Consider the following 44,564-nt stretch of genomic DNA (forward strand, 5'->3'; position numbering starts at 1 on the left):
ATATTCATGGCAGAAATAGGCGCCGATCAACTGGCGAACCGGGGGCGATAGACTGTCTGCCAGCCCCACCTCGCGCGCGACTTGCTCGAAGCGCTCTTCGAACACGGTGCGGATTTCGCGGTGGCGGTTCCCGAAATCGGCGAGGATGACGGCCAGTTCCCGGTCCACCGTCGCGCCCTCCATGGCGCGCACGCCATTGATGATGCGATGCATGCGCTCATTCTGGACGGGATTAAGATCGCGCGGTTCAGGCGCAATCTGCAAGGGCCGGACGACCACCCGCGCCGGGTTGGGCCGCAGCCGCAGGGGAATCGACTGGATCAGCGACATGCAGCGACGCTCCCCTCCTCCAGTCCCTCTTCCTGATTCTGCGACCCGTCGCTCCGGGCCCTCAGTCGGCGCACAGCGAGCGCTGCAAACTGCCAGGCGAGAATGGATTCGGCACCCTGGTTGAGGTTGACCCGGTCGACCTGCAGGCCGTCGAAACAGCCGCCGTCGGGCAAGGCCAGCCGCAGACCCAGATCGTTGGCGCCCAGATACCAGGCATAGGCGGTTTCGACATGGGTGAGCCATTGGGCGTCGCCGGTCGTCTCGAACGCCAGGGCGCAGGCCTCAATCGTGGCCCAGGCTTCAAGCGGCTGCTGGTCGAACGCCTGCGGCGTTTCATGGGCGAGCCCGAAGCTCTCTGTCCCGATCGGACGGAAATGGCCTTCCTTCGCGGTTTGGCGCTCGGCCAGCCACGCAAGCGCCTCGATCGCTTCCTCGACCATATCCGGGCGCGCGAGCGCACGGCCCGCGCGCAGCAGCGCTTCGGGGAGGCGCGCATTGTCATAGGCCAGCACCGGCTCGAACCAGATCCAGTCGTCCCGGCGATTGGCGCGCAGCAGTTCCAGCAGGCGGACCGAGAAGGTCTCCATCAGGAGACGGGCGGGACGATGGCCGGGATAGACCGCCAGGAACGCGGCAAGTCCGGAGGTCGCGAAAGCCTGGGCGCGCGGGCTCTGCAGAAAGCTGCTCGCCGGAATAACCTTGTCGGCCAGCGCCGTGGCCCAGAGCTTGAGACCATGGTCATCGGTTGCCTGCGCGGTCCGACCCAGCGCCCAGAGCCCGCGGCCGAAGCTGTCCTGCGACCCTTCCGTCTCGAGCCAGTCCCGATCATAGCCCATGAAGTTGCGGAAGCGGCCCGCATCCTCATCCCAGGCGAAATCGACAAAGGACGCGTAGATGTTGGCAAGGCGTGCTGCGCGCGGCGTATCCAGCCCTTCCAGGGCAAATTCGCTTGCGAGCATCAGCGCCCGGGCATTGTCGTCCAGGCAGTAGCCGTGTCGGCGGTCCGGCACCTTGGAGCGGCTATGCTGCAGCATGCCGCAACCATCCGTCATGCGATCGATAGCATCGAGCGAAGGCTCTGGCGCCGGCGTGACGGATGGGCGCAAACCGACGAGCGTGGTCGCCAGGGGGGAGCCCAGCCGGGCCTGGGCGAAGAGCGACAGATAGCTGGCGCCGACCACCGGCCATGTCATGGCGCGACCCGCCTGGTAGGCGCTGCGCCGCAATTCGTCGCGGCGCCGGCCGTCACCCAGAAGGTCGCCCACCGCTTTCGCCAGGGCGTCCGGCGAGGCGAAGGGAACCAGCACGCCGCATCCGTCGGACAACAGTTCCTGTGCGTGCCAGTAGGGCGTCGATACCACCGCCTTGCCAAGCCCCACGCTGTAGGAGAGCGTGCCGCTCGTAATTTGCGCTTCGGTCAGATAGGGGGTGACATAGATGTCGCAGGCCGACAGCCAGGCCTGCAGCGTGGGCGTGTCGACATATTCGTTGACGAAACGGACGTTGCGCTCGAGCCCCAGCGCGCTGACCTGCCGGGCAAGATCCTCGCGATAGGCTTCCCCTTCGCGGGCCACCAGATGCGGATGGGTGGCACCGAGCACCACGTAAATGAGATCGGGATGATCGCGCACCAGCTGCGGCAGCGCTGAGATCATCACCTCGATGCCCTTGTTGGGCGAGAGCAGGCCGAAGGTGAGCGCCACGCGCCGCCCGTCGAGACCGAAGCGGTGCTTTTCGAAAGCCGGATCGAGAAATGGCATGTCGGGAATGCCGTGGGGAATCACCACGATCTTGTGCGCCGGGACCCCCATGTCGCGGGCAAGGATCGTGCGGCCCATCTCGGTCATGACGATGATCCGCGAGGAGGCCTGAGCCAGCGCGTTCATCACGCGACGCTGGTCGGCCGTGGGATCGGTCAGCACGGTGTGCAGCGTAGTTACGATCGGCGCACGCAGTCTGTCGACGAGGGCAAGGAGATGGTCGCCCGCCTCGCCCCCGAAGATCCCGAACTCGTGCTGAAGGCATACGATGTCGGGGTTGAGCGCGTTGATATGCTCCGCCGCCGCAACATAGTCGGAGAGATTGTCCTGCGCGATCTCATAGCCGACTTCGCGGGGATAATCGTGATGCACGCCGGGGTCGTTGAGCGCGATCGTCGAGATGGTGAGATCCGGATCGCCGGCTTTCAGCGCGGCGTGCAGATCCGCCGTGAAAGTTGCGATACCGCAGCGGCGCGGGGGGAAATTGCCGATGAGTGCGACATGGCGCACCGGCGGCGGCGTCAGATCGATAGTCATGGCAACAGATCTCCTTCAGCAAGTGTGGACCGAGCGGAGCGGGGCTCGGCGAGAACGAGGCGGGCGGGCGTGTCGGCATGCAGCGCGACCGGTCCGTGCGTGAGCCAGCATTGGTTGGCCGCGAAGGGCCGGCCGGCTATCGTGCCCTCGCCCGACAGGACGGCCAGACAGGCGCGCTCGGGCACGAGGACGACCTGGCCGCCCGGGTTGAGGGCGAACTGCGAGAGAGCGAAGGGCGCGCCTGCGCCGGGCAAGGCTTCCACCGGCTCGACCTCGGTGCGCGCTTCGAACAGGGCCTGGGCGAGGTGAAGCTCGCGCGGTCGCCCATAATCGAAGAGGCGATAGGTCACATCGCTGTGCTCCTGGACCTCGAGGACGGTGAGGCCGGGCCCGAGCGCATGGATCGTCCCGGCTCTGATGTAGAAGCTGTCCCCTGCCTGCGGACGAATTCGCCGAAGCAGCGAGGGTAGCGTTCCGTCGCGGGCCGCTTGGGCGATCGCCTGACGCGAAGCGGGCGCCTCGAGCCCGAGATCGAGATAGGCGCCCGGGAGCGCCTCGGTGACATGCCACCATTCATGCTTGCGGCCGGGCCCCTGTGGATGGACCTGGACCGACAGCGGCTCGCTCGTCTGCAGCCATTTGATCGTCAGGCCCGCATCCGGCGCTTCGAAGATCATTTCGCCCAGCGGCTGCGCCTCGTCCGGCGCCGGCAGGCCGTCGCGCCGGCCCCAGGGCTTGGCGACATAGCGGGGCGTCAGCCTTTCCGCCCAGCCCCCGGCCTCGGGGGCGGTGTCGGCTGGCTCTTCGCGTTCCAGACAGTTTTCTATCAGCATCGATCGGTTCTCCCAGGGATGATGCGTTTGAGGGTCAGGATGCCGTGGCGGCCTCGCGGGTGGCGGAAGGGCTCTCCTGTCCGGCAAGGCGCCGAACGTCCTGCGAACGCCCGCGCGGCGCGATTAGCACCGTGTCGCCGGTGGCTACGACGATGAGGTCGGAAACGCCGATCGCGGCGATGCGTGGCCCGGTGCTCTTGAACAGGCAGTTCCGGCTGTCGAGCGCCTTTACCTCGCCCTCCGAGAGATTGTCGGCTTCGTCGCGGCTGCCGATCGCATGAAGCGCATCCCAGCTGCCCAGATCCGACCATCCCATCGCCGCCGGCACGACGGCGACACGCGCGGCCTTTTCCAGGACGGCGTAGTCAATCGAGTCCGCGGGAATGGCGGCAAAGGCGTCAGCGTCGGGATCGATGCGCCGGCCTTCCCGCGTTGCCGACGCCAGCGCGGCCTCGACAGCAGTCAGCATTGCCGGGGCATGCAGGCGCATGGCCTCGAGAAAGGCATCGGCGCGCAGGAGGAATATGCCGGCGTTCCAGCAGTGACCGCCTTCAGCGATCATCCGGGCAGCGCGGTCGCTATCGGGCTTCTCGACGAAGCGATCGACCTGATGAACGCCTTGGCAGATCGCTTCGCCGCAGCGGATGTAGCCATAGCCCGTCTCGGGATGGTCCGGCGTGATGCCGAAGGTGACGAGCCATCCGGCGGCCGCCTGCGGTGCCGCGCGTTCTATGGCGGCGGCGAAAGCTGGAACATCGGCGATGACATGATCGCTGGGCATAACAAGGAGCAGCGCGTCCGGACTGGGCGCCTCGAGCGCCGCCATCGCGATAGCAGGCGCCGTATTGCGACCGACGGGCTCGAAGATGAGCCGGGCGGGCGTGCAGTCGATGGCGCGCAATTGCTCGCCGAGCAGCGCGTCGTGGCTGCGATTGGCGATAAGGATCGGTGCCTGGACAAGGCCCGCGGCGCGGGCCCGCCGGACCGTCTGCTGGAGCAGGCTCTCCTCGCCGGCGAGCGCAATGAATTGCTTGGGGCTGGCCGCGGTCGAAATCGGCCAGAGGCGCGTACCGGACCCGCCGGACAGAATAACAGGAATAATCGAGCGCATATCCGAGCCACTTTGCCTGGGCAGAACGCACGAGGAGGCCGCGTGCAATCCTGTCAGAAAGCCCGGCAATCCCTCTCGCTATGCTGAATGATGATGAGGTGACAGGGCCGGCCGCGCCGGCCCTGTCGGTGGAGGATCAGTAGTCCATGGCCGGCATGGGCGCGGCCTTCTCATCCTTGGGTAGCTCGGCGACCAGCGCTTCGGTCGTGATGAGCAGTGATGCGACCGAGGCCGCATCCTGCAGCGCGGTGCGCACGACCTTGGCGGGATCGATGACCCCCGACTTCACCAGGTCCTCATACTGGCCGCTCGCGGCGTTGAAGCCCCAGTTATAGTCGTCGCTTTCGAGCAGCTTGCCGACGATGAACGCGCCATCTTCACCGGCATTGTCGCAGATCTGGCGCACCGGCGCGCGCAGGGCGCGGCGAATGATGTCGATACCGGACTGCTGGTCGTCATTGGCTGCCTTGAGGCCGTCGAGCGCCTTCAACGCGCGGAGCAGCGCGATGCCGCCGCCCGGCAGAATGCCTTCCTCGACAGCGGCGCGGGTCGCGTGCAGCGCGTCGTCAACCCGGTCCTTCTTCTCCTTGACCTCGACCTCGGTCGCGCCGCCCACGCGGATCACCGCAACGCCGCCGGCAAGCTTGGCCACGCGCTCCTGGAGCTTCTCGCGGTCATAGTCGCTGGTGGTCGTCTCGATCTGCGCCCGGATCTGCGCCACACGGGCGTCGATCTCCTCGCGCGCGCCGGCGCCATCGACGACCGTGGTGTTGTCCTTGTCGATGATGACCTTCTTGGCGCGGCCGAGCATGCCGAGCGTGACGTTCTCGAGCTTGGTGCCGAGTTCCTCGCTGACCACGCTGCCGGCGGTGAGAACCGCGATGTCCTCGAGCATGGCCTTGCGACGATCGCCAAAGCCCGGCGCCTTGACGGCCGCGACCTTGAGGCCGCCGCGCAGCTTATTGACGACGAGTGTGGCGAGCGCTTCGCCTTCCACGTCCTCGGCGATGATGAGCAGCGGCCGGCCCGACTGCACCACCTGCTCGAGCAGCGGAATGAGCGCCTGGAGGTTCGAAAGCTTCTTCTCGTGGATGAGGATGTAGGGATCCTCGAGCTCGACCTTCAGTTTCTCGGCGTTGGTCACGAAGTAAGGCGAGAGATAGCCGCGATCGAACTGCATGCCCTCGACGGTCTCGAGTTCGGTCGCGAGGCTCTTGGCCTCTTCGACGGTGATGACACCCTCATTGCCGACCTTTTCCATCGCTTCTGCGAGGATGGTGCCGACTTCGGCATCGCCATTGGCCGAGATGGTCGCGACCTGGGCGATCTCGCTGTTGGCCGAGACCTTCTTCGCGTGCGCCTTGAGGTCCTCGACGACCGTCGTCACGGCGAGGTCGATGCCGCGCTTCAGGTCCATGGGATTCATCCCCGCCGCGACCGCCTTCGAGCCTTCGCGCACGATGGACTGGGCCAGCACGGTGGCGGTGGTCGTGCCGTCACCGGCCTTGTCGTTCTGCTTGTTGGCGACCTCGCGCAGCATCTGTGCGCCCATATTCTCGAACTTGTCCTTCAGTTCGATTTCCTTGGCGACGGTGACGCCGTCCTTGGTGATGCGCGGCGCGCCGAAGCTCTTCTCGATGACCACGTTGCGGCCCTTGGGACCGAGCGTCACCTTGACGGCGTTGGCCAACGTATCGACGCCGCGCAGCATGCGATCGCGCGCGTCCGAGGCGAACTTCACTTCCTTGGCAGCCATCTGCCTAACTCCTTTCCTTTGTCCTTCCTGATGTTCGAGGGATGGGGGCGGGCCATCAGGCCGCCTGCTTGAGCTCGGCGACGGGCTCGATGATGCCGAGGATGTCGCTCTCCTTCATGATGAGCAGATCCTCGCCATCGATGCGAACCTCGCTGCCCGACCACTTGCCGAACAGCACCCGATCGCCGGTCTTCACCGTGGTGTCGGTGAGCTTTCCGTTTTCGTCGCGAGTGCCTGGACCGACCGCGAGGACTTCACCCTCCTGCGGTTTTTCCTTGGCGGTGTCGGGGATGATGATGCCGCCCGAGGTCTTCTCCTCGGCTTCGATGCGGCGAACAAGCACACGGTCGTGCAAAGGGCGGAAATGCATGGGCAAAGCCTCCGGTTGCAAAACAAGAATGATGATCCCCGCCGTTCATCGGAACGACAGGTTCCCGGGAACTAAGAAGCTCAATTTGCCCCTTCAAGACCCCCCTGAAAATTTTTTGGCACTCAATGGAACGGAGTGCCAATCGCGTCGATCTCAATGGCTTGGAGATGAAAAAACGTCTTGACGCGACTCCGCATCGTACCAAAATCTGGCGGGTGCGGATGAGGATGTCCGCCACGAAAGACAGGAGCGACAGGAAAGGAGGCTGACTATGTCGCAACCATTTTCCCGTTTTCTTCATCCCTTCGACGTCGCGCACCATCCTGATCTGGAGCCCGAGGTCAAACGCGCCATCCTGGCGTCGTGGGCATCGGACAGATCGGCTGTGCGCGACAAGCCAGCGCTGCGCAAGCCGCGCGGTGCCAAACGCGCCGTGCCGATCGACGAAGTGCTTGCGGCCATGCGCACGCTGGACGAGGGGGATTCCGGTCAAACCAGCTTGCAATGAGCGACCGCGGTTTTCTGGCGCAGCTGCAGGGCTACGGCATGACAACGGCGGAAATTCACTATTACCGCCCTGACGCGCCGTCACTCCTGCAGCTCTTTGTCTGGCAGGAATATGATCTCGCGCCCGATTTTCCAGTGTTGTTCGACTTCCTGGACCATTGGCGGCGCGAGATCACCGCCGCCCTGCATTCCGTGCGGATCGCCCATGAGCAGCTGATCCGACCCACCGAATGGAGCGCGGTCGACGGGATACTCTCGATACGATGAAACAGGCGCTGATCCATAGGCTCAAAGGCCGGGGCAAGGGTGTCCGCCTCACCTTGCCCTTCGACGATATCATGGAGTTCGCGATTGCGTTGCTGACGGTTGGTCCCGAGGACCTGGAGGCGCTGGGCTGGACCTTCGCTGATCGCAAGCGCTTCCTGGATCATTTTCTTGCGTCCGGTCGGGCTGCGCAGGGCGTCGCTCCCGAGCATCTCGGGCAAAAATCCATCGAAATCGTGGTGCCGCGCAAGGATCTCGATCGCCTGCATCGATTTGCGGTACGCGAACTGCCCAAGGCGGCCAGCAATGCCGCCATGCTCGACCGGGTGATCCGCGCGCTCGATCAGGCCGCGCAGCGCCAGGATGCCGGCAAAAGGCGAACGCCCGGGAAATCCTGACGACGTCGCCACTTCATTCACCATCCAATGAAAGGAGACATTCCATGCGTTATCAGCTGTTTCGCGACGACGACCAAAGCCAGCCGGTCGCTGAGAGCGATGAATTCCAAAGCGAGTTCAAAGCCACCGAATGGGCGCGCGCGTGGGTGAAAACCAACGGCGATCACGATCGCTACCGCTTCCAGAAGGAGGACGGCGGCCGGCCCATGCTCTTGCTGAAGACCGTTGCCGGACAATGGTATGTGATGCCGCTCGCCGAGCAGGTTGCGGCATAGCCGATCTGGCCGGGTCCGCGCCCTTCCCCTCTCGCACCGGGCCTCGCCGTGGATTAGGCTTTCCAAGCGCCATGGTGCCCGGTGCGCCACAGGCCAACAGGCTCTTATCGAGCCACAAGCGGACGACATGATGCCCGAACCCTATCGTTCAACGCCAGTGTTCGATCAGGACACAATCCCCTCCGGACTGCGCGGCAATCATCGAACCAAGGCGGGGGTTTGGGGCGTCATCCGCGTCCTGGAAGGCGCCCTGCGTCTCACCTATGTCGAGCCGCGATCCGAAATCGTTCTCGAACCGAGTGTCGTGGGCGTCGTGAAACCCGAGCAGGAGCATTTTGTCACGCCGCTGGGCAACGTGCGGATGCAGGTCGACTTCTACAATGAACCACCCCATGGGTGAGGCTGCGCCCAAACCTCCAGAGCCTTGGTATCCTAGAGCGCGGCAGGGCCGTTTTCAGGGTCCGATGCCGATCCGCGCCAGGGCCTGCGTCAAATCGCCTTGCCGGAAGGGTTTGGTCAGACGCGCGAGATCGGGGTCGATGCTGTCTGAATCGGCGTAGCCCGAGATGATGAGCACCGGCATCGGCTGACGCGCGCGAAGCGCCCGCGCCAGTTCGGTGCCCGTCATGCCGGGCATCAGATGATCGGTCATCAGAAGATCTGGCGTGAGACCCTCGTCCACCAACCGCAGCGCGGCCGCGCCGCAATTGGCCTCGATCACGCGATAGCCCATTTCGGTGAGCATATCGGCGGTTGTCGTGCGGATCAGGTCTTCGTCGTCGACGAGCAAGACCATTCCGATCTCCCGTCGCTCGGGTGCGTGGGTGTTCGATACCGGCGCCGTGCAAGGCTCTTGCGGCGCAAGCGGTAGCCACAAGTCGATGCAGGTGCCCGACCCCGGCTGGCTTTCGATGCCCATGTGTCCGCCGAGCTGGGCCGCCAGGCCATGGACCATCGACAAGCCGAGCCCCGTGCCTTTGCCAACGCCCTTGGTCGAGAAGAAGGGCTCGATTGCGCGCGCGAGGGTCTCCTCATCCATCCCGGTACCGGTGTCGGCGACCGAGAGCCGCACGCGCGGCGCTCCTGCCTCACCCCGCGCGTTCGCCTCGAAGGTCACGCCGAGGGTCAAGGTGCCGCCGCCTGGCATTGCGTCACGTGCGTTGACCGCGAGGTTCAGCAGCGCCATCTCGAGCTGGTTCGCATCCGCCAACGCGCGGGGCGTGGTTTCATCCACGTCGAGGCGGACCTCGATCTGCGGTCCTGCGGTGGTTTCGATGAGGTCGGCCATGCCCTGGACCAAAGCTGCGACGTCGACGGCGACCGGCTTGAGCGGCTGCCTCCGGGCAAAAGCGAGCAGCCTCTGCACCAGCGTTTTTGCCCGTTCCGCGGAGGCGAGCGCTCCGGCAATCGTGCGCTTGGCGCGGTCATCGCCAATCCCCCGCCGCTCAAGCATGTCCAGGCCGCCGATGATGGGCGTCAGCAAATTGTTGAAGTCGTGCGCAACGCCCCCGGTCAGCGTTCCCATCGCTTCGAGCTTCTGGGCATGGCGCAGCTGTTCATGGGCCTGGTTGAGTGCCGCGGTTCGTTCGACGACGCGGGCCTCCAAGGTCTCGTTGAGATCGCGCAGCCGCGCCTCGCTGATCTTGAGCGCGCGGGCGCTCTCCTCGGCTCGTTCGCGCGCCGCGACCAGATCCCGCTCATAGGATCTGCGATCGGTCGCATCGACGAGCATGATCCGCGTACCGACAGGTCGGCCCTCCACATCCACTCGCCGCCATTCCGTCAGGACGGGCAAGCGCCGGCCTTCAGCGCATCTCAGATCAATGGCGACCTGCCGGACGACGCCCTCCCTGTGAAGAAGCGGCGACACATGGGTCTCGAAAAAAATCCGGCCGGCCGGCGTCAGCACATCCTGGATTTTCCGACCGACCACATCGGCTTTGCCGACTCCCAGCCACGACAATAGCGTCGCGTTGATCCTGACAACGCGCAGCCGGCTGTCGAGCGTCACATAACCGCACGGGGCATGATCGTAGAGATCGTCGAGCGTTTCTTCGGGAGGCTGATCGTCGGGTGGCGGCTCGGACACTAGGGGCGCCTCAGCTATCCAGAATCTGGCGCATCGCCTCGATGGTCTCGGCCGGCGCGCTCATGTGCGGACAATGGCCGGTAGCCGCCATGATATGTAGCTGCGCATTGGGCATTCGCGCCGCCACATACTGCCCGACCTCTTCGGGGGCGACCATATCGCTCATCGTTTGGAGGACGAGGGTCCGGGTTTCGCATTTTGGTAAATCGGAGCGGTGGTCCGAAAGAAACGTCACGCGCGCGAAATGGGCCGCGATGCTGGGATCGGTGCGGCAGAAACTCTCGCCCAGATCAGAACCGAGCTCGGGCCTGTCGGGGTTGCCCATGATGGCGCGGGATCCGTCACGCGCCCATCCGAGAAAGTTGCTGTCGATCACCTCAAGCAGTTCATCCAGGTCCTGGCGCGAAAATCCGCCCTTGTAGCCGGGCTCGTCGACATAGCAGGGCGAGGGACACACCATGATGAGGGAGGCGAAGCGATCCGGCTGCTCGATCGCGGCAAGCATGCCCATCATTGCCGCGACCGAATGACCCGCAAAGATGACATCGGAAAGGTCGAGTGCGTCCAGAACCTCCAGAATGTCGCGCTTGTAGCCGTGCAGGCTGCCATATTTTTCCGGATCGAAGGCGGAAAGGTCCGACTGGCCCGCGCCGACATGATCGAAGGCGACCGTCCGATACTCGGTCGAAAAGGCGGGAATGACGTCCTTCCAGGCCTGTTGGTCGCACCCGAAGCCATGGGCAAATACAATCGTGCGACGGCCGCTGCCAGAGACGGTCACATTGTTTCGCTGAAGCACGCTCATTCGTTCCGCACCAACTCCGTCCGCTATTTCCGGTGGCTTCCATCTTCGTACATGCGCGGCGCGGGTGCAAGAACTTGCAAGCCTTGGCCGCCGCGACGGGTCTGGTCCGCGGACGAATGGTTGGCCTGCGCAACCCATCCCCCTATAGCGGGCATGCGGATCGCCGGTACAGGATCGGGCGTTTCCTTCCCCTGGGGTATTTGCATGCAGTCTGCTGGCCACAAGCCCGATCCTGACGCCTTGCGAGGCAGCCGCGCAGAACCTGATGATCTGGATTGTCTGGTGATCGGAGGTGGGCCTGCGGGCCTCACGGCGGCGATCTATCTCGCCCGCTTCCATTTGCGGGTCGCGGTCGCCGACGCGGGCGCCAGCCGGGCCGGCCTCATCCCCCTCACCCGTAATCACGCCGGCTTTCCCGAGGGTATTGCCGGGGCGGACCTCCTTGCTCGCATGCGCGAGCAGGCTCTTCGCTATGGCGCGACGCTCGCCCAGACCTCGATCGCGCGGCTGGAGCGGGCCGGAGACGATTTCGTGGCCCGTGGCGAAAGGAACGCGTTCAGGAGCCGGACCGTGCTGCTGGCCACCGGCGTTTCGAACCATCGGCCCCCAATGGATGAGGCGATGCACGCCCGGGCGCTCGAGCAGGGATTGCTGCGTTACTGTCCGATCTGCGACGGCTTTGAAGTGACCGATCAGCGCGTCTGCGTTCTGGGGACTGGCGAGCGCGGGGTGAAGGAGGCGATCTTCCTGCGCAGCTATTCCCGCGACCTGTCTCTGGTCGCTCCGGCCGGCGCGCATGATCTGTCCGACGAGCAGAGAATGGCGCTGCGCGATGCCGGAATCGCGGTCGTGGACGGGCCCTGCGCCAGCTTCGCGATCGGGGAGAACGCCATCGAGGTCGCGACGCCCGCCGGCACGCAGACTTTCGCGAGCCTCTATCCTGCGCTTGGATCGACGATCCATTCTGAGCTGGCGGTCGATCTCGGCGCCAAAGCAACGGACGATGGCTGCCTGGTGGTGGACAGCCACCAGCGCACCAGCGTGCCGGGCCTCTATGCGGCCGGCGACGTCGTCCTGGGGCTCGACCAGATCAGCCATGCAATGGGCGAAGGGGGAGTCGCAGCGACCACCATTCGCAACGACCTTGCGGAGCGCTCGCCGCTTCGCCGATAACCCCTGACCGTTCTTTGAGGGGACGGGCCCCTTTCAGCCGTCCTTGCCGCCCGAAATGACCGTGAACGGTGCCCCCTCGATGCCGCAGTTGCGGATCGCCTCCACGAACCCTTCCGTCATGGATCCCTCATAGCCCGGGACCAGATGGCCGCATTCCTCAACAAGATCGCCAAGGCTATCGGGACTATGGCGGCCCGACAGGAGCGCATCGCGGGCGAAGGCGCCCTGCAGCCGGATGAGATCGCGCCTGAGGTCCTGGACCACCGCGGCCAAAGCGTCGAGATCTTCCTGGGCCATGCACCGCTATAGCGCTTTACCGTAGCATTCGACAGCGTAATAACATTTCTCTCGTCCGGGCCGCAGCCGCCCGGGGCGGGGAACACCGCGATGAAGAACGAACATGTCGATACCGATCTTGGGCAGTACCATGCTGCCAGGGCTCTGCTCGCGCTCGCTCAGGCTGAAGACCGTGCCGCCGCTGCTGCTGCTTCGCTCGGTGAGCGCGCGCGCCATGCCGCGGCCTGCTGGATGGCGCTTCAGGAAATGTGGCGCCTCCTCTTCGGCCTGCCTGCCAAAGAAACGCTTCACTGACCATATATCGAGCGCCCCCTCCTGCAGACTTTCCTCGCCTCGCATTGTGGCGAGACGCCGCGGGACGGGCGGCCATCGTCAGGGGAGCAAGCGGACCGAGCTTTCGTGGAAGGAGAGCCAGCGCGCCCCCAGCGTTTCCGCGCTCGAACCGGTCCCCGCCATTCCGGCATAGCCCGCGCCGACGATCGCGGCCAGGAACAGAAATGTCTTCATGCCGGCTTTTCTTCCGCCGAAACCTTGCCGCGCAGCGCTACGATATGATCGCGTAGCGGTTCGTAGAGCGGCCAGTCGAAGGATAATCCCGCCTCGTCGCCGGCGACCCAGCGTACTGTCGCAGGAATACCATCCAGGCCTTCCAGGCGAAGGGTTACCATTTGTGCGGGAGCGACCCGCTGGCCCCTGGTCACCAGGCAGCAGCCGCCCCGCGACAGGTTGGAGACGTGCCCGGCGATCTTGCTGCGGAATGTTCGGCAGACGGCCGTGGCCGCAATCGCCTCACGCGGAAACTGTCTTTCATCGCTCTTGCCGGCCGCATGGTTCACATGTCGCCCCCCCGTACGGCCATGTCTGCGCCAGCTGTGTAAAGGATCGGTGAAGGGCGCCCTTTCCGCGCAGAATTGGCCTTGTCGGGCGGTCAGGACGCGGCGGCGACTTCGACGGTCTGGCTGTTCAGGACAGCGCGGCCATAAGCGGTGAGGAACGCGACGTCGGCTGCATCCCGGCCCACGCCGATCTTGGCCATTGCGGCTTCCTGCGCCATGCCGGTTGCATCGACCAGATGCCATTCGCCGCCCAGGAACACTTCCGCCACCGCGTGAAAATCCTGGGGCTCGACGCCGAGCGCATAGACGCTGGCGATACGCGCCGGGATACCCGCGGCCCGCACCAGGGTGATCAGAACATGGGCATAGTCGCGGCAGATACCCTGCCGGCGAATGAAGGTGTCGGCGGCGGTCGTGTCCGACGTACTGGCGCCCGGCACATAGCTGAGGTGGCCATGGACCCAATCGCGCATGGCAATGACTTTCTGGCCGCCCTCCAGACTATCGAATTCAGCGCAGACGAAGGACTGGAACTGGTCGGACGGACAATAGCGCGAGGGCATCAGATATTGCACGGTTTCGCCCGGCAGCTGGTGGGGCGGGATCGCTGGCAGCGACAGGCAATCGTCGAGGATCCGGTTGATCGAAACCGTCGCATGGTAGTCGACGCGCAGCTCGCTGCCGACGCGCACCCAGATCCGCTCCCCGATCATATCGTGCGCCGCGACACGCGCGAAATGATCCGTCTCCGACAGGTCGATGTGCGCTTCCTCGATCGATTGCTCGGGGATCGCCGCGGCTTCGAGCTGCAGGAGGACGTCTGTCGGCCGGTCGAACCGATAGTCGAGCTGGGCATGAATGGCGATCTTCATCAGGATCCTTTGCGTAGCAAGGCGCAGCCCTGCACGACGCGCGGGATGGCTCTCACGAAACACGCCCTTGCTTCCTACGTTCCTGCCGGCGCACCGCGCCGGTCGCGAAAACGTCGCCCCTTCGTTTCTGGTGCGCAGCGCCTATCTCTGGGGCCATGTTGAAAAGCTTGATGGTAGCGGCCCGGGACCGGGAGCGTCTTGGTGAGGTCACCGGGGTCCTGGCGCGCTATGGCCTCGACACGGCGATCGACCGGCTCGGCCTGGGCGCCAAAGATCTTCTTGCGGGCGAGGCAGCGGCGCTGCCCGCACGCACGCGCCTGGCGCTGGAGGAATTGGGTCCCACCTTCGTCAAGCTCGGACAAATTCTCGCCACGCGCAGCGATCTTCTTCCTCCCGACTGGATCACCGAATTGGAGCGGCTTCACAGCCAGGCGGCGACGCTCCCGTTCGAAATGGTGCGGCCCGCCATCGAGGAGGCTTTGGGAGAACCTGTCGGCAAGGCGTTCGCCGCGTTCGATCCCGAGCCGCTGGCCGCCGCTTCGATGGCGCAGGTCCACCGCGCCCACCTGCACGATGGTCGCGCCATCGTCCTCAAGGTCCGGCGGCCCGGCATCCGTCCGCGCATGGAAGCGGATCTGCGCCTCATCGCCCAGTTCGCGGCGGTACTCGAGCGGGCCAGTGCGGAAATCCGGCGCTTTGCGCCCACCGCGCTCGTCCAACAGCTCGCTTCCGCAATCCTGGAAGAACTCGACTTCACCAACGAGGCCCGCAATGCCGACCGCTTGCGCGCCGACCTCGTCGGCAACGCGCAGGTCGTCATTCCCGGGATCCACTGGGAATGGACGTCGGAAACGCTCCTCGCCATGGATTATGTCGAAGGGGTCGCGCCGCGCTCGGCAGAGGCCCTCGTCCAGGCGGACATCGATCCCCACGCGATCGCATCGCTCGGCGCCCAGGTCGTGCTCGACACGGTCCTTCTCACCGGGCGGTTCCATGCCGATCCCCACCCCGGCAATCTCCTGTGCTTGCCCGGAAACCGCCTCGCCTTGCTGGATCTAGGCCTCATCGGCCATGTCAGCCCCCGGCGCCGGGAAGAGCTTTTGCGCTTCGTCCAGGCCATCAATATCGGGGATCCGCAGGCCCTGGCGGAGACGCTCACCCTGTGGTCCGCCGGTGAGAGCCCGCCTCGCGAGCGGCTCCTTCTGGCGGCCGAACAGCTTGTCGCCCGCCATGGCGGCACGCGCCTGGTGCTCGCCACCCTGGTCAACGATTTTTTCGCGCTCATGCGGCAGGAGCGGCTGACCGTCCCGCCCGACCTGCTCCTCATCTTCAAGGCACTGGTGACGCTCGATGGCGTCCTCGCCAACATCGCCCCCGGCTTCGACCTGACCCTTGCCCTGCGGCAGGCTGCAGTGCGCATCGTTGCCTCGCGCCTCGATCCTGCTGCCTGGACCCCGGTACTCCAAGGTCTGCTGCTTGAGATCACAAGTATCGGGCAGGATGGCCCGCGGCTGCTGAGGCTGATCATCGAGCGGCTGGAGCGCGATCAATTCATCCCTCCGCAGCGTGGGGGCACGGAGATCGCCGCGGCCGGGCGGTGGATCGCGGGCGCCATTGTCGCAGGATCCCTCATCCTCGCGGCCGCTCTGATGCTTTTCTAAGGCGCCCCTGATGGAGGCTTGCCGCTCCGCGGCTGCCTTTTCAGGCGGCCGAGACGCGGTCCTCAATCACGCGGAGCAATTCGCGATGGTCGACCGGCTTCGAGAGAAAGACAGCATCGTCGGGCAACGCGCCTTGCTCGGGCCGAACGGCGCCTGAGGAAACGATAAGGGCGATGGGAGGATAGGCATCGCGAATATAGCGCGCCAGGCGCAAGCCATCCATCGATCCGGGCATCTGGATATCGGTGACGACAATCCGGATCGAGGGCAGCGCCTGCAGGACTTCAAGAGCTTCGGCGGCGTTGGAAGCCTCCTCGACCGCATATCCCTCGCCCTCCAGGAGATCGACAAGGATCATCCGGAGCACCGGCTCGTCATCGACAACCAAAACATGTTGCCTATCGGCCATCATGCAATCCTCGGTAATACAGCAACACATATGCCCCGTTTCCCTATGAACGGCGGCAGGGGGCCATGGTTCACAGACGAGGCGGCAAAAGCGCAGAATTCTTTCTGATTTTCGACGAACTGTGACGCTTGCGCCCGCGCCTATGGACGAGCGTCCTCGGCGGCGGCGATCACTGGATCGCGTGGCCCGTCAGGAAAGCCTCGGCGCAACGTATCTGTTTGACGACCTCGTCCAGGGACAAGCCAAGCCGTGTCGCCACCGTTCCGATGGCCAGTCCATTATGGCGATGCAGGCAGTAGACGCGGCTGGTGAGATGCGGGAGCAAGCTGATCAGGTCCCAATCATCGGGCGCAACCTGGGACTGTCCCGGCTGCGGCATGAGGCGGTCGATCGCGATCTGGACGTGCATCGCCGCATCCTCGTTGACGCCGTCGACCAGGGCCAGCGCGCGCTCCAGCAGGCGCAGCGCTTCGTCGACCCTGCATTCCCGGTCGGCCTCGTCCATGGCCCGCTCCCTTCTTTTCTGTTTCCGGCTCCGTGCTTGCCTGTGTCCACGCCGTCAGCCGAGCTGGGCCGCATGGCGGGCTTCTGCGAGATCAAGCTCCCGAATGAGCTTGCGCGCAAGCTCGCTGCCGAGTTCCCGTTTGCGGACCATGCGAAAGATCTGGCTCCGTTCCGCTTTGAGCGCGGCGATGCGCAGGCGCCGCTCGATCGCCTCCCCTCGCCGCATCTCGGCATTTTCCTCGCGTGTCCCCACCCGGCTTTCGATCCGCTCGCGGTAACCGTCCATGATCCGCGCCGCAGCTGACACAAAAAGATCGGCATCCGCGCGGCCCTCGGCCAGTTCGTGCTGGACCTCCTCGATCCGGGCAATAGCCGCTTCAGCCGCTTTGACGCGCGCGGCATCTTCGGCGCTCTGCTGGTCATGCTCGGGCGGCATGAGCAGGCCCCGCAGCAGGACGGGAAGGCCAAGGCTCGCGACGAGGAGCGAGACTATGATGACGCCCATCGCCAGGAAAATGGCGAGGTCGCGCCCCGGGAAGGGTGACCCATCGCTGAGCACGAGCGGGAGCGTGAGCACGCCCGCAAGCGTGATAGCGCCGCGCACGCCGGCAAAGGACATCGCTGCGACTATGCGCCAGTTCGGGGTCGATTGTCCGTCGCCCTGCCGGAAGAAGCTCAAGCGGAACGACAGCCAGACCCAAAGGAAGCGCAAGGCGGCCAGTCCAAGATTGATCGCAAGCACATAGACCCCGAGCCACCAGGGTTCATGGTGACCGGTAAGGCGCACCGTCTCCGCCGCGCCTGCGAGAATGGCCGGGAGCTGTTCACCGAGCAGGACGAAGATGACGCCATTGGCGGTGAACTGGATGACGTCCCACACCGTGTTGCGGCGGATGCGCGTCGAGGCGGCAAGTTCGCCGCTTCCTTCTACGAAACCCATCGTAAGGCCTGCGGCCACCGCGGCCAGGATGCCCGAACAGTGCAGATGTTCGGCAACCAGATAGGAGCCGAAAGGCAGGAGCAGGCTGATGAGGATCTGCGCCCCGCCCTCCTCGCCATAGCGCCGCGATACCCAGTTCTTGGCGTGCGAGACGAGCCAGGTGAGGCCCGCACCGACGGCCAGCCCGCCCAGCGCGACCCACACGAAGTTGATGGCGGCCTGGTGGAGCGAAAAGGCGCCGGTCAGCGTGGCTGCGATGGCAAAGCGCAGGCAGACGAGGCCCGAGGCGTCGTTGAGCAGCGATTCCCCTTCCAGGATATGCATCATCCGCTTGGGAATGGGGACACGCTGCGCAATCGCCGAAACGGCGATTGGGTCCGTGGGCGAGACGACCGCCGCGAGCGCGAAGGCGACGGCAAGCGGCATGGCCGGGATCATCCAGTGGATGAAGAAGCCCATCCCCACGACCGTCGCCACCACGAGGCCCAGGGCCAGTTCGACGATCGTCTTGCCGTCCTTGAACAGTTCCTCGCGCGGGATGCGCCAGCCATCCAGGAAGAGCAGCGGCGGCAGGAAGAGGAGGAAGAAGATCTCGGGATCGAGCGTGACCCGCCAGTCCGCGGCCAGCCCGATGAGCGCGCCAAGTCCAATCTGAAACAGCGGCCGGGGCAAGGGCAGGGGCAGCATTCGGGACAAAATACCGCTCAGGATCACCGCGAGCAGCAAAAGCAGGACGATCGAGATGACTTCCAACAGGTTTCCTCTATCTTGGCGTCAGGCCGGCTCAGCGCTTGCGGACGAATTCGGCGCGCAGAACGAGGCCCTTGATGCCCTCGTAGCGGCAATCGATTTCCTGGGCGTCGCCGGTCAAGCGAATGGACTTGATGAGCGTGCCGCGCTTGAGCGTCTGGTTGGCGCCCTTGACGGTAAGGTCCTTGATCAAGGTGACGCTGTCGCCATCGGCAAGGACATTGCCCACGGCATCGCGCACTTCGACCGCATCGCCCGGGTCTACCGCGCGGGCCTTCGCATCCTGCGGGCTGATCCATTCGCCGGATGCTTCGTCATACACATAATCGTCCGAACTGCTCATCATCATCCCTTGGGTCACTGCGGCGGCGTCGCGCCGGCCTCTTCCTGGTCGTACAACAGCGATGGCACGGTGCCGGCGGAGCGACCGGACTTCGTCTCGCGCAGGCGCACGCCGCGTCCCACCCCGCTGCTCGGCGCGTTCTCGCCGAGCAGTTCAATGCCAGCGCTTTCAAGCGCGCCGATCACTTTTACCAAGGTGTCGACCACGCCGCGAACTTGCCCCTCCGAGGCTTCCATGCGCTGGATGGTCGGCAGCGAAAGCTGCGCGAGCTGGGCGAGTTGGCGCTGGTCAATCCCGAGAAGGGCGCGAGCCGCACGCATCTGTTGCGAAGTGATCATGCACCCTCATGACGTATGAAACATCAAATTGCAATCTTATCAATCACAGGTCATGTGTGATAAGGCTTGAGAAACCGACTCTCAAGGATCGACCATTGGCCTCCCAAGACTCTCCCATCGCTTTCGCGCCTGACGCTGCCAGCACGCTGCATCGCAATCTGGGCACTGCGCCCCTGATCGAGCATGCGCTGCGCCGGGAAGAGGGCGTGCTTTCGCGCGACGGGGCCTTCGTCGTCGCGACGGGCAAGCATACGGGTCGTTCGGCGCAGGACAAGTTCATCGTCCAGGACGCCGAGACCGAGGCGGCGATCTGGTGGGGCAAGACCAATGTCGCCATGTCGCCCGAGCATTTCGCGGCGCTCAAGCAAGACTTCCTGGACGCGCTGGGCGCCAAGGACACCGTCTTTCTTCAGGATCTCTTCGGGGGCTCGCAGAGCGAGCATCGCATTGCGGTACGGGTCTACACCGAGCTCGCCTGGCACAGTCTTTTTGTTCGGACCCTGCTGGTTCGTCCCAGCACCGATGAGCTCGCGACGTTCGTGCCTGAATATACGATCATCGACCTGCCGAGCTTCCGGGCCGATCCTGAACGCCATGGCTGCCGAAGCGAAACCGTGATCGCGGTCAATTTCGCGCAGAAGCTCATTCTGATCGGCGGTACGGCCTATGCCGGCGAGATGAAGAAGTCCGTCTTCAGTCTCCTCAATTACCTGCTGCCCGAAAAGGGCGTGATGCCGATGCATTGCTCGGCCAACATGGGCCCTGAGGGCGACACAGCCGTTTTCTTCGGCCTTTCGGGGACCGGCAAGACGACCTTGTCGGCCGATGCGAGCCGCACGCTGATCGGCGACGACGAGCATGGCTGGTCGGACAGCGCCATCTTCAACTTCGAGGGCGGCTGCTATGCCAAGGTGATCCGTCTGTCGGCCGAGGCGGAGCCCGAGATCTACGCCACCACCCGCCGCTTCGGCACGATCCTCGAAAATGTGGTGATCGATCCCGAAACGCGGATCATCGACCTGGATGATGACAGTCTCGCCGAAAACAGCCGGGCCTCCTATCCGATCGAATTCATTCCCAACGCGTCGGCCGACAATCTCGGGCCTGTTCCTCGCAACATCATCTTCCTGACAGCCGATGCCTACGGCGTCCTGCCTCCAATCGCGCGGCTGACGCCCGAGCAGGCCATGTATCATTTCCTCTCGGGCTACACGGCGCGCGTGGCAGGCACCGAGATCGGCGTGACCGAACCCACCGCAACCTTTTCCACCTGCTTCGGCGCGCCGTTCATGCCGCGTCATCCGTCCGTCTACGGCAATCTGCTCAAGGATCGCATCGCGCGAGGTGACGTCAAATGCTGGCTCGTCAATACGGGCTGGACCGGCGGGAGCTTCGGCACCGGAAAACGCATGCCGATCAAGGTGACCCGTGCTCTTCTCAATGCCGCGCTCGACGGCAATCTCGACGGCGTCACCTGCCGGATCGACCCGATATTTCGGTTTCAGGTTCCCGTCGCCGCGCCCGATGTCGACGACACCATCCTCGATCCGCGCGAAACATGGGCGGACAAGGCTGCCTATGACGCAACCGCGGCCAAGCTGGCCCGCCTGTTCGCCGAGAATTTCGTGCAGTTCGAGGATGCCGTCGATCTCTCTGTCCGCAATGCCGGGCCGCGCGTCGAACTTCGCGCCGCCGACGCTTGATCACCAACGTCTCGATAAGGGAACGGCCTTCCAGCCTGCTTGTGCTATGACAAGGACCATGACCACCGCGATTCCCCACGCTTTCGAGATCGGCATCGATCCCTCCGACATCGACTTCATGGGTCATGTCAACAATGCCAGCTACCTCAAATGGGTACAGGATGCCGTACTCGATCACTGGCGCTCGCTCGCACCCAGGGAGGCCGTCGCGGCCCATCTCTGGGTCGCGCTCAAGCATGAGATCACCTATCGGCGTCCGACCTTTCTCGACGACCGCGTCATCGCCACGGTCCTGCTGGAAAAGGTTCAGGGCGCCCGCGCCTTCTACGATACGGTGATCCGTCGAGGCGAAGAGGTGCTCGCCGAAGTGAAGTCGAGCTGGTGCTGCATCGATGCGGCCACCCTGCGTCCCGCCCGCCTGGCGCGGGAGGTGATCCAGCACTTTTTCACCGCCGATCCCCCTGGCGCTTCAGCTTGAACATAGCTGCCCACCAGCCCGTCTGGGGGCATCCGAACCGAATAATGAGCTTCCGGCACGCCTGTTCGTCGGAGCGCGATCTGGAGTTTACGAAACACAAACGGGGGGCCACGACGGTGCGACTCACATCAAGCGGGGGTGTAGAGCGTGCCTGAGGCTCCGTTTCCGCCTTTGCTCGCCGAGGTCCAGTTTCGCGCGGCAGCCCAGGCTCTGCCCGGCCATGTCTGGACCGCGACGCCCGCCGGCGCCGCCGATTGGTTCAATGACCCGCTCTTGTCCTATACCGGACGCACATCGGACGATCTGCTCGGGGACAAGTGGCTCTCGATCGTCCATCCCAATGATCGCGCGGGCGCGGCGCAATGCTGGAAGCAGGCGCTCGGCTCCGGCGCGGTCTATGATGCCGAGTTTCGCATTCAGCGCCACGACGGCGCCTGGATTTGGCACCAGGTGCGCGGCACCCCGATCCGCGATGCGGACGGCGCCATTGAGCGATGGGTCGGGAGCACGATAGACTGCAACCAGCAAAAGCTCATTGAGCTTGCGGCCGATCGCGACAGGCTATGGTCGCTCTCACGCGACCTGATGCTGGTATGCACCTTCGACGGTGTGATCACGGCCATCAACCCGAGCGCCACCACCATGCTGGGATGGAGCGAGGATGAGATGGTCGGACGGCCGCTTGCCGAGTTCATTCATCCTCAGGACGTCGCGGCGACCGCCGCCCAGGTCGCAAAGCTGGCGCGCGGGACAGATACCCTGTCGTTCGAGAACCGTTACCGGGCGCGGAGCGGTGACTATCACCTTCTGGCCTGGACGGCGGTCCCCGCCGCCGACCGTATCCACGCGGTCGGCCGCGACGTGACCGCCGAACGGGAGGTTGTGCGCGACCGGGAGAGGATCTGGGCACTCTCGCCCGTGCTCAAGCTCGTCACCGATCGGCAAGGCATCATCGTCGACGTCAATCCGACCTGGACGAAAGTGCTGGGCTGGACGCGAGAGGAATCCGTCGGCAAGCGCAGCGCCGAGTTCATCGTGGGCGACGACATGGCATGGGCCAAGCAGATCGACAGGCTGGCCTCCGGGATCCCGCTCGAGGAATATCGCACTGTCCTCCTTGCCCGCGACGGTGCCAATCGCCTGATCCAGTGGACGACCGTTCCGGATGCCGGGAAATTCTATGGCTTCGGCCGTGACATAACGGCCGAAGTCGAAGGCGCGAAAGCGCTGGGCGAAGCCGAAGAAGCCCTGCGCCAGGCGCAGAAAATGGAAGCGGTCGGACAGTTGACCGGCGGCATCGCCCATGACTTCAACAATCTGCTGCAAGGCATCAGCGGCAGTCTCGACATCATGCGGCGCAGGATTGCCCAGAACCGACTGGGTGACATGGACCGCCTGATCACAATGGCGTCCGACGCTTCGGCCCGCGCTGCGGCGCTGACCCATCGCCTGCTCGCCTTCTCCCGTCGTCAGCCCCTCGATCCCAAGCCAGTCGCGATCAACAGCCTTATCCACTCACTCGAAGACATGGTTCGCCGCACGCTCGATGCGGGCATCTCGCTGCGTCTCTCGCTGGCGTCCGATCTGTGGACCGCGAAATGCGATCCCAACCAACTGGAAAATGCGCTGCTCAATCTCGTGATCAACGCGCGAGATGCGATGCCCGCCGGCGGAACGCTGACCATCGCGACCCGCAACGTGAGCTTCGAGGCCCCCCTGTCCGAACAGGGCGCAAAGCCCGGGCGATATGTCGGATTGGCGGTTACCGACACCGGGGTCGGCATGGACGCGGAAACCGTCCGGCGCGCCTTTGAACCGTTTTTCACCACCAAGGCCATGGGCCAGGGCACGGGTCTCGGCCTCTCCATGGTCTACGGCTTTGCAAGGCAATCCGAAGGCCATGCCGCCATCGACAGCGCCCCGGGCGACGGAACGACATTCCACCTCTATCTCCCCTATCATGCCGCCGCGCTCGAACCGGAGACGGCGCCCGATGGACCCTGCCTGACAGCTGTCGCGGAAGTGGGCGAAGTGGTGCTCGTGGTGGAAGATGAAGCGACCGTGCGGACTTTGGTGGTCGATCAGCTTAGAGAGCTGGGCTATCATGTGCTCCAGGCAGCGGATGGACCCGAAGGCGTGGACATCCTCAACTCGTCGCAGGTCATCAACCTGCTTCTCACCGACATAGGGCTTCCCGGGATGAACGGGCGCCTGGTCGCCCAAGCGGGCCGGACCTGCCGCCCCGATCTCCCGATCCTGTTCATGACGGGCTATGCGGAGACGGCGACGCAGGCCGCCGGCTTTCTCGAGCCAGGCATGGGTCTGATCACCAAGCCTTTTGAAATGGAGATGCTCGCCCAGCGGGTGCGCGAAACGATGACCCAGGCGCCCTTGCGCGCCGAGGCGCCAAGTGGTCCCGCGAAGGCGCCAATCTGAGCCCACCTGCGACAAGTTAACCGGAATTTAGCCGCGCACGGGGCAAGTCTCGCGGGGAGGTATCATCAAGCGCCGGATTGCCATCGATCAGATTGAAGCTGGAATGTATCTGGTCGGATTCGAAGGCTTTTGGCTCCTCCACCCCTTCTGGCGCACAAAATTTGTGCTGACCCAGGCCGATATCAGCGAAATCCGGGCGTCGGGCGTGAAGGCCGTCTTCATCGACGACGAGAAAGGCGCCGCTCCGATCTGCGTCACCGCGCCAACGCCCCCCGCCCCTCTCACGCCGCCGCCCGCCCCCGCGAAACGGATGGAAGCCGCGCGTCACTGGCGCTCCTTCCCCGCGCCTTCGCCCTCGCCCCGACGGCTAATTGTCGATGTCGACGAGGTACAGCGCGCCACCGAAGCGATCCAACGGTCGAAGCGGGTGATCATGCGGATGTTCGGCGAGGCGCGCATGGGCAAGGCGGTGGCGCTACGCGACGTCGAACCCATCGTCGATGAGATCGCGGAATCGGTGATCCGGGATGCTGCAGCCATGATCAAGGTGACCCGCCTTAAGCGCAAGAACGAGTATACCTATCTCCATTCGGTCGCGGTCTGCGCGCTGATGATCAATCTTGGCCGTCAACTTGGACTGGCGGAAAGCCTGACGCGCGACCTGGGCATAGCCGGCCTGATGCATGACATCGGCAAGATGTCCGTTCCGGGCACTGTCCTCGACAAGCCGGGCTCGCTGAACAGTGACGAATTCGAGATCATCCGCGCGCATCCGCAAAAAGGGCACGAGCTTCTGCTGATGACCGAGGGCATCTCACCCATCGCCCTCGATGTCTGTCTGCACCATCACGAACGCGTCGACGGCACCGGCTACCCGTTCGGCCTGACCGCGGAGCAGCTCTCACTTCATGCACGCATGGGCGCGGTGTGCGACGTCTATGATGCGGTAACCTCCCGGCGCCCCTACAAGGACCCTTGGACGCCGTCCGATGCCTCGGCGAAAATGCTCGAATGGGAGGGCCATTTCGATCCCGACGTGCTCGATGCCTTCATTTCCAGCATTGGCATCTATCCTGTAGGAACGCTCGTGCGCCTGCGCACCAATCGGCTCGGGATCGTCGTCGCCGGTAACGCCCGCGAACCGACCATGCCCGCCGTGCGCGCTTTCTTCTCCACGATGGAGCGCGAGTTCCTGCCGCCCGAAACCTTCATCTGCTCGGCGACCCTGAAAGGCGATGCCGCAATCGGTATCGAAACCGGCGAGGCGTGGTTCGGTCCGCGATGGCCCGTCATCCAGGCGTTCGTGCTCGATAATCGCATGCCGACGGCCGATCTGATCGGGAGCGGCCAAGCCAACATCGCTTCGCCGGCACTGGACCAACCGCGCGTCGCGGCGGGAAATTGATCGTTCTGGGTCACAGTTGCCGCCGCGATGCCGACGGTGCCCTCATCGCCACATGCTGACGCAAATCTCTGAAGAACGGGCCTTGGCTTCGCGAGTGGCTTGCCCTCTCGAAGCCGCCCAGTTTCCGCGACTCTGCGTGACGTTTGGGGCTCGTTCGTCTAGGAAGGTCCAGAGAATGCCATGCGGCATCCGCCAGCATGGCCCGGGGGCAAAGACATGACTGATACTGCTACGCGCGTTGCAAACGTGGTTGCCCAGCAACTGGGTGTCGACCCCGACAAGGTGAGGCCGGAATCCCGCTTCATGGAGGATCTGGGTGCGGACAGTCTGGATGTCGTCGAACTCGTAATGGCGATCGAGGAAGGCTTCGACGTCCAGATACCGGACGATGATGCCGAGAAGATCGTGACGGTAAGGGATGCCGTTCTCTATATCGAAGCCGCGATGGTCTAAGGCGCCTGCGGCGCCACCCTAGGGATCGATGCGGCGAACCCAAGTTTCGACTTGGGTCGCCGCACGCTTCCTTTTACGCCGCCACCGCCTCTGGATCAGGTCCCTTGTTGCCCTGTCCCGAAGCCCGCAGCCGCCAGGCAAGGCTGATCAATAGCCCGCCCCCGAGCAAGGCCCAGGCGCCGATAAGCCATGCGACGGACAGGATCGAGGCGATCGGCTGCAGATAGAGCAGGACCAGTATCGCGACGCCTAGCCCGACGGTGATCGCGCCGGAAAGGGCAAGGAGCACTTCCCCTCGGACTTCCTTGCGCAGTCGAACCGCCGCGACGATCTCGAGCAAGCCGACCGCTATCGCCCAGACCGCAACCAGAACCAGTGTCGCCAACGCGTAGCTGACGGTGAATTCCAGCGGCAAGGCTACGAAGAGGCCGGCTGCTACAAGTCCGAGCACGCCGCGCAGGACCAAGGCGATCCACCGGTCCTCCTTGTGCGCGGCGCCCTGTATCCCGGCAATCAGCGAAGCGATGCCGTCGACGCCAGCAAAAGCGGCAAACAGCATCGTGAAGGCAAAGAGTGCGCCCGCAGGGAACAGCAGCGCCGCTATGCCCAGCGCCAGACCCAGGACACCGCGAACCATCATCCATTTCCAGTTTTGCGCCACCAGCGGGACGCCGCGCCAGAGCGAGGTATCGTGCATGCCGTCCTCCCTTACTCGCGCCGCTGACCCATGAAGGTCAGCAGCAACTGGAACAGGTTGATCAGGTTGAGGTAGAGCGAGAGTGCACCAACGATGGCGAGTTTGCTTGCCTCTTCCTGCCCGGCATAGGCGTAATACTCGTTCCTGAGACGCTGCGTATCCCAGGCCGTCAGGCCGGTGAACACCACGATGCCCGCGATCGAAAACAGCATCTGAAGCGTCGAGGATCCCAGAAACAGATTGACGATGCTGGCCGCCACGACAGCGAGCAGACCCACCATCAGGATCGGGGCCCAACGCGACAGGTCAGCGCCGGTGGTATAGCCCCAGAGGCTCATCGCCGCGAACACCGCCGCGGCCGTAAAGAAGGCAAGCGCAATGCTCTCGCCCGTGAACATGAGGAAGATGCTGGCCATCGAGATGCCCATGACGCCGGCGAAGACGAAATAGGCTGTCCGGGCCATGGCGGCCGACATCTGGTGTAGGCCGAACGATAGCAGAAGTACGAAGGCCAGAGGCGCAAAGATCGCCACCCACTTTAGCGGCGTGCCGAAGATGGGCTCGTACAAGGCCGGCGTGGACGCGATGCCAAACGCGACCAGACCAGTAAGGGCAAGACCAAGCGCCATGTTGCGATAGATGCCGATCATGTGGTTTCGCAGGCCGGCATCGAAGCCCCGGTCGATGGGGCTTGCCCTGCGCTGCGAAGGCATCGTCCGATTGAACAATGAATCCATAGCTCTCTCCATCGATGAAGACGACAGATCGCGCTGGCGCAGCGAGAGGCTTATAGCGAACCGCAACACCGAGCACGCCCGGTGTGCCGGCCTGTCGTTCAGCGCGACAAGCCCGGCCCACGATCCGAAAAATGTGTTTCGGTTTCCGTGGATTCAAGACCTGTGCCCTGCCTCTATCCGGCCGCATAAAGGACGCCCGCGAGCGACACGCAAAACACGGACAGCCACATGAAAATCTGGCTGAAGACGTGCATGACGACGCCGACCCAGCTGTAGTGCCGCCTGAGCACGGCGGCCGATCCAACGGCGACGAAAAAGACGATCAGTGCAGACGCGGAAGGTGTGGGATCACGTGGGAGCGTTTCGTCGAACAGCGGCAGCAGCCCTAACGCTGAAACGAGGAGCCACGAAAACATAAATGCCAGGTTGCTCGACAGGTCGAGGTCCGCATGCCGAGGACTTTCGGCGGACTCTCTTTTCGGGAACATTAGATTGCCCGCCCGCAGGCTTGTGAAGAAATCCAAATTCCAGTAAGAAATTGGCTCATATTTGCAGCGGAGGTTGCGGATTTTGTATGTTCGACCTGGACACGTATAATCAGACGAAGGACCTCTCCGGCGGACCGATCGTCACTGTAAAGTACGATGATCCCGTGCGGTACATCGAGGCGGCGACTGACGAGCGCGGCAACGTGTCCAAGGCGGGAATGGTTGCATATTTGATTGCTTACGCAGTCGCGGCTGTTGCGCTCGCATATTGGTTTTGGATGTAAGCTCATTTCCTTAGATCGGGGTCAAGAAAGAACCCTTTGTCCTGGCCTTCGCCAACCTCCGATTGAATGCGCACATTGCCTTGCACATTCGCATGTCGCCCGGCCTGAGCTGCGCGGCGATCCCCGTCTAGCGCAGCTTTGCCTGACGAAATCACAGCAGCTGCTGCGCCGGGATCGCCTGCACTAGGCCCGGCCGGAATGCCGCCAGAACCATGCGGATGATAGGTGGCCCTGACATCGGCTGCGGAGGACACGCCGGTGCGGTGCACATCAACGAGATCAGGCTCGTTCAGGCTTCCACGGATTTCCTCGTAGATCGCTTCACGCTTCTCCGACATCCACCGCTGGACCATCTCATCCCGGACGCTGCGCTGATGCTCCGAAAGATCCGTCGCCCAAATTTCGGGAGCATCCAGGCCAGGATTTGCAACTTGTTGCGCGCGATACCAGTTCGCGAGGTCCTGGCTCAGGTTCGTGCTGAGCTGCATGCCATGACTCTCGGCCCAACTGGCGTCGCGAGACAGCTGCTGCGACAATTCCTCCAGCTTGCGCGCGGACTCCTGATATGAGCGCGCGCGGGAGAGAGCGTCCTCAGTGCTCACCGAAGCCGACGACGTCTGCGAGGCGCGACTGAACACGCCACTCCGGCTGTAGGTACCGTCCGAGGAACTCGCGCCGGTACCGTTCGAATGTTCGTCGCGTACCCCACTGGAAGCAGTGTTGGAGCTATCGCTGGAATTGGTTTGTCCCGTGGAATGCTGCAGCTGATCTTGTTGTGATCCGCTCTTACCTACGCTTCCTTCAATTCCTGGCAGCAAGCCGGACGCCCGGCGCCCACCTCCGCTTGGACTTGCGGCTGCCGGACCTCCCATACCGGTGGTTATCCTACCGCCCACTTGATCAGACGTTATCGCACTTCGATCGTGAGTGTCACTAACCCGCTGCGATTGCCCGATCGAAGATCGGTCTTCCAGCCCCTGAGAACTGCTTCCTGTTCTCCGGTCGAACTGTTCGATCGAAGTGTTGGCCTGGCGACCGCTGCTCGAGTCCCACCCGGACGACCGCTCGGTTGAGGTTCCGAATGCGCTGCGATTAGTATGGGTCGAGGTCAGAATGTCGTTTGCGGCGTTTTCATAGGCCTGCGATTGACGGTGCGCCTCGTTCGCCATTTCGCGCCATTCGGCGACGGCGCCCGAGGACATTGTCGGCGTAAACGCCAGGCGTGAAATAGCGCCGCCCGTATCGAAGACCTCTTGCCCGTTGCCAAAGCCATTGATCAGCGCGCCATTGTCCTGGCGCCAACTCGTCATCGGCGCGCCGCCCATATAGCTCGGCGCCTTGGTCCACTGGTCGCTCTGCTGCATGTTGGAGGTCGAGTTCGCCCAGCTGACATTCCCATAGGAATAGTTGCCCGTCGTCTGTTCGAGGGCAGCGGCTTCGGCGGCGTTCTGTGCGGGCGCGAGCATGGACATGGACTGGCCGGCGATAGACATCGCGCCACGCGCCAGTCCGGCCGCGAGGAACGGGACGGACATCAGCATGAACCCTGCGATCGTCGCAGTCTCACCGTTCACGGCGCCGATGCCTGCGAAAGTGCCGAGCGTAACACCGCCCGAGGCGATGCCGGTCGCCGCTGTCTCGGCGCGCGTCATGCAGATCATGTGCAGGATCACGTAAAGCGGGCCCCAGGCAGCCAGGTAGAAGAAGCCGACAGCGTAGCCCTTGAGCGCGCTCAGCCCGGTTTGCGGCATGAGGAACAGCGGGAAGATGACCGGGAACATCGCAAAGAACACGACTGTCAGAACGATGTTGAGGATAGGCACCCAGGCCATCGCCTGTTGCGCAATCGAATTGTAGGTGTTTCGGGCCTGTACGTCGGCACGGGTCTGCGCGAACGTGTCGATCGCCGCCGTCCCCGTGCCACCCGCCATGGAGTTGCGCGCCTGCATGAATGCGTTGATCGCAGTGTTCTGCCGCATATAGTCGGCGTAGCTGCTTCCCGACCCCGTGAAAGCCTGGTTCACAATAGGAACATCATGCTTCAGCTTGTCGGCGGCAAGCGCGTTGCTGAGCTTGGGATAGACCTCTTTCGCCCAGATCGGGGTGTTAGCCTCGATCATGTTGGCCCACTGACCCGAAAGCCCATCATAGGCCTGGCGGCACGTCACGATATAGCTCGTGACCGCGCCGCTGCCGTCCTTTTCCAGCCATTCCTGGGAGCGTGCTTCCGAGCCCGGGCCAACCGCGGCCCACAGGTCCTGCGCCTTCGACAGTTCTGTCAGCGATTTCTGGTTGAGCATGACGTCGCCGAACACACAGTTCTTGAAATGCTTCTCGAGATTGGTCGCAAACTCGGCGTCGCGGATTACGAAGTTGCGCGTCGCGTCGAACAGCCTCGCGCCATAAACCATGCCGTTGGTTGTGTAATTGAGCTCGCCGGGCATCACGAACACGGTCTCGGCGGTGCGTGTCATCCAGTCGCCGATCTGCGTGGTGAAGCTCGCCAGCACGCCCAGACCTAACGGCACGTTGTCGATCGTCGCCGGCGCGAGCGACGGATTTACCCTGTCTGTTACCTTGATGTCGACGGTCGGCACCATGAGGCACAGGTAGATCGCCGTGGCCTGGAGAAACCAGTTCATCCACGCTTTGTAGTTGAGCGTGAAGGCCACAACGAGAAGCGAATAGATGAGGCCCATGACCATCACGACCCGGAGCAGCGCGCGATAGCCCCCGCCCCCTGACCAGGCCGCTACAGCATTGAAGGTGTTGACCAGATATTCGCCGCCACCGACCGTGAAGACCTCTAGCATCGCCTGCTCCCCGGCTTCAGTTCAGCCCCTGCGAGCTCAGCCCGCGCGAGAAGGTCAGCGCCGAGGCCATTCCCGGCGTCATCGAATTCTGCAGGGTGGACTCGAGCATCATGCTGCGGTTGATGAGCTGCATCGTGACCTGCAGCTTGTTGTTGAGCTTGACGTCGCGCTGCGCGTATTTCGCGCGAGCCGCGGCGATCTGCGCCTTCCACTGGACCGCGGTAGCCTGGTCGAAGGTCTGGTAGTGGACCTGGCTTTGCTCGACCCGGTCCATCATATTGTCGAGCATAGCAGTGAGCAGGTCGACCGCGACGATTTCTGACATTGCCTGGATCTCGCCGGGCGACAGCGAGTAATGCGCATAAGCCTGGACGCTCAGGATCTTGAAAATCGGCACGGTCGCGATGTTCAGAAGCTGCTTTTCCGCGGCATCGAGAGGCGTGTCGCTGCGGATCTTGTCGTTCATTGACTGGATCAGCGCTTCGATCCGGGGGCGCAACGCGGACGATGCTGGCACCGACAGCGTCTGCTCGCCGACCTCGTAGCAGTTCTCGTCATTGCATTTGAGGAGCTTCACCGGCGGCGCATCGGCCGTACCATCCAGAAGCGCAGTCACCACGGCGTCTTCGGCCGGGCCGATCATCACGACCTTGCCGCCGACACTCGGATCGTCCGACGGCTTCGTGATTACCGTGCCGACCAGGGTCATGATGAATTCGGAAAAGCTCTGGTCGAATGCTCCAAACTTCCCTGCCTTCTTCAAGGCCTCCCAGGTATAGTTATGCGGCTCGCCAACAAGTTGGTCCTGCATCGACGCATCGCTGTTTCCGGCGATCGTGTTATCGCGCTGGTTGCCATTGTTGCAGCCCTGCCGTGAGGCGGCCCAGTCCGAGAATATGCCCTGGCTGTTGCCGATGGCTTCGCAGATGGTCGAGCGGGTGGTGTCCATCTGCGGCCAGATGCCGCCAACCAGCGCCTGGGCGGTCTCGCAGCTCGAGATGTTCATCTGGTTGAGGAGCTGCGCCTTCTGGCTGAACTCGTCCATCACCTTGCCGATTTCCGGAGAGACGGAATCAATCGCGAGCTTGAAGGCAAAGCCAAGTGCGTTGTTGGCGGTGGCCTTGAGCATCGCCACGATCTCGGAGGCGTTGATGAATGAGAAGGACCCCGAAAAGAGGTCGATGCCGCCGCAGCCCGCTCGGGCGCTGGGCAACTGCAGGTTGAACGGCGACACCGACTTTTGCGGGAAGCGCGTCCAGACATTGCCCATCGAATAGTAGCCGGCCGACTGGCCCTGGAAGGCGCTTGGGCCCGTCACATTGGCCGCACCGCCCGCGTCGTTGAAGAAGCTGTTCATCTGGCCCGCGACATCGGCATGGGCAACGCCCACCAGCGCGAAATGCGATGCCGCCAATAAGGCGGCGCCATGAGAGAGGCGCCGGATCGCCGCCCGCGCCCGTCCGGAACTCTTGCGTGCCATCAGTAGTCACTCCCCACCTTGGTGTTGGTGAGCATGAAGATCCGGTCCATGATCTCATCGGCGCTGAGGATGCCGTACCCGACCGGGATCGTCCGCTTCGTCTGGGTGTCGAACAGGACCAGCGCCGGCGTTTCGTTGCCGGTCAGTCCCATGCGGGCACGCTGGCCCGTGTCGACGACATAGTTGGGAAATTCCTTGTTTGGGCCGCCGTCCATCGAAACCGCCATGACCGCCATCCGATGGCTGTCGGCGACCGAGCGCAGGATCGGCGCGAAGAGCTCGCAGGCGCCGCAGCTTTGCGCATAGAAATAGAAGAGCCCGTAGCGCTGGCTGAGGCTCGTCAGGACGGCATCCCGATCCGCCTTGCGATTGTCGAGCCAGGCTCGTTTGCCGACCGTCGAAACCGGGCGTTGCAGCGTGTAGTCGATGTCGGGATGCTGCCAGAGAGCGCGCTGCCACGTATCGGCGAAAGTCGAGGCCCGGTCGAGCTGCTCGCGCTGGAAGCGCACATAGGCGATGACATTCTCTTCGGAAGGGTCAAGGATCGCGCGGGCCTTGAGCTCATCAAGTTCTTTCGCGATCGCGGCCATGCGTTCGGCAGCCGAGGGCTCGGGCGCCCGCGGCGACGCCGGGCGGGTCTCGCGCGGCTTGGGTTTCGAGCAATAGAACCATTGCCCCAGGCGGCGCTCGCCACAATAGAAGTCGTCGGGCGATTGCCCGTCGATCGTGTCGCGGCCTGCCCCTGCCTCCTGCGCGTTAACAGCCATGGGCATCAGCGCCAGAACCACTGCGCAAATCCTAGTGAACTTCGACATGGCTCGGGATCCTTTCCTGCGGCTGTGGCGCAGCGGCAAAGTGAGGCGCGGAAGGGCGGGCAGCGGACGGGTCGAGCGCCCGGGTGTGGACGCAGCAATCGGACGGGTCGGCGTCCTTCGCTGCGCGGCACGGCGAACTTCTCGTCGTCGCAGGCTCGGGCGGCGGCTGTGCGCCTGGGCTTGTCAGCGTCAGCACCAAGGCGAAGATGACGGGGTCAAGTATCGGCAGGGCCATTATCCAATTCTCCCCTGGTAAGGCGCAGCACCGACATCATCAGCGCTACGTCGATGAGCCGGGTGCCTTGATCGAGCATCCGGATAATTCCCTCCACGAGCGGCCGCGCAGCGCGGCGGCCCTGCTCGCTCGCCTTCACGGCCTCGCCGACCGGCGTCAGCCAGCCACGGCTCACCATGCCGGGGACCAGCAGCGCGACCTGATCGGCGGGCATGTCGCCGAACCAGCCATGCATGACCGCGATAATCTCGCTTGCTCGGATGGGGGTGCGGGCGCGGAAGGCGCAGACGAAGATCGACAGCTCGAGAACCGTCATCGCGCTTTCGTCCCCGGCATCCCGGGGTAGCCCCGGGTCATTTGCCGTGGAGATCATAGTAATCCTGTATCTTCGACTGAATGTCCGTCATCGTCTGGACTTCGTCGGGAAGCTTTGCTGCATCCAGGAAGTCCGAATAGATTTCGGTGAAATCCATCACCGAGAGGTCGAGCGAGGCGAACTCCTCGATCGTGAAACCCTGGCACTGCTCCTTCTTGGGCGCCCCCCAGGGCTTTCCCAACTGCACCCGGCCCTGCTCCTGGAGGATTCGCGACAGCTTGCTCTCAAAGCAGCAATAGGCCGTGCGCTTGGTCTTGCAGATGCCCAGGAAACTCGATGAGCAGTAGGTGCCCAGATTGTGGCAAAAGCCCATCCGGTCCTTGATATCGAGCCTCATCTCGTCCTGAGAACAGGCGAACAACACGAGGAACGGCGTGGCGAAGGCCGCGATCGCGGCCGGCCCGCCGGCCAGAGCGGCGGCGCCCGCGGCTACCGGCACCAATCCCGAAACCTTGCCGGCACAGCAGTTGATGAGGCCAAATACCGGTTTGTGGCAGGTCTCGCGTGTGCCCGAAAACACCCGATAATTGGTCTCGTCGAACTCCTTGCCGGCCTGGTCGATCGAGTGCAGCGCCACCAGCGCATCCTTGAATTCGGTCGAGGCCTGCCGTTCGATCGGCTCGCAGTCGCCGTTGATGCAATAGACGTCGTCGCCGCAGATATATTGTTGGGCGTCGGCCGAGGTGCCCGACGGCGTCGGGCAGCGATAGATCTTCTCCTGGACCTTGCAGGGGCCGCCGTCAGGATCCTCGTCCAGGCATTCGGTGCGCTGATAGGTGCAACTGCCATTGGCTTCGAGTTCCGAGCAGTCGTTGGCCGACGAAATGGTGTGGCACTGGTAGCTGCGCTGCCACGCCCAGCACGGCTGCGTGACAGGTACACCGTCGACTATCCGGGTAACCGGATCGCTTGCCGTGCAGATCTCCGATTCCAGCGTGCAGTTGCTGTCGCCGGCATAGGCCGCGCAGAGACCCTCGTTGCGGGTGATGACGGGAACCGCCGGTTCCTCCTGCCTGGTCAGCCAGTAGTTGCCGGTCGAAATCACCGTGCCAGGGTGATAGGCGCCCTCCGTAATCCCTTGCGCTTCAGCGCTGCACTTCACCTCAACGGCCGTATGGCCCAGGCTCTTGCAGGTGTCGGCCGCCGTGTAGCCATAGGCCGCCATATTGTCGCAATAGTCGATGGGTCGGCTTTCCCAGCAGACTCCCGAGGCGATTTCATCGTCGAACGCGGCACGGGCCGGATAGGGGCCGCCATCGCTCGGCAGGAAACTTAAACGGCCGGTGTAATAGGTGTAGATCGTCCGCTTATCGGTGCGCACATCCAGATTGACGGCGCAACTGCGGGCGTTGGTCGTTACCTTGGCGCCCGCGTTGCAACTCGCTTCATAATAGCCGCTCGTGCCCGATCCAGGCGGAAGCGCGGTGCAGCTTCCGCTCGTCCCGCCATAAGCCTCTCCCGCCAGATAGGTGGAGGGATCTTCCTCAATGGTGGTCGCGCGATTGGTCGTCGAAAGAATCTCGGCATTGCTGAATGTCGGGCGCACATGGCTGCTGTCGGTCGTGATCTGGTACTGCTCGCTACTCGACTTGAGCGCCTGGGCATCGTTGATCAGCTTGTCCGGATCATCGAAATAGCTGCCCTGCGGGAGGGTCGTCCCCGAGAACCCCGGCACGGCTTCGGCCTGCGCGTTGTCGCTGGGCACCAGGACCGGATTGGCCTTCGCCGCGGTTCCCATCGCCTTTCCCTGCTCGCGCGCTTCCTCCAGCGTGGTCTGCGCCTGCGCGGGGAAGCTGGCCCCGGCTAGGACTGCCAGACTGATTGCAATCGCGAGGCGCATCACCGCTGCGCCCGCATATTTGAGAGGCCAACGGCGGCAACGCTGGCGCCGGGACCATTACCGTCGGCAAAGCTGCTGAGCGCATATTCCACGGTGACATTGCCCGTCATGCGGTCATAGGGCGGCACCTTGGTCTGACAGGAAAAGCCGGCGCACAGGTCGAAATCGGACGACACGGCAACATAGGTCGGGACCGCCTGCACATTGAAGGCTCGGAACAGTCGCGGATCCACGCCGACATTGGCGAATTCGTCCTGGCGCTCGACGATCTGCCCGAGCCGAGCCGAAAACTCCTTCATGCTGTTGTTCGGAAAGCCGCGGAACACCACGACGCCGCCAGCGCGCGCCGTATCGCGGATAAGCGGTTTCAGGGACTGTGGCGGCATCGAGAGACTGGCGAAGACGATGAATTGCGGCGCCTCGCCGCTCTTGACGCTGGCATTGCCGGCGGCGCCTTGCACGATCTCATCGAAGTCGATCGCGCCGTCGGGCCCCTTGGGCAGATCCTTGGCCGCGACCTGTCGCATGTTTTCGGTGCCGGCTTCGCGCACCGCGACGGCCTCCTCGCGGAACTGGTCGCCGCGATCCTTGACGTGGTTCACGAAGGCTTCGGCATCTGCGGCGAGGTCGGCCGAGCGCTTTTTGATGGCTTGCACGTCGAGACCGTCCACGGTCTGGGCGAGCAGCGCCGATACGCCGGCGGTAGCAAGCAGGGCAGTAACGCCCCAGGCAGCGAAACGCATCGACCCCTCCCTACAGGACACAACAGTTGCGCTTGCGCCAGACGAGGTAGCCCATGTCCTCGCCGCCGGCGGGATAGGCGCGACCCGCATCGGGCGGCATTGTGGAAGCCCCGATTGCGGAGCAGGCGAACCGCCCGCTCACGGTCGGGATCGGATTGACCATCTGGAAGCGATATTGCTGCTTGCGCATGATCGGCATGAGGTACTTCTTGCAGAGGCCCTTCGAACCCATCGTCCCCCAGGCCAGCGCCTCGCGGTGCATCTTGTAGGCGAAGCGGGAGACCGCCAGCCGCGACGACTGGACATGGCCGATCGAGGCCGGGACATTGCCGTTGAGCGGGTACATCGAACCCTGGCAGCCCGCGCACCAGAAGAGCGGATCGAGCGGTAGGTTGACCGTTCCGGCAATGCAGTCACCCGCGCAGGCGGCCTGAGCGATTGGATTGGCGAAGATGATCGCTTCCGGGTTGATCAGCGTGGTGAGAGCATCGTCCTGCCAGAGCGGATCGATTTCGGTCATATAGGCGATGTCGAAGCTCGCCTGCTCGAAGCAGACGAAGTCGGTCAGGATCTCCATCCAGTAGAGCAGAGGATAGACGTACCAGTGCACATGCCACTTGGCCGTGCTTTGCGACCGCCCGCCGACCATCGAGGGACCGGCGAGATAGCCCTGCCCGATATCGAACCCGGGGGCGATGCGAATACCGCCCAGGTTGGGGAAGCACCACGGCTTCATCGTCACATCGGCCAGGCGAGCCGGCTCCCAGAAACCGACGGCAATGCCAATGCGCGGCAAAGGATCCGCGCAGGCGCAGACCGGCGAGGCGGGATTGCTGGTATCGGGCCGGCCGCTCGGCCAGATCTTGAGGCCGCCCACCGACAGGGGAAAGAGGCACGACCAGCAGACGTCGGTGATCGGATTGACGAACTTGCCGTTGCAGGTCGGTCCGGCCGCTTGCGCTGGCGCCGCAAAAAGCACCAACGTCAGGAGAAGCGACACAGCGCTGAGCAGGGATCGAAGACCGCGCGTCATTCTCGCTCTCCCAATTGATCGAGATAGGCTGTGTCAGCGCGCTGCTTGCGAGCCAGATACAGCGCTGTGTAGAGCGCCGTGCCGACGAGCAGCGCGAGGGCCACCGCCGCCACGGCCGGGCGGCCGACCCACTGGCGCAGCGGGCCGAACCCACCGACCACGAGCGCGAGAAGGATGCACAACGCCTGCCAGGTCCGGCGCATGCGGCGCAGGTCGCTTGTCTCGGGCGCGGCCATCGGCGTGCGCAGGAGGTCGAGCCACAAGGGCATCAGCCCGCCCTCCCCTTGAGCGCATGTTCGGTGACCCGCATCACGCGGCCCGCCTGGCTGACGACGGCGGGCGTGTGCTCGATGCCGAAGCGGCCAGTAAGCTTGCCTTCCTGGTCGAAATAAAAGCGCCGCTTGCGCTGCGACATCGCCTCGATCGGCGATCCCTTCACGAAGATGATCTTCGCCTTCACGTCGCTAAATTTGCCGCAGGCCCAGGCCAGCTGCTCGGCATTGTCCCCATCGACGAAGACAAGATCCTGATGAATGCCGACGAAATCGAGCGGGTTCACCTTCTGACCCGCCTTTGCGATCATATTCCCCTTCTGGTCGCGGACATCATGGTCGATGCGAACCGAGGGATCGAAATCCCAGCTGCGCGTCTCCTGGGCCGGCGAGATACCGGCGACGGGATCTGGCCGCCGCACTTTGGCCTCGACCCGCTTGGCGAAAAGCGCGTTGGTTCGCGCCAGTTCGCCGCTCGCTTCGGCACGGCGCAGCCGCGCCTCGATCGTCGCGAGCAGGTCAGGCTCGATGATCGGAAAGGCCTGCCCTGCCGTTCCATAGTCGCGCGCCTCGCTGGCGGACCCGGCAAGAAGCAGGGTCGTGCCGCCAAGGCATGCGGTCGTCGCCGCCAGCAGGATGGTGCGCCTCATAGGAGCGGCTCCCCGGTCCCGATAATCTGGCGCGCGCAGACGAATCCGATGTCGGCATAGCGGCTGTCGAACCCGTCCTTGTGCGGCGTCCCGACAAAATAGCAGCCCGCCGGGACTGGCCCGGTCGCGCCGGGCGTCAACAGCTCGCCCAGGCGCGAGGCTCGCTTCATGCGCGCCACCAGGCGCCCGCCGATCAGGACGTCGTTGCCGCTATGGGAAACGACATCGCCGGGGAGACCATAAACCAGCTTGCCGAACATAGCGGGCCGCGCTCCGAAATGGCGATGCACGAGAGCGTTCGCGGGCGGGTCGAAGAAGACATAGTCACCGCGGGCCGGCAGTCGGCCCCGATCGATGAGGAACGCCCAGTTCGGCAAGGATTCGCTCGTGTTGATGAGGAAGGCATGACGATCGCGCCAATCCGCGATCGCGCCCAGAACCACGGTGCCGACCGACAGGAGCCCCAGCGCCGTCCAGAGATGCTTGCGCGGTCGCCAGGCCGTCACCTTCGGGGTTTCGCCCTGGTCACTGAGCAGGGCCGACATCGGGCGCTCCAAAGCTCGAGACGGTGGCTCCCTGGGCGCCAACGGCCGGGGGAATAACGGAGGGGACCGGTTGGGCAGTGGCTTGTGCGGCGCTCGCCGGCGCGGTCATCCGCGGATCCTGCGACACGGGCATCTCGGGCGCCGCCTGCAGGCTCATTTGCTGCAGGCGCTGCAGCTCCTCGGCCGTTATCCGCTTGGGTATCGGCACGCCCGAGGCGTAGACTGCCTTCTTCACCGTTTCCGTGATGTCATCGACATTCTTGCTGAGCACAGCCTCGCCGACGAGGATGACGTCGCCATGGGCGCTGCGACGCGCAAGCTCCTTGTCGAGCGATGCCATGAAGGCCTGCATCTCGGCCTTGACCCGCTCAGGTGGCGATGCCGAGTAGCGCTGCGCCTCGACATATTCGCCGACCAGCTCGGAGAGCTTGACCGAGACGATATGGTCGGGCCGGGCACTCACCTGCCGGGTCACCCACATCGCCCAGACGAGGGACGCGAGCAGCAGGAGCCCGCCCAGCATCTGCCAGCGGGTCAATCCTGCGAAAAGGGCCCGGCGGCGCGAGCGCGTGGCTTTGCCCGACGGCGCGGGGACGGGAGGAAGATCGAGTTCAGTCTGCTCAGCCATGGGAACGGTTCCCTTCAGACACATGACGCGGAATGATGAGATGTCGGCGCAGCACGATGATCGCGCCGGCCAGGAGAAGCTGCGCGCCGGCCAGCACCTGCTTGAAGGATGCGATGCGCGCTGGGTCCGCGGCGACGTAGCGGCTCGCCATATTGGCCAGCTGGTGCATCATGCCGTCGACCGAGAAGCCGCCAATCGCCAGGAAGAAGAGGAAGAACAGTCCCCAGCTGATCAGCAGCGACGACAGGGCGAAACCGAAAAGGTGGAGATACCAATAGAGGATGGTGCGCAGGTCGAGCCGGATGCGCGGGCTAGCCGGGGCCGATGGGCTGGGCTTAAGGGTCTCTTCTCTCGGGATCGTTGCCACCGGGCCTACTCCGCGGCGATTGCGACGTCGGGATCACTCTCCGCGTTCGCCGCCCACTTTTCGGGATTGTCGGGAAAGGCGATGCGCTCGATCGCCTCGTCCATGCTGAGGCCCTCGCCGATCAGCGCCTCGATCCGGGCGAAGGTCTGCGGGCTCGAGGAAAACAATGTGGCCGAATAGGGATCCAGGACCAGGCGGCCTACCGCTAGCGTCTCGGGCCCCTTGATCATGATGTCCGAATATTCGAAGCCGTTGCGCTTCAAGGAGCGCAGCAGCGCATCGGTGTAATCGTCCATCTCGAAGCGATCATGCTTCTTGAAATCGGCTATCGTTTCAGGCTTCTGCTGGAGAATGACGAACCAGTCGCTGTTCTCCAGCGCCGCGATTGACCCCGCCGACTTGTAATAATCGTTGAGCGACTGCGTGGCGGTGACGAGCGAGGCGCCATATTTACGGCAGGTGCGCGCATAGGTCTCGATGAAGTCGGCCATGGCCCCGCCGCGCAGCAGCTGCCAGGCTTCATCCAGCAGCAATGCCTTGGGGATTGCGCGATCGACCTTGCGCATCACCTGCTGCGACATGAACATGATGGCGGTGAGGACCACGCTGCGCAGTTCTTCGCGCGCCGAGAGATCCGAGAGCTCAAAGACGGTGAGCTGCGCCTTCAGTTCGAAGCTGACCTCCCCCTGGAAGAATCGGCCGTAGGTGCCCGCCGCCGAGAAGGGGCGCATCGCAATACCGAGGTCGTGCGCGAGCGCGTTGCCGGTTGCATCGAGCGCCTCGATCACAAGGTCGATCGATCCTCTTCGGCCGTGCGCCTCCCACACCGTGTTGACCGCGCCATCGATGAGGCCGCGCTCGGTATCGTTGAGACGGTCGATGTGGCGCGACATCTGGTTCACGATGGCCTTGAGCATCGCCATGCAGTCGAGCAGATAGTCCTCGTCTTCCGCCGCCTGGGCCTCGTCGATCATCGAGAAGGGATTGAGGCAGAAGCCAGAGCTCATGGTGAATTCGACGAAGGCGCCGCCCTGCAATTTGGCCGAATGCTCGAAGGATCGGCCGTCGTCGATCACGACCACCTTCGCGCCAGCGCCGCACAGCGAGGCGCACAGCTCCTGCAAGGCCACCGACTTGCCCGATCCCGATTTGCCGAAGACCGCGACATTATGGTTGCCCGCCGCGTTTTCGAAGGGTGACCAGAAGAAGGGCTGGCCGCGCCGTCCGACCATCAGGAGATGCGGCACATGGCCGCCCAGATATTCGCCCTGCAGCGGCGCGAGATTGGCTGCGGTGGTGGTGAGCAGCGTGCGCATGCGCTTCATCCGCTCGAGATCGCGCGACAGGCCGTTGGCCATCGTCATGGGCATGGCGCAGAGCAGGCCCATCACCTGCAGGTAGCGGTCGTCGAGCAGGTCCCAGCCCGCCGCGCGGTAGACGGATTTGAGCACGCGTTCGTTGGCGTCGCCGCGCCCCTTGGGCGAGAAGGACGTGACCGAAAAGAACACCCGCACGAGCTTGCGGCCCTGCCGGATCTCGTCGTTGACGAAGCGCCACTCCTGGCTCTGGTCGCGCAGCTGCGGCAGGAATCGCGCCGACTTGGAATCGGCGAGACTCGTCGTCCGCATGAACTTGAAGCTCGCCTTGTTCGATGAGGCCTGGGTGTCCGGATATTCAACGCACAGGTTCGTCGCGACCGGGCACGGCATGCGCAGCTTGTCAGTGAACATGTCGCCCACCAGCTTCGCCATGTCCCAGGGCGCCCAGCGATTGGGCAGGTTGCGCACCGAGAAGGAGCGCACGTCGAAGACATCGGGATAGATTTCGCCGATCTCCGGGGCGCCGTCGTGGACCTTGCCGGTCGGTCGGAACCGCTCGGTGCGCAGCAGCATCCGGTCGGGTTCGACCCGGAGCTCAATGTCGCGGCGAATGGCCTGGTCGGCGATGGGATCGAAGGGATTGTAGCTGACGACGTCCTCACCGGCAGCCGTGGTCGGTGAGGTGATGTCGTCGATCCAGGCGATCAGCGCGACCGGATCCATGCGCCGGGTCGTGACCCCCACCGAAGCCAGCGCGGAGACTAGGCCCTCCATGACCGAGACGATGTCGTCATCGGACACCGACGAGCTCTCGGGCGTCGAATAGGAGATCGCCACGCGGTGATGGCGCAGGCAAAAGGGCGCGTCCTTCGAGAGCGAATGCCATACGCCGTCGCTGAGGAAATCGACCCGGTGCTTGGCCATCCGTTCGTAGACGCCGCGTGCGGCATAGCGCGGCAGATACCATTTGCTCAGCGCCTCACCCACGCGCGGGCTCATCCACTGATGAAACTGGATACAGCCCGGTGCGGGAATGCCTTCGGACAGGAACTGCGTGATGATCTCCGCGGTGCGCTCGTCCGCACCCACCATCGGGGCGGCCTCGATCACGAAACCGCGAGAGGCGCTGTTGTAGAAGATCCCCGTCTTGGGATCGTAGCTGCGATAGGGCAGCCAGTGCGCCAGCATGGGAACGCCGAGCGCGGGCCGGTCATCATCGGGGCGTGCGGCATCGCCGAAGAGCCCCGAGAGCATGCTGTCGAAAAAGCCGCCTTTCGCCATGTCAGTTCTCCTCCGCGACGGCGCCGGGGAATGGGGCTGAATTCACCGTGGGCTTGAGCACCGGCCGCAAGTCGGGCGCCTGCGCGCCCGTGGCTGCTGCCCGCGCACCATCCTGTGCCTGCGACGCCACCGTCTGGTACCGGCTATCGGCTTTCACCCGCGCCGCCGCTTCCGCTCCAGCGGTCGTCTTGGCAGGAGCGCCAGGGACTGCCGCAGCCTGCGGGACGGATGGGACCGCGTGCGCCGACGGCGCAGGCGCTGCCGCGGGAGGAGCAGTCGGTTCGGCGGACGGGGCCGCAGCGCTCACGGGTTGCGCGGGCGTCGCCGCGACCTTGCGCCGCGCCCGCGCATCCGGCCTTGGCGAAAGCCGGGCCGCGACATCGCTCTTGATGCTGGCAACCGGATCTGCCGTCGCACGCGCCCGCGCGGCAGCGACAGCCGCCGGGTCAGGCAGGCCTTCGGCGGGGGAGAGGCGCTCCGTCTCGGCGCGATCGACCGCGTCGGCGAGCGTCTCTCCTGCATAGGTCGCGGCGCGCTCATTGCGGGAGGAGAGGCCAGACGCGTCCGCGATAGCCTGCTGCTGCCACTCACCCTGCGCAACCACAGCATGGACGGCACTCGCCTCGTGCAACCGGCCGCGCTCGTCGATATAGGGCTGGAAGACGATCCGCAGCACTTTCTCCCGTGTGCGGCCCGCCTCTCCGATCGACACCGGCATGCGCCGCGGGCTTGCCACCGCCGTCCGGGCGGCTTTCCCCGCTCCCATGTCGGGATCGCGATAGGGTCCCGCCGGTGACGGCACGGCGTCCGGCGCTTCAGCCGTGATGAGGACCAGTGCCCGGTCGTCGATCGATGACGACGGCGCGCAAATTCCGTCCGGCGCAGGGCAGGAGAAACTCCCCGCGATATTGCTGCCGAACGATGCGCAGCCCCCCATGATTGGCAGGACGGCGAGCGCCAGGCCAGCATGCCAGCGAGTGGCGCGGCCCTTCACGACTTGGCTCCCTTCAGCCATGCTTCCAGCACGTCCTTGGGCCGGTAGCCCTCAAGCATGGCGCCGTCGCTGCGAACGATCACGGGGGTCCCGCTCAGGCCATGGCTGCGGGCGAACTGCTCGTTGGCGTCGAGACCGCGCGTGTCACATTTGCCGCTCTCGAAGGGCGCACCGGAATAGGCGGCGTGAAGCGCCTCTTCCCGGTTCTTGGCGCAATAGACGCGGTCGGCCAGATCCCGGCTGCCCAGGACCGAAATGGGCCTTTCGATGACCTTGACGTCCATGCTGCGCAGCACGCTGGTAAGCGCGCGGCAGTAGCCGCAGCGAAAATCGGTAAAGACCGTGACGGACTGGCTCGATGCCTTGTTGCCCCAGACGATTGCTCCGTCGCGCGGCAGCCCAGCGAGCGACAGCGTGGCCGGGCGCTCCGGCACGGAGACACGGCGCGCGCCGGCTGTCGGTGCGAGGGGAGAAGCGTCCGCCTCGCCGCCGAGCGCGGCCGTCGCATTGGCCTTGGCCGCGCCGCCGACCAGCATGTCGGGGTTCATCTCCAGGAGGCGTGCCGCGGTCACGTCCTGCCGCGTTTCCATATCGTATACCCGGCCGATGACCAGATAACGGGCGCCGCGATCGACATAGAAGAGGTTGGCGCCGGCGGTCACTTCGCACAGCCCTGCGACCTTGGCGCAGTTGACCGCGCTGATCTCGGTCTTGGGCAGCCGGGCCTTGAGCAGGCCCGCGACCTGGCTGTCTTCGGTCGGCACGGCGGCGGCAGCGATGGCTGCAGCGCCCAGTCCCACAACGGGCAGGGCGATGAGGCCATAGCTCCAGGGCGTGCGCGCAACAACGGCGCGAAGGCGATCAGTTACGGACATAGACACCCTCCAGAAAGACGATTTCGACATCGATGCCGGTCGGCATCTCGATCACCGGCTGATATTGTTCGGCGCGCTCGATCAGATATTTCGAGACCATGTCGCCGGTCTGGGCGACGCCTTCCCCGAAGCCACCCTCCAGGATCTCGCCCGCCGAGAGTTTGTCGCGCTTGCCGTTTGTGGTGATGTTGGTGCCCTGGAACACCGAATTGGCGTTTGCGGAGAAACCGCGGCCAAAACCACCGAAGAGGCCGGCAATGAAGGCCTGCGTCACCAGCCCGCCTTCGCGCGAGACCACCCGGCCGCGCACCCCGGTCTTGCCGCCGAAGGCGATGAAGCCCTTGACCTCCGAGACCGCATAGCGGCCGCCGGGCTGCGGACAGGTCATCTTCTGCAGTTTGACGTAGACCTTCTCGGCCGAAAGGTCGCCGCGCGCCGCTCCGTTGATGAGGCAGCCCT

The 44,564-nt window shown here is 64.2% G+C and carries 50 protein-coding genes (1 of these 50 running past the window's edge); 14 read left to right on the forward strand and 36 right to left on the reverse strand.

Annotated elements, in window-relative coordinates; all coding sequences use genetic code 11:
• The 6 genes from LH128_RS12090 to groES form a co-directional block, all read right to left on the reverse strand.
• On the reverse strand, nt 1-330 hold the start of the coding sequence (locus LH128_RS12090) for a glycoside hydrolase family 130 protein (RefSeq protein ID WP_008829919.1). 1,020 nt of this gene lie to the left of the window's left edge; the window shows 330 of its 1,350 coding nt (coding positions 1-330); it begins with the start codon at nt 328-330; its stop codon lies beyond the left edge, outside the window.
• Complete coding sequence (locus LH128_RS12095) at nt 321-2,627, reverse strand: glycosyltransferase family 4 protein (protein WP_008829920.1); 2,307 nt, start codon at nt 2,625-2,627, stop codon at nt 321-323. Before LH128_RS12095 ends, LH128_RS12090 begins: the two co-directional genes overlap by 10 nt.
• Nucleotides 2,624-3,460 (reverse strand): class I mannose-6-phosphate isomerase, encoded by an 837-nt coding sequence (locus tag LH128_RS12100; protein WP_008829921.1) that lies wholly within the window; start codon nt 3,458-3,460, stop codon nt 2,624-2,626. The genes LH128_RS12095 and LH128_RS12100 overlap by 4 nt, the downstream gene beginning before the upstream one ends.
• A 34-nt stretch (nt 3,461-3,494) precedes the next feature.
• Nucleotides 3,495-4,571: a mannose-1-phosphate guanylyltransferase/mannose-6-phosphate isomerase gene (locus tag LH128_RS12105; protein WP_008829922.1), complete on the reverse strand. Its 1,077-nt coding sequence runs from the start codon at nt 4,569-4,571 to the stop codon at nt 3,495-3,497.
• 136 nt (nt 4,572-4,707) lie between these two features.
• The gene (gene groL / locus LH128_RS12110) at nt 4,708-6,327 is read right to left on the reverse strand and encodes a chaperonin GroEL (protein ID WP_008829923.1); all 1,620 of its coding nucleotides are present in this window, start codon (nt 6,325-6,327) and stop codon (nt 4,708-4,710) included.
• Between the two features lie 55 nt (nt 6,328-6,382).
• A complete protein-coding gene (gene groES / locus LH128_RS12115) occupies nt 6,383-6,697 on the reverse strand; it encodes a co-chaperone GroES (protein ID WP_008829924.1) in 315 nt (104 codons plus the stop codon).
• Nucleotides 6,698-6,968: 271 nt separating this feature from the next.
• Here groES and LH128_RS12120 point away from each other — a divergent pair, with 271 nt between their 5' ends.
• The 5 genes from LH128_RS12120 to LH128_RS12140 all read left to right on the forward strand — a co-directional run bounded on the left by LH128_RS12120 (nt 6,969) and on the right by LH128_RS12140 (nt 8,541).
• Nucleotides 6,969-7,205 (forward strand): hypothetical protein, encoded by a 237-nt coding sequence (locus LH128_RS12120; protein ID WP_008829925.1) that lies wholly within the window; start codon nt 6,969-6,971, stop codon nt 7,203-7,205.
• Nucleotides 7,202-7,471: an usg protein gene (locus LH128_RS12125; RefSeq protein WP_008829926.1), complete on the forward strand. Its 270-nt coding sequence runs from the start codon at nt 7,202-7,204 to the stop codon at nt 7,469-7,471. The genes LH128_RS12120 and LH128_RS12125 overlap by 4 nt, the downstream gene beginning before the upstream one ends.
• The gene (locus tag LH128_RS12130) at nt 7,468-7,866 is read left to right on the forward strand and encodes a hypothetical protein (RefSeq protein ID WP_008829927.1); all 399 of its coding nucleotides are present in this window, start codon (nt 7,468-7,470) and stop codon (nt 7,864-7,866) included. Before LH128_RS12125 ends, LH128_RS12130 begins: the two co-directional genes overlap by 4 nt.
• A 44-nt stretch (nt 7,867-7,910) precedes the next feature.
• Nucleotides 7,911-8,141: a hypothetical protein gene (locus tag LH128_RS12135; RefSeq protein WP_008829928.1), complete on the forward strand. Its 231-nt coding sequence runs from the start codon at nt 7,911-7,913 to the stop codon at nt 8,139-8,141.
• A 127-nt stretch (nt 8,142-8,268) separates the two neighbouring features.
• Nucleotides 8,269-8,541 carry a DUF1971 domain-containing protein gene (locus LH128_RS12140; protein WP_008829929.1) on the forward strand — a complete coding sequence of 91 codons (273 nt, stop codon included), beginning with the start codon at nt 8,269-8,271 and terminating at the stop codon, nt 8,539-8,541.
• A 54-nt stretch (nt 8,542-8,595) separates the two neighbouring features.
• On the opposite strand, the gene LH128_RS12145 is transcribed toward LH128_RS12140, so the two are convergent.
• Nucleotides 8,596-10,230 carry a PAS domain-containing hybrid sensor histidine kinase/response regulator gene (locus LH128_RS12145; RefSeq protein WP_008829930.1) on the reverse strand — a complete coding sequence of 545 codons (1,635 nt, stop codon included), beginning with the start codon at nt 10,228-10,230 and terminating at the stop codon, nt 8,596-8,598.
• A gap of 10 nt (nt 10,231-10,240) precedes the next feature.
• Nucleotides 10,241-11,257, reverse strand: a complete 1,017-nt coding sequence (locus LH128_RS12150) for an alpha/beta fold hydrolase (RefSeq protein ID WP_325065449.1) — start codon at nt 11,255-11,257, stop codon at nt 10,241-10,243.
• Between the two features lie 60 nt (nt 11,258-11,317).
• Between LH128_RS12150 and LH128_RS12155 the strand changes: the two genes are divergently transcribed.
• A complete protein-coding gene (locus LH128_RS12155; protein WP_008829932.1) occupies nt 11,318-12,208 on the forward strand; it encodes an NAD(P)/FAD-dependent oxidoreductase in 891 nt (296 codons plus the stop codon).
• A 33-nt stretch (nt 12,209-12,241) separates the two neighbouring features.
• On the opposite strand, the gene LH128_RS12160 is transcribed toward LH128_RS12155, so the two are convergent.
• A complete protein-coding gene (locus tag LH128_RS12160) occupies nt 12,242-12,505 on the reverse strand; it encodes a hypothetical protein (protein ID WP_008829933.1) in 264 nt (87 codons plus the stop codon).
• Between the two features lie 90 nt (nt 12,506-12,595).
• Between LH128_RS12160 and LH128_RS12165 the strand changes: the two genes are divergently transcribed.
• Complete coding sequence (locus LH128_RS12165; RefSeq protein WP_008829934.1) at nt 12,596-12,799, forward strand: hypothetical protein; 204 nt, start codon at nt 12,596-12,598, stop codon at nt 12,797-12,799.
• A gap of 78 nt (nt 12,800-12,877) precedes the next feature.
• On the opposite strand, the gene LH128_RS34525 is transcribed toward LH128_RS12165, so the two are convergent.
• The 3 genes from LH128_RS34525 to LH128_RS12175 form a co-directional block, all read right to left on the reverse strand.
• Complete coding sequence (locus tag LH128_RS34525; RefSeq protein WP_267904124.1) at nt 12,878-13,012, reverse strand: hypothetical protein; 135 nt, start codon at nt 13,010-13,012, stop codon at nt 12,878-12,880.
• Complete coding sequence (locus LH128_RS33380; protein WP_008829935.1) at nt 13,009-13,341, reverse strand: PilZ domain-containing protein; 333 nt, start codon at nt 13,339-13,341, stop codon at nt 13,009-13,011. Before LH128_RS33380 ends, LH128_RS34525 begins: the two co-directional genes overlap by 4 nt.
• A 92-nt stretch (nt 13,342-13,433) precedes the next feature.
• Nucleotides 13,434-14,213, reverse strand: coding sequence for a transglutaminase-like domain-containing protein (locus LH128_RS12175; RefSeq protein ID WP_008829936.1), 780 nt, complete (start codon nt 14,211-14,213; stop codon nt 13,434-13,436).
• A 155-nt stretch (nt 14,214-14,368) separates the two neighbouring features.
• On the opposite strand from LH128_RS12175, the gene LH128_RS12180 reads away from it, so the two are divergent.
• Complete coding sequence (locus tag LH128_RS12180; protein WP_037519172.1) at nt 14,369-15,874, forward strand: ABC1 kinase family protein; 1,506 nt, start codon at nt 14,369-14,371, stop codon at nt 15,872-15,874.
• Nucleotides 15,875-15,914: 40 nt separating this feature from the next.
• Here the strand turns inward: LH128_RS12180 and LH128_RS12185 are convergent, their stop codons facing one another.
• The 5 genes from LH128_RS12185 to LH128_RS12205 all read right to left on the reverse strand — a co-directional run bounded on the left by LH128_RS12185 (nt 15,915) and on the right by LH128_RS12205 (nt 19,158).
• Nucleotides 15,915-16,283, reverse strand: coding sequence for a response regulator (locus LH128_RS12185; RefSeq protein ID WP_008829938.1), 369 nt, complete (start codon nt 16,281-16,283; stop codon nt 15,915-15,917).
• Nucleotides 16,284-16,452: 169 nt separating this feature from the next.
• Nucleotides 16,453-16,788: a hypothetical protein gene (locus tag LH128_RS12190; RefSeq protein ID WP_008829939.1), complete on the reverse strand. Its 336-nt coding sequence runs from the start codon at nt 16,786-16,788 to the stop codon at nt 16,453-16,455.
• Between the two features lie 54 nt (nt 16,789-16,842).
• Nucleotides 16,843-18,480, reverse strand: a complete 1,638-nt coding sequence (locus LH128_RS12195) for a Na+/H+ antiporter (protein WP_008829940.1) — start codon at nt 18,478-18,480, stop codon at nt 16,843-16,845.
• Nucleotides 18,481-18,511: 31 nt separating this feature from the next.
• Nucleotides 18,512-18,820, reverse strand: a complete 309-nt coding sequence (locus LH128_RS12200) for an alkylphosphonate utilization protein (protein ID WP_011950649.1) — start codon at nt 18,818-18,820, stop codon at nt 18,512-18,514.
• Nucleotides 18,821-18,834: 14 nt separating this feature from the next.
• Nucleotides 18,835-19,158, reverse strand: a complete 324-nt coding sequence (locus LH128_RS12205; RefSeq protein WP_008829942.1) for a helix-turn-helix domain-containing protein — start codon at nt 19,156-19,158, stop codon at nt 18,835-18,837.
• Between the two features lie 95 nt (nt 19,159-19,253).
• Here LH128_RS12205 and LH128_RS12210 point away from each other — a divergent pair, with 95 nt between their 5' ends.
• From LH128_RS12210 to LH128_RS12230, 5 genes are all read left to right on the forward strand, one after another.
• Nucleotides 19,254-20,861 carry a phosphoenolpyruvate carboxykinase gene (locus LH128_RS12210; RefSeq protein ID WP_008829943.1) on the forward strand — a complete coding sequence of 536 codons (1,608 nt, stop codon included), beginning with the start codon at nt 19,254-19,256 and terminating at the stop codon, nt 20,859-20,861.
• Between the two features lie 58 nt (nt 20,862-20,919).
• A complete protein-coding gene (locus tag LH128_RS12215; protein ID WP_008829944.1) occupies nt 20,920-21,339 on the forward strand; it encodes an acyl-CoA thioesterase in 420 nt (139 codons plus the stop codon).
• A gap of 147 nt (nt 21,340-21,486) precedes the next feature.
• A complete protein-coding gene (locus LH128_RS12220) occupies nt 21,487-23,775 on the forward strand; it encodes a hybrid sensor histidine kinase/response regulator (protein ID WP_037519173.1) in 2,289 nt (762 codons plus the stop codon).
• An 82-nt stretch (nt 23,776-23,857) separates the two neighbouring features.
• Complete coding sequence (locus LH128_RS12225; RefSeq protein WP_327195145.1) at nt 23,858-25,180, forward strand: HD-GYP domain-containing protein; 1,323 nt, start codon at nt 23,858-23,860, stop codon at nt 25,178-25,180.
• A gap of 216 nt (nt 25,181-25,396) precedes the next feature.
• Nucleotides 25,397-25,633 (forward strand): acyl carrier protein, encoded by a 237-nt coding sequence (locus LH128_RS12230; RefSeq protein ID WP_008829947.1) that lies wholly within the window; start codon nt 25,397-25,399, stop codon nt 25,631-25,633.
• 73 nt (nt 25,634-25,706) lie between these two features.
• Here LH128_RS12230 and LH128_RS12235 read toward each other — a convergent pair whose 3' ends face one another.
• The 3 genes from LH128_RS12235 to LH128_RS12245 all read right to left on the reverse strand — a co-directional run bounded on the left by LH128_RS12235 (nt 25,707) and on the right by LH128_RS12245 (nt 27,591).
• A complete protein-coding gene (locus LH128_RS12235; RefSeq protein WP_008829948.1) occupies nt 25,707-26,330 on the reverse strand; it encodes an HdeD family acid-resistance protein in 624 nt (207 codons plus the stop codon).
• Between the two features lie 11 nt (nt 26,331-26,341).
• A complete protein-coding gene (locus tag LH128_RS12240; RefSeq protein ID WP_037519212.1) occupies nt 26,342-26,980 on the reverse strand; it encodes a Bax inhibitor-1/YccA family protein in 639 nt (212 codons plus the stop codon).
• 260 nt (nt 26,981-27,240) lie between these two features.
• Nucleotides 27,241-27,591, reverse strand: coding sequence for a hypothetical protein (locus tag LH128_RS12245; protein ID WP_233448272.1), 351 nt, complete (start codon nt 27,589-27,591; stop codon nt 27,241-27,243).
• A 50-nt stretch (nt 27,592-27,641) separates the two neighbouring features.
• On the opposite strand from LH128_RS12245, the gene LH128_RS12250 reads away from it, so the two are divergent.
• Nucleotides 27,642-27,839, forward strand: a complete 198-nt coding sequence (locus LH128_RS12250; RefSeq protein ID WP_008829951.1) for a hypothetical protein — start codon at nt 27,642-27,644, stop codon at nt 27,837-27,839.
• Nucleotides 27,840-27,841: 2 nt separating this feature from the next.
• Here LH128_RS12250 and LH128_RS12255 read toward each other — a convergent pair whose 3' ends face one another.
• The 16 genes from LH128_RS12255 to LH128_RS12330 all read right to left on the reverse strand — a co-directional run.
• The gene (locus tag LH128_RS12255; protein ID WP_008829952.1) at nt 27,842-30,652 is read right to left on the reverse strand and encodes a conjugal transfer protein TraG N-terminal domain-containing protein; all 2,811 of its coding nucleotides are present in this window, start codon (nt 30,650-30,652) and stop codon (nt 27,842-27,844) included.
• 16 nt (nt 30,653-30,668) lie between these two features.
• Nucleotides 30,669-32,132 carry a conjugal transfer protein TraH gene (locus tag LH128_RS12260; RefSeq protein WP_008829953.1) on the reverse strand — a complete coding sequence of 488 codons (1,464 nt, stop codon included), beginning with the start codon at nt 32,130-32,132 and terminating at the stop codon, nt 30,669-30,671.
• A complete protein-coding gene (locus LH128_RS12265) occupies nt 32,132-32,947 on the reverse strand; it encodes a conjugal transfer protein TraF (RefSeq protein ID WP_008829954.1) in 816 nt (271 codons plus the stop codon). The genes LH128_RS12260 and LH128_RS12265 overlap by 1 nt, the downstream gene beginning before the upstream one ends.
• 215 nt (nt 32,948-33,162) lie before the next feature.
• On the reverse strand, nt 33,163-33,498 hold the full coding sequence (locus LH128_RS12270; RefSeq protein WP_008829955.1) for a hypothetical protein: 336 nt from the start codon (nt 33,496-33,498) through the stop codon (nt 33,163-33,165).
• 37 nt (nt 33,499-33,535) lie between these two features.
• Nucleotides 33,536-35,398 (reverse strand): conjugal transfer protein TraN, encoded by a 1,863-nt coding sequence (locus LH128_RS12275; RefSeq protein WP_008829956.1) that lies wholly within the window; start codon nt 35,396-35,398, stop codon nt 33,536-33,538.
• Complete coding sequence (gene trbC / locus LH128_RS12280; RefSeq protein WP_008829957.1) at nt 35,398-36,141, reverse strand: type-F conjugative transfer system pilin assembly protein TrbC; 744 nt, start codon at nt 36,139-36,141, stop codon at nt 35,398-35,400. The genes LH128_RS12275 and trbC overlap by 1 nt, the downstream gene beginning before the upstream one ends.
• A gap of 10 nt (nt 36,142-36,151) precedes the next feature.
• Nucleotides 36,152-37,174, reverse strand: a complete 1,023-nt coding sequence (gene traU, locus LH128_RS12285; RefSeq protein ID WP_008829958.1) for a conjugal transfer pilus assembly protein TraU — start codon at nt 37,172-37,174, stop codon at nt 36,152-36,154.
• Nucleotides 37,171-37,443, reverse strand: coding sequence for a hypothetical protein (locus tag LH128_RS12290; RefSeq protein ID WP_008829959.1), 273 nt, complete (start codon nt 37,441-37,443; stop codon nt 37,171-37,173). The genes traU and LH128_RS12290 overlap by 4 nt, the downstream gene beginning before the upstream one ends.
• Entirely contained in the window at nt 37,443-38,096 is a 654-nt protein-coding gene (traW, locus tag LH128_RS12295) for a type-F conjugative transfer system protein TraW (RefSeq protein ID WP_008829960.1), read from the reverse strand. The genes LH128_RS12290 and traW overlap by 1 nt, the downstream gene beginning before the upstream one ends.
• The gene (locus LH128_RS12300) at nt 38,093-38,641 is read right to left on the reverse strand and encodes a S26 family signal peptidase (protein ID WP_037519178.1); all 549 of its coding nucleotides are present in this window, start codon (nt 38,639-38,641) and stop codon (nt 38,093-38,095) included. Before LH128_RS12300 ends, traW begins: the two co-directional genes overlap by 4 nt.
• Nucleotides 38,622-39,269: a TrbI F-type domain-containing protein gene (locus LH128_RS12305; RefSeq protein WP_008829962.1), complete on the reverse strand. Its 648-nt coding sequence runs from the start codon at nt 39,267-39,269 to the stop codon at nt 38,622-38,624. The genes LH128_RS12300 and LH128_RS12305 overlap by 20 nt, the downstream gene beginning before the upstream one ends.
• On the reverse strand, nt 39,262-39,636 hold the full coding sequence (locus LH128_RS12310) for a hypothetical protein (protein WP_008829963.1): 375 nt from the start codon (nt 39,634-39,636) through the stop codon (nt 39,262-39,264). Before LH128_RS12310 ends, LH128_RS12305 begins: the two co-directional genes overlap by 8 nt.
• Before the next feature lie 5 nt (nt 39,637-39,641).
• Nucleotides 39,642-42,236 carry a type IV secretion system protein TraC gene (traC, locus tag LH128_RS12315; protein ID WP_008829964.1) on the reverse strand — a complete coding sequence of 865 codons (2,595 nt, stop codon included), beginning with the start codon at nt 42,234-42,236 and terminating at the stop codon, nt 39,642-39,644.
• Nucleotide 42,237: 1 nt separating this feature from the next.
• A complete protein-coding gene (locus LH128_RS12320; RefSeq protein ID WP_037519179.1) occupies nt 42,238-43,251 on the reverse strand; it encodes a TraV family lipoprotein in 1,014 nt (337 codons plus the stop codon).
• Nucleotides 43,227-44,105 (reverse strand): DsbC family protein, encoded by an 879-nt coding sequence (locus LH128_RS12325; RefSeq protein ID WP_008829966.1) that lies wholly within the window; start codon nt 44,103-44,105, stop codon nt 43,227-43,229. The genes LH128_RS12320 and LH128_RS12325 overlap by 25 nt, the downstream gene beginning before the upstream one ends.
• The coding region (locus LH128_RS12330) for a TraB/VirB10 family protein (RefSeq protein WP_008829967.1) at nt 44,092-44,564 on the reverse strand (473 nt) is incomplete at its 5' end. The genes LH128_RS12325 and LH128_RS12330, both read right to left, overlap by 14 nt.

The sequence above is a fragment of the Sphingomonas sp. LH128 genome (genome assembly GCF_000293195.2).
Lineage (GTDB): Bacteria > Pseudomonadota > Alphaproteobacteria > Sphingomonadales > Sphingomonadaceae > Novosphingobium > Novosphingobium resinovorum_A.

Coding starts and splice junctions, on each gene's coding strand:
- LH128_RS12095 (WP_008829920.1), bottom strand. CDS start 2,627: ATGACTATCGATCTGACGCCGCCGCCGGTGCGCCATGTCGCACTCATC.
- LH128_RS12100 (WP_008829921.1), bottom strand. CDS start 3,460: ATGCTGATAGAAAACTGTCTGGAACGCGAAGAGCCAGCCGACACCGCC.
- LH128_RS12105 (WP_008829922.1), bottom strand. CDS start 4,571: ATGCGCTCGATTATTCCTGTTATTCTGTCCGGCGGGTCCGGTACGCGC.
- groL (WP_008829923.1), bottom strand. CDS start 6,327: ATGGCTGCCAAGGAAGTGAAGTTCGCCTCGGACGCGCGCGATCGCATG.
- groES (WP_008829924.1), bottom strand. CDS start 6,697: ATGCATTTCCGCCCTTTGCACGACCGTGTGCTTGTTCGCCGCATCGAA.
- LH128_RS12120 (WP_008829925.1), top strand. CDS start 6,969: ATGTCGCAACCATTTTCCCGTTTTCTTCATCCCTTCGACGTCGCGCAC.
- LH128_RS12125 (WP_008829926.1), top strand. CDS start 7,202: ATGAGCGACCGCGGTTTTCTGGCGCAGCTGCAGGGCTACGGCATGACA.
- LH128_RS12130 (WP_008829927.1), top strand. CDS start 7,468: ATGAAACAGGCGCTGATCCATAGGCTCAAAGGCCGGGGCAAGGGTGTC.
- LH128_RS12135 (WP_008829928.1), top strand. CDS start 7,911: ATGCGTTATCAGCTGTTTCGCGACGACGACCAAAGCCAGCCGGTCGCT.
- LH128_RS12140 (WP_008829929.1), top strand. CDS start 8,269: ATGATGCCCGAACCCTATCGTTCAACGCCAGTGTTCGATCAGGACACA.
- LH128_RS12160 (WP_008829933.1), bottom strand. CDS start 12,505: ATGGCCCAGGAAGATCTCGACGCTTTGGCCGCGGTGGTCCAGGACCTC.
- LH128_RS12165 (WP_008829934.1), top strand. CDS start 12,596: ATGAAGAACGAACATGTCGATACCGATCTTGGGCAGTACCATGCTGCC.
- LH128_RS34525 (WP_267904124.1), bottom strand. CDS start 13,012: ATGAAGACATTTCTGTTCCTGGCCGCGATCGTCGGCGCGGGCTATGCC.
- LH128_RS12175 (WP_008829936.1), bottom strand. CDS start 14,213: ATGAAGATCGCCATTCATGCCCAGCTCGACTATCGGTTCGACCGGCCG.
- LH128_RS12180 (WP_037519172.1), top strand. CDS start 14,369: ATGTTGAAAAGCTTGATGGTAGCGGCCCGGGACCGGGAGCGTCTTGGT.
- LH128_RS12185 (WP_008829938.1), bottom strand. CDS start 16,283: ATGGCCGATAGGCAACATGTTTTGGTTGTCGATGACGAGCCGGTGCTC.
- LH128_RS12190 (WP_008829939.1), bottom strand. CDS start 16,788: ATGGACGAGGCCGACCGGGAATGCAGGGTCGACGAAGCGCTGCGCCTG.
- LH128_RS12200 (WP_011950649.1), bottom strand. CDS start 18,820: ATGAGCAGTTCGGACGATTATGTGTATGACGAAGCATCCGGCGAATGG.
- LH128_RS12205 (WP_008829942.1), bottom strand. CDS start 19,158: ATGATCACTTCGCAACAGATGCGTGCGGCTCGCGCCCTTCTCGGGATT.
- LH128_RS12215 (WP_008829944.1), top strand. CDS start 20,920: ATGACCACCGCGATTCCCCACGCTTTCGAGATCGGCATCGATCCCTCC.
- LH128_RS12230 (WP_008829947.1), top strand. CDS start 25,397: ATGACTGATACTGCTACGCGCGTTGCAAACGTGGTTGCCCAGCAACTG.
- LH128_RS12235 (WP_008829948.1), bottom strand. CDS start 26,330: ATGCACGATACCTCGCTCTGGCGCGGCGTCCCGCTGGTGGCGCAAAAC.
- LH128_RS12240 (WP_037519212.1), bottom strand. CDS start 26,980: ATGATCGGCATCTATCGCAACATGGCGCTTGGTCTTGCCCTTACTGGT.
- LH128_RS12250 (WP_008829951.1), top strand. CDS start 27,642: ATGTTCGACCTGGACACGTATAATCAGACGAAGGACCTCTCCGGCGGA.
- LH128_RS12255 (WP_008829952.1), bottom strand. CDS start 30,652: ATGCTAGAGGTCTTCACGGTCGGTGGCGGCGAATATCTGGTCAACACC.
- LH128_RS12260 (WP_008829953.1), bottom strand. CDS start 32,132: ATGGCACGCAAGAGTTCCGGACGGGCGCGGGCGGCGATCCGGCGCCTC.
- LH128_RS12265 (WP_008829954.1), bottom strand. CDS start 32,947: ATGTCGAAGTTCACTAGGATTTGCGCAGTGGTTCTGGCGCTGATGCCC.
- LH128_RS12270 (WP_008829955.1), bottom strand. CDS start 33,498: ATGACGGTTCTCGAGCTGTCGATCTTCGTCTGCGCCTTCCGCGCCCGC.
- LH128_RS12275 (WP_008829956.1), bottom strand. CDS start 35,398: ATGCGCCTCGCGATTGCAATCAGTCTGGCAGTCCTAGCCGGGGCCAGC.
- trbC (WP_008829957.1), bottom strand. CDS start 36,141: ATGCGTTTCGCTGCCTGGGGCGTTACTGCCCTGCTTGCTACCGCCGGC.
- traU (WP_008829958.1), bottom strand. CDS start 37,174: ATGACGCGCGGTCTTCGATCCCTGCTCAGCGCTGTGTCGCTTCTCCTG.
- LH128_RS12290 (WP_008829959.1), bottom strand. CDS start 37,443: ATGCCCTTGTGGCTCGACCTCCTGCGCACGCCGATGGCCGCGCCCGAG.
- traW (WP_008829960.1), bottom strand. CDS start 38,096: ATGAGGCGCACCATCCTGCTGGCGGCGACGACCGCATGCCTTGGCGGC.
- LH128_RS12300 (WP_037519178.1), bottom strand. CDS start 38,641: ATGTCGGCCCTGCTCAGTGACCAGGGCGAAACCCCGAAGGTGACGGCC.
- LH128_RS12305 (WP_008829962.1), bottom strand. CDS start 39,269: ATGGCTGAGCAGACTGAACTCGATCTTCCTCCCGTCCCCGCGCCGTCG.
- traC (WP_008829964.1), bottom strand. CDS start 42,236: ATGGCGAAAGGCGGCTTTTTCGACAGCATGCTCTCGGGGCTCTTCGGC.
- LH128_RS12320 (WP_037519179.1), bottom strand. CDS start 43,251: ATGGCTGAAGGGAGCCAAGTCGTGAAGGGCCGCGCCACTCGCTGGCAT.
- LH128_RS12325 (WP_008829966.1), bottom strand. CDS start 44,105: ATGTCCGTAACTGATCGCCTTCGCGCCGTTGTTGCGCGCACGCCCTGG.